This is a genomic window from Gelidibacter gilvus (genome assembly GCF_004115975.1).
GTDB lineage: Bacteria > Bacteroidota > Bacteroidia > Flavobacteriales > Flavobacteriaceae > Gelidibacter > Gelidibacter gilvus.
This window is the reverse complement of the sequence record NZ_SDDZ01000015.1, coordinates 1-57,671: the sequence shown is the minus strand read 5'-3', so window position 1 is coordinate 57,671 and position 57,671 is coordinate 1. Positions and strand designations below refer to the sequence as shown.

The 57,671-nt window shown below is 38.7% G+C and carries 49 protein-coding genes (1 of these 49 running past the window's edge); 25 read left to right on the top strand and 24 right to left on the bottom strand.

All coding sequences use genetic code 11. From position 1 onward, the window contains the following. Nucleotides 1–1,216, bottom strand: the 5' portion of a protein-coding gene (locus ESZ48_RS16920; protein ID WP_129018685.1) for an FAD-binding protein. 404 nt of this gene lie to the left of the window's left edge; 1,216 of the gene's 1,620 nt are visible here — the first part of the coding sequence; the start codon lies at nucleotides 1,214–1,216; its stop codon lies off the left edge, out of view. A 423-nt stretch (nucleotides 1,217–1,639) separates the two neighbouring features. Here ESZ48_RS16920 and ESZ48_RS16915 point away from each other — a divergent pair, with 423 nt between their 5' ends. The 4 genes from ESZ48_RS16915 (at nucleotide 1,640) to ESZ48_RS16900 (ending at nucleotide 6,573) form a co-directional block, all read left to right on the top strand. Beyond that, complete coding sequence (locus ESZ48_RS16915; protein ID WP_129018684.1) at nucleotides 1,640–2,542, top strand: EamA family transporter; 903 nt, start codon at nucleotides 1,640–1,642, stop codon at nucleotides 2,540–2,542. Nucleotides 2,543–2,667: 125 nt separating this feature from the next. Next, nucleotides 2,668–3,699 (top strand): Fe(3+) ABC transporter substrate-binding protein, encoded by a 1,032-nt coding sequence (locus ESZ48_RS16910; RefSeq protein WP_129018683.1) that lies wholly within the window; start codon nucleotides 2,668–2,670, stop codon nucleotides 3,697–3,699. A gap of 59 nt (nucleotides 3,700–3,758) precedes the next feature. Further along, nucleotides 3,759–5,384, top strand: coding sequence for an ABC transporter permease (locus ESZ48_RS16905; protein WP_129018682.1), 1,626 nt, complete (start codon nucleotides 3,759–3,761; stop codon nucleotides 5,382–5,384). 85 nt (nucleotides 5,385–5,469) lie between these two features. Next, complete coding sequence (locus ESZ48_RS16900) at nucleotides 5,470–6,573, top strand: ABC transporter ATP-binding protein (RefSeq protein WP_449404162.1); 1,104 nt, start codon at nucleotides 5,470–5,472, stop codon at nucleotides 6,571–6,573. A 379-nt stretch (nucleotides 6,574–6,952) separates the two neighbouring features. Here the strand turns inward: ESZ48_RS16900 and ESZ48_RS16895 are convergent, their stop codons facing one another. Then, the gene (locus ESZ48_RS16895; RefSeq protein WP_394345732.1) at nucleotides 6,953–7,300 is read right to left on the bottom strand and encodes a DMT family transporter; all 348 of its coding nucleotides are present in this window, start codon (nucleotides 7,298–7,300) and stop codon (nucleotides 6,953–6,955) included. A gap of 406 nt (nucleotides 7,301–7,706) precedes the next feature. Here ESZ48_RS16895 and ESZ48_RS16890 point away from each other — a divergent pair, with 406 nt between their 5' ends. The 16 genes from ESZ48_RS16890 to ESZ48_RS16815 all read left to right on the top strand — a co-directional run bounded on the left by ESZ48_RS16890 (nucleotide 7,707) and on the right by ESZ48_RS16815 (nucleotide 32,328). Then, nucleotides 7,707–8,258, top strand: a complete 552-nt coding sequence (locus tag ESZ48_RS16890; protein WP_129018680.1) for a glutathione peroxidase — start codon at nucleotides 7,707–7,709, stop codon at nucleotides 8,256–8,258. A 96-nt stretch (nucleotides 8,259–8,354) separates the two neighbouring features. Further along, on the top strand, nucleotides 8,355–8,771 hold the full coding sequence (locus ESZ48_RS16885) for an HYC_CC_PP family protein (protein ID WP_129018679.1): 417 nt from the start codon (nucleotides 8,355–8,357) through the stop codon (nucleotides 8,769–8,771). 143 nt (nucleotides 8,772–8,914) lie between these two features. Further along, entirely contained in the window at nucleotides 8,915–12,715 is a 3,801-nt protein-coding gene (locus tag ESZ48_RS16880; RefSeq protein WP_129018678.1) for an efflux RND transporter permease subunit, read from the top strand. 5 nt (nucleotides 12,716–12,720) lie between these two features. After that, nucleotides 12,721–13,959 carry a TolC family protein gene (locus ESZ48_RS16875; RefSeq protein ID WP_129018677.1) on the top strand — a complete coding sequence of 413 codons (1,239 nt, stop codon included), beginning with the start codon at nucleotides 12,721–12,723 and terminating at the stop codon, nucleotides 13,957–13,959. 50 nt (nucleotides 13,960–14,009) lie between these two features. Continuing rightward, complete coding sequence (locus tag ESZ48_RS16870) at nucleotides 14,010–16,412, top strand: multicopper oxidase domain-containing protein (protein ID WP_129018676.1); 2,403 nt, start codon at nucleotides 14,010–14,012, stop codon at nucleotides 16,410–16,412. 53 nt (nucleotides 16,413–16,465) lie between these two features. Then, nucleotides 16,466–17,044: a DUF3347 domain-containing protein gene (locus ESZ48_RS16865; RefSeq protein WP_129018675.1), complete on the top strand. Its 579-nt coding sequence runs from the start codon at nucleotides 16,466–16,468 to the stop codon at nucleotides 17,042–17,044. A 68-nt stretch (nucleotides 17,045–17,112) separates the two neighbouring features. Next, nucleotides 17,113–17,565: a heme-binding domain-containing protein gene (locus ESZ48_RS16860; RefSeq protein WP_129018674.1), complete on the top strand. Its 453-nt coding sequence runs from the start codon at nucleotides 17,113–17,115 to the stop codon at nucleotides 17,563–17,565. Between the two features lie 100 nt (nucleotides 17,566–17,665). Continuing rightward, nucleotides 17,666–20,722: a heavy metal translocating P-type ATPase gene (locus ESZ48_RS16855; RefSeq protein ID WP_223266490.1), complete on the top strand. Its 3,057-nt coding sequence runs from the start codon at nucleotides 17,666–17,668 to the stop codon at nucleotides 20,720–20,722. Nucleotides 20,723–20,738: 16 nt separating this feature from the next. After that, nucleotides 20,739–21,221 (top strand): DUF305 domain-containing protein, encoded by a 483-nt coding sequence (locus tag ESZ48_RS16850; RefSeq protein WP_129018673.1) that lies wholly within the window; start codon nucleotides 20,739–20,741, stop codon nucleotides 21,219–21,221. A gap of 14 nt (nucleotides 21,222–21,235) precedes the next feature. After that, on the top strand, nucleotides 21,236–22,978 hold the full coding sequence (locus ESZ48_RS16845; protein WP_129018672.1) for an efflux RND transporter periplasmic adaptor subunit: 1,743 nt from the start codon (nucleotides 21,236–21,238) through the stop codon (nucleotides 22,976–22,978). An 83-nt stretch (nucleotides 22,979–23,061) separates the two neighbouring features. Beyond that, complete coding sequence (locus ESZ48_RS16840; protein WP_129018671.1) at nucleotides 23,062–24,327, top strand: APC family permease; 1,266 nt, start codon at nucleotides 23,062–23,064, stop codon at nucleotides 24,325–24,327. A gap of 50 nt (nucleotides 24,328–24,377) precedes the next feature. Next, nucleotides 24,378–25,253: a cation diffusion facilitator family transporter gene (locus tag ESZ48_RS16835; RefSeq protein ID WP_129018670.1), complete on the top strand. Its 876-nt coding sequence runs from the start codon at nucleotides 24,378–24,380 to the stop codon at nucleotides 25,251–25,253. Between the two features lie 351 nt (nucleotides 25,254–25,604). Then, nucleotides 25,605–26,606, top strand: a complete 1,002-nt coding sequence (locus ESZ48_RS16830; protein ID WP_129018669.1) for a DUF481 domain-containing protein — start codon at nucleotides 25,605–25,607, stop codon at nucleotides 26,604–26,606. Between the two features lie 202 nt (nucleotides 26,607–26,808). Then, nucleotides 26,809–28,740 carry a M1 family metallopeptidase gene (locus tag ESZ48_RS16825; protein WP_129018668.1) on the top strand — a complete coding sequence of 644 codons (1,932 nt, stop codon included), beginning with the start codon at nucleotides 26,809–26,811 and terminating at the stop codon, nucleotides 28,738–28,740. 163 nt (nucleotides 28,741–28,903) lie between these two features. Next, a complete protein-coding gene (locus ESZ48_RS16820) occupies nucleotides 28,904–30,316 on the top strand; it encodes a Gfo/Idh/MocA family oxidoreductase (RefSeq protein WP_129018667.1) in 1,413 nt (470 codons plus the stop codon). A 569-nt stretch (nucleotides 30,317–30,885) separates the two neighbouring features. After that, on the top strand, nucleotides 30,886–32,328 hold the full coding sequence (locus ESZ48_RS16815) for a glycosyltransferase (protein ID WP_129018666.1): 1,443 nt from the start codon (nucleotides 30,886–30,888) through the stop codon (nucleotides 32,326–32,328). Nucleotides 32,329–32,448: 120 nt separating this feature from the next. On the opposite strand, the gene ESZ48_RS16810 is transcribed toward ESZ48_RS16815, so the two are convergent. The 12 genes from ESZ48_RS16810 to ESZ48_RS16760 form a co-directional block, all read right to left on the bottom strand. Next, nucleotides 32,449–33,558 (bottom strand): formylglycine-generating enzyme family protein, encoded by a 1,110-nt coding sequence (locus ESZ48_RS16810; RefSeq protein WP_129018665.1) that lies wholly within the window; start codon nucleotides 33,556–33,558, stop codon nucleotides 32,449–32,451. A 62-nt stretch (nucleotides 33,559–33,620) separates the two neighbouring features. Continuing rightward, a complete protein-coding gene (locus ESZ48_RS19690) occupies nucleotides 33,621–33,752 on the bottom strand; it encodes a hypothetical protein (protein WP_262707997.1) in 132 nt (43 codons plus the stop codon). Between the two features lie 162 nt (nucleotides 33,753–33,914). Continuing rightward, complete coding sequence (locus ESZ48_RS16805; protein WP_190246291.1) at nucleotides 33,915–34,658, bottom strand: DUF4369 domain-containing protein; 744 nt, start codon at nucleotides 34,656–34,658, stop codon at nucleotides 33,915–33,917. 45 nt (nucleotides 34,659–34,703) lie between these two features. After that, complete coding sequence (locus ESZ48_RS16800; RefSeq protein WP_129018663.1) at nucleotides 34,704–35,087, bottom strand: DUF3037 domain-containing protein; 384 nt, start codon at nucleotides 35,085–35,087, stop codon at nucleotides 34,704–34,706. Beyond that, nucleotides 35,077–35,856 carry a HipA family kinase gene (locus tag ESZ48_RS16795; protein WP_129018662.1) on the bottom strand — a complete coding sequence of 260 codons (780 nt, stop codon included), beginning with the start codon at nucleotides 35,854–35,856 and terminating at the stop codon, nucleotides 35,077–35,079. The genes ESZ48_RS16800 and ESZ48_RS16795 overlap by 11 nt, the downstream gene beginning before the upstream one ends. Nucleotides 35,857–35,959: 103 nt before the next feature. Further along, nucleotides 35,960–36,847, bottom strand: coding sequence for an arsenite methyltransferase (locus ESZ48_RS16790; protein ID WP_129018661.1), 888 nt, complete (start codon nucleotides 36,845–36,847; stop codon nucleotides 35,960–35,962). Nucleotides 36,848–36,886: 39 nt separating this feature from the next. Further along, nucleotides 36,887–37,219 (bottom strand): ArsR/SmtB family transcription factor, encoded by a 333-nt coding sequence (locus ESZ48_RS16785; RefSeq protein WP_129018660.1) that lies wholly within the window; start codon nucleotides 37,217–37,219, stop codon nucleotides 36,887–36,889. Nucleotides 37,220–37,518: 299 nt separating this feature from the next. Then, nucleotides 37,519–38,307 carry a YoaK family protein gene (locus ESZ48_RS16780; RefSeq protein ID WP_129018659.1) on the bottom strand — a complete coding sequence of 263 codons (789 nt, stop codon included), beginning with the start codon at nucleotides 38,305–38,307 and terminating at the stop codon, nucleotides 37,519–37,521. A gap of 55 nt (nucleotides 38,308–38,362) precedes the next feature. After that, nucleotides 38,363–38,929 (bottom strand): GNAT family N-acetyltransferase, encoded by a 567-nt coding sequence (locus tag ESZ48_RS16775; RefSeq protein ID WP_129018658.1) that lies wholly within the window; start codon nucleotides 38,927–38,929, stop codon nucleotides 38,363–38,365. 204 nt (nucleotides 38,930–39,133) lie between these two features. After that, the gene (locus ESZ48_RS16770; protein WP_317127997.1) at nucleotides 39,134–39,706 is read right to left on the bottom strand and encodes a GNAT family N-acetyltransferase; all 573 of its coding nucleotides are present in this window, start codon (nucleotides 39,704–39,706) and stop codon (nucleotides 39,134–39,136) included. A gap of 52 nt (nucleotides 39,707–39,758) precedes the next feature. Next, nucleotides 39,759–40,124: a hypothetical protein gene (locus tag ESZ48_RS16765; protein WP_129018657.1), complete on the bottom strand. Its 366-nt coding sequence runs from the start codon at nucleotides 40,122–40,124 to the stop codon at nucleotides 39,759–39,761. Nucleotides 40,125–40,253: 129 nt separating this feature from the next. Further along, nucleotides 40,254–40,955, bottom strand: a complete 702-nt coding sequence (locus ESZ48_RS16760; protein ID WP_129018656.1) for a hypothetical protein — start codon at nucleotides 40,953–40,955, stop codon at nucleotides 40,254–40,256. 365 nt (nucleotides 40,956–41,320) lie between these two features. On the opposite strand from ESZ48_RS16760, the gene ESZ48_RS16755 reads away from it, so the two are divergent. Continuing rightward, nucleotides 41,321–42,244, top strand: coding sequence for a mechanosensitive ion channel family protein (locus ESZ48_RS16755; protein ID WP_129018655.1), 924 nt, complete (start codon nucleotides 41,321–41,323; stop codon nucleotides 42,242–42,244). Between the two features lie 61 nt (nucleotides 42,245–42,305). On the opposite strand, the gene ESZ48_RS16750 is transcribed toward ESZ48_RS16755, so the two are convergent. From ESZ48_RS16750 to ESZ48_RS16740, 3 genes are all read right to left on the bottom strand, one after another. After that, nucleotides 42,306–43,070 (bottom strand): CDP-alcohol phosphatidyltransferase family protein, encoded by a 765-nt coding sequence (locus ESZ48_RS16750; protein WP_129018654.1) that lies wholly within the window; start codon nucleotides 43,068–43,070, stop codon nucleotides 42,306–42,308. Nucleotides 43,071–43,280: 210 nt separating this feature from the next. Further along, nucleotides 43,281–44,018, bottom strand: coding sequence for a YqjF family protein (locus ESZ48_RS16745; RefSeq protein WP_129018653.1), 738 nt, complete (start codon nucleotides 44,016–44,018; stop codon nucleotides 43,281–43,283). Continuing rightward, nucleotides 44,005–44,451 carry a GNAT family N-acetyltransferase gene (locus ESZ48_RS16740; protein ID WP_129018652.1) on the bottom strand — a complete coding sequence of 149 codons (447 nt, stop codon included), beginning with the start codon at nucleotides 44,449–44,451 and terminating at the stop codon, nucleotides 44,005–44,007. Before ESZ48_RS16740 ends, ESZ48_RS16745 begins: the two co-directional genes overlap by 14 nt. A 318-nt stretch (nucleotides 44,452–44,769) precedes the next feature. Between ESZ48_RS16740 and ESZ48_RS16735 the strand changes: the two genes are divergently transcribed. Continuing rightward, complete coding sequence (locus tag ESZ48_RS16735; protein WP_129018651.1) at nucleotides 44,770–45,189, top strand: hypothetical protein; 420 nt, start codon at nucleotides 44,770–44,772, stop codon at nucleotides 45,187–45,189. Between the two features lie 83 nt (nucleotides 45,190–45,272). Here the strand turns inward: ESZ48_RS16735 and ESZ48_RS16730 are convergent, their stop codons facing one another. From ESZ48_RS16730 to ESZ48_RS16710, 5 genes are all read right to left on the bottom strand, one after another. Beyond that, nucleotides 45,273–46,565, bottom strand: coding sequence for an erythromycin esterase family protein (locus ESZ48_RS16730; protein WP_190246290.1), 1,293 nt, complete (start codon nucleotides 46,563–46,565; stop codon nucleotides 45,273–45,275). A gap of 168 nt (nucleotides 46,566–46,733) precedes the next feature. Next, nucleotides 46,734–47,630 carry a bile acid:sodium symporter family protein gene (locus ESZ48_RS16725; RefSeq protein WP_129018649.1) on the bottom strand — a complete coding sequence of 299 codons (897 nt, stop codon included), beginning with the start codon at nucleotides 47,628–47,630 and terminating at the stop codon, nucleotides 46,734–46,736. Nucleotides 47,631–48,086: 456 nt separating this feature from the next. Beyond that, nucleotides 48,087–49,571 carry a M28 family peptidase gene (locus ESZ48_RS16720; protein ID WP_394345731.1) on the bottom strand — a complete coding sequence of 495 codons (1,485 nt, stop codon included), beginning with the start codon at nucleotides 49,569–49,571 and terminating at the stop codon, nucleotides 48,087–48,089. Between the two features lie 225 nt (nucleotides 49,572–49,796). Beyond that, nucleotides 49,797–50,702, bottom strand: coding sequence for an ExbD/TolR family protein (locus ESZ48_RS16715; RefSeq protein WP_190246289.1), 906 nt, complete (start codon nucleotides 50,700–50,702; stop codon nucleotides 49,797–49,799). A gap of 162 nt (nucleotides 50,703–50,864) precedes the next feature. Next, a complete protein-coding gene (locus ESZ48_RS16710; RefSeq protein ID WP_129018646.1) occupies nucleotides 50,865–51,554 on the bottom strand; it encodes a hypothetical protein in 690 nt (229 codons plus the stop codon). A gap of 254 nt (nucleotides 51,555–51,808) precedes the next feature. On the opposite strand from ESZ48_RS16710, the gene ESZ48_RS16705 reads away from it, so the two are divergent. Both ESZ48_RS16705 and ESZ48_RS16700 read left to right on the top strand, forming a co-directional pair. Beyond that, nucleotides 51,809–52,687 (top strand): tyrosine-type recombinase/integrase, encoded by an 879-nt coding sequence (locus ESZ48_RS16705; protein ID WP_223266491.1) that lies wholly within the window; start codon nucleotides 51,809–51,811, stop codon nucleotides 52,685–52,687. A gap of 2 nt (nucleotides 52,688–52,689) precedes the next feature. Continuing rightward, nucleotides 52,690–53,823 (top strand): IS91 family transposase, encoded by a 1,134-nt coding sequence (locus ESZ48_RS16700; protein ID WP_129018644.1) that lies wholly within the window; start codon nucleotides 52,690–52,692, stop codon nucleotides 53,821–53,823. 286 nt (nucleotides 53,824–54,109) lie between these two features. Here ESZ48_RS16700 and ESZ48_RS16695 read toward each other — a convergent pair whose 3' ends face one another. Both ESZ48_RS16695 and ESZ48_RS16690 read right to left on the bottom strand, forming a co-directional pair. After that, nucleotides 54,110–54,868 carry a carboxypeptidase-like regulatory domain-containing protein gene (locus ESZ48_RS16695; protein WP_129018643.1) on the bottom strand — a complete coding sequence of 253 codons (759 nt, stop codon included), beginning with the start codon at nucleotides 54,866–54,868 and terminating at the stop codon, nucleotides 54,110–54,112. Between the two features lie 264 nt (nucleotides 54,869–55,132). Then, nucleotides 55,133–56,086, bottom strand: a complete 954-nt coding sequence (locus ESZ48_RS16690; protein ID WP_129018708.1) for a Fic family protein — start codon at nucleotides 56,084–56,086, stop codon at nucleotides 55,133–55,135. Nucleotides 56,087–56,405: 319 nt separating this feature from the next. On the opposite strand from ESZ48_RS16690, the gene ESZ48_RS16685 reads away from it, so the two are divergent. Then, complete coding sequence (locus ESZ48_RS16685; RefSeq protein ID WP_129018642.1) at nucleotides 56,406–57,398, top strand: IS110 family RNA-guided transposase; 993 nt, start codon at nucleotides 56,406–56,408, stop codon at nucleotides 57,396–57,398. Nucleotides 57,399–57,671 lie beyond the last annotated feature (273 nt).

Below are 57,671 nucleotides of genomic sequence, written 5' to 3'. Positions count from 1 at the left end.
TCTCTAAGTCCACGATATTATTTTGGTCTTGCTGATTCATTTTCTTTACCAAGTCGTCAAGAGTATCGGCAACAATAAAGCAGTCCGATTCTTCAATCAATCTACTTACCAAGGCCTTGTTTCCGAAGAGGACATCTTTTATCAATCTCAATTTATCCCGATTTCTAAAAGCTGTCATATAATCAGAACCTGAAACGGCCAATTCCTTAATGGCAATTTTCCAATTCATAATACTCCACGAATACTGCTCCTTCGTTTTTAGGATGTGCTCAACAAAATACGAAGTATCTGTATAAGCAACAAGAGGTGGCGTAAACCTTTTCCCTGTAGCATCGACCCAAATGGCCGATCGGGCCGGAACTAAACTTAAGCCATCTTTAAATTTGCCTTCTTCTGGATGTGGTGCGGGAATTCCGGCAGCATAATGCCATTGTTTATTAAGATGTGTTGAAGGAATGCCTTTTTTTTCTAAATCCAAATGTATGGCTCCATCCGCGTATTTATGCGAGCCGTTCAATAAGCTATCTGGTGGTGTACTGAGATTGGGATGCCAATGGCTTTTGACCAATTTTAAATCGCCGCCCATAATCCCACCGGAGGCGATGATGATATTTTCTGAGGTCATGCTGAATTTTTCATTTGTCAACACATTTAAAACTTCAACGCCTACGGCTTTTTTGTTTTCGATGATAATGGATTGAACTTTATGTCGAAACTTTATTTCTAGAAGTTCTTTTTTTGGGTGATGCAATAAATAATTGGTCACTTTATGCGAGAGATCATAGCCCGTTCCCCAAGTAATATGCCATCTCGGCACCGAATTTCCTTTGACATCCATGCCGCGTTCTGGCCAATTGACCACAGGAAGAAAGTCTACTTTTTTAGATACCAGCCAATTGTAAATTATGGAAATGGAATGCTCTGAGTAAAACTTGGCCCACTGTGCACCTAAACTTTCTGTTTCGGTGAATGCGCCATAACGCATCCAGTCCTCGTAAAGTAGTTGGGGGGAATCTTTAATCCCCGCTTTTTGTTGTTGAGGTGTGCCAGAAAATAAAATGCCTCCGAATGATTTTTTTGCCAATCCACCAAAGTTTTCCTCAATATCCCGCTCAATAATAAGCACTTTTTTATGGTTATCTAAAAGCTCAATGGCTGCCGATATTCCTGCCAAACCACCGCCAACGATGATGTTTTCGTATGTCAGAACCTTCATGAATTATAGTGTAAAATCATCAAAAAATTATTTTTATTAATATGATCATCTGACAACGTGTTACTGCACTTTGGAATACGGGTCGGTTTTAAAAAGCCCCAATCGTTTCTTTTTCTAAAAGAAGGTGAATGTATTGTGTTTGTGAAATTCTTCAATGGATAGCGGTAGTCGATAGAATGATAATAATCAGTCACTAAACTAAGCAATTTTTTAGATTATATAGGTCTCCAAATTGCATTAAAATCGTTTGTTTCTGTTTATCATTTCTGAGTTGAGCAATTCAGTTGAATGTTATTTATTTTGAAATGAATCGGTTTTAAGGTTCATAAGATTCCTGAAGAAAAGTTTGGCTGATTGTTTAGATTTGCCAGCGCAAGTTTCGCAAGAGGTGAAATAAACCATTAATCCATTTGTTTTTTTAATATGAATGTTCAGCTAAAAAGTGTTTTATATGTTGCTATTGGCGCAACCAGCTACGGTGTTTTGGCAACCTTCGTAAAATATGCCAATAATCAGGGCATTGGTACGGCTGGTCTTGCTTTTTCCCAATACTTGTTTGGAGCTATTGTGTTGAGTGTGTTGGTTTTTTTGTTTTCCAAAAAATCGGAAACCCCTCAATCTGAAAACAAGTCACTTCATCCCAAAATTCAATTGATGCTGTTTGGAGGTTTCTCTGGGTTAACCAGTAGTTTTTATTATTTATCCATTCAATATGTGCCCGTATCTGTCGGAATTATACTGTTGATGCAGACGATTTGGATGGGGGTGGTATTGGAGTTTTTTACCGCACGTGCGTTGGTCAATAAAGGAAAAATACTTGGTGCGTTTGTGGCTATTGTGGGAACCGTGTTGGCCGCGAAAATCTTTGAGACCGACATGGAGCTTAATTTTAAAGGCATCGGCTTTGGTCTGTTGGCGGCCATGTCATTTACAGGAATGATGTACGGCACGAGTCGGGTCGGGCTGCAGTTGTCTAATCTTGTACGGAGCCAATACCTGGTGTATGGAGGGCTCATTGTCATTGTACTATTTTGGAATGTTCAAATTCTGCAAGAATTTAATTGGACTATTTTGATAACCTGGGGCGTTTTTCTGGGCTGTTTCGGAACTATTCTACCACCAGTTTTATTCAATAAAGGGTTTCCAGTAATAGGAACAGGTCTGGGAAGTATTATTGCCGCTTTGGAAATACCTATTTCTGTCCTTAGTGCGTATTGGGTCTTAAATGAGGAGATTAGCAACTTACAGTGGCTGGGAATTGTTATTATTTTATTTGCAGTAGTCATGATCAATTTTCGAAAAAAAAGTAAGCCATTAAAATCTTGATTTTCAGCTATTTTCAAAGAATAATTTCGTCTTAAAGCCATACCTGGAAATGTTCGTTTTATTTCTTGTTTGTAATAAGTCTAAATAAGATTACCTTTGCAAATCAAATCAAAACACTAAACATAATGAGTAATTTCCTAAAACTCGGATTTATAATTTGCCTGATGACTTTAATCGTGGCATGTGGTGATTCTTCAACAAAAACACAAGAGGTCAATGTCTATACACATAGACATTATAAGGCCGATGACGAACTTTTTAACAAATTTACCGAAGAGACCGGTATTAAGGTCAATATCGTAAATGCCAGTGCCGACGAATTGATTCAACGTCTTGAAACGGAAGGAGAAAATTCTAGTGCGGACATCCTTATTACTGTTGATGCGGGACGACTTTATCGCGCGCAATCAAAAGACTTATTACAGCCTGTTCGATCTGAAATACTCGAAGCCAATATCGCACCTGAGTTTCGGGAAAAACAAGGCTATTGGTACGGGATGACTTACCGCGCAAGAATTATTGCATATGCGAAAGACCGGGTAAATCCGGAAGACATTAAAACCTATGAAGATTTAGCAGATCCAAAGTGGAAAGGTAAAATTGTGATTCGTTCTTCAGAAAATGTTTATAACCAATCATTGTTGGCTTCCATAATCTTGGCCGATGGCGAAGAAAAGGCCAGGGAGTGGGCAGAAGGTGTTGTAGCTAATATGGCTAGAAACCCAAAAGGGAGTGATCGTGACCAAGTCAAGGCAGTAGCTTCTGGTGAAGGTGATATTGCCGTGGTAAATACCTATTATATAGGATTGATGCTCAACGATGAGAATGTTGAAGAGCGTAAAGCAGGCGAGAGTGTGGGCATTATTTTTCCAAATCAAGATGGAAGAGGCACACACGTCAATGTGAGTGGCATAGGCGTGACTAAATACGCACCAAATAAGGATAATGCCATTAAGCTCATGGAGTTTCTTTCAGGGGCAGAGGCACAGCAAGTCTTGGCCAATATTAACTATGAATACCCAATCAATCCGAAAGCTACCAAAGCATCGATTTTAAAAACCTGGGGAGATTTTAAGGCAGATCCTGTGGAGCTTTATAAGCTTGGAGAAAATAACAGCAAGGCAGTTAAGATTTTTGATGAGGCTGGCTGGAAATAAAAATTATATTAAATTTTGACCTTCGTACAGAAGATCAAATCATTGATTAGCACAATTAAATGGCAAAAAAAACCACCTACTGGTGGAATAAGTGGACGGGTGGGGCAATTGTAATACTACTTTTAGTATTAACTCCCGTCTTCACTATTGTGATCAAGCTTTTCGATAAGCCTGGAGAGCATTGGGGACATATTGCGTCCACATTATTGCCTTCTTATTTTACCAATTCTTTTCTTTTGCTGCTCGGCGTAGGTATCTTTACCTTTCTTATTGGTGTCAGTATGGCCTGGTTAGTTTCAGTGTATGATTTTCCAGGTCGTAAGTATTTTGAGTGGCTTTTAATTCTGCCGCTCGCTTTTCCATCGTATATGATGGCGTACAGTTATGTGGGCATTTTGGAATATACTGGACCGGTTCAGGCGTTTTTGCGGAATAATTTTGACATCCATTTTAAAGGCGCCATTGTCGATATCATGAATATGCCCGGAGCAATTTTTATACTTTCCATAAGTTTGTTTCCTTATGTATATGTGATCTGTAGGACGTCTTTTACACGACAATCCGGCGCCATGCAAGAAGCTGCTTTTCTTTTGGGAAGCAATCGGATGCGCATGTTCACCAAGATTGCGTTGCCTATGGCGAGACCGGCAGTTGCTGGAGGCATTGCACTGGTGGGCATGGAAGTTCTGAATGATTACGGCACGGTAAAATACTTTGGAGTAGATACGTTTACGTCTGGGATTTTTAGAGCCTGGTTTTCTTTTGGAGATATCAATACGGCAATTTATCTTTCTGCAATCTTGACGTTGATTGTTTTAGCGTTGATCTGGTTGGAAAATATCCAAAGAGGGAGTCGGAATTGGAATGCAGGCAGTGGAAGTTCTAAACCAGCACTAAGAATCAGACCTAAGCGGAAAAGTACACGACGGTTATATATGGTACTTTGCCTAACCGTTTTGCTGATCAGCTTTATTTTTCCGCTCTTGCAACTTTTTTATTGGGTTTCCCTGACTTGGCGTAATGTTGTGGATTCTGAATTTGGAATTTTAATTTTTAGGAGTTTTTCTCTAGCGATTGGTTCTGCGGTGGCCATTGCGGTGATCTCTATATTTCTGTTGTATGCCATTCGCCTAAGTCCGCTGAAATGGACCAAACATATTGCTAGAACAGCGTCGTTGGGTTATGCTATCCCTGGTGCGGTTATTGCAGTAGGAGTGATGATTCCGATGATGGGCCTCGATCGCAAGATCAATTGGGCGCTTTCCAATAATATTGGGATGATTTTGTCAGGAACATTGTTTATCTTAGTGGTGGCGTATATTGTTCGGTTTATGGCTGTTGGCTATAATGCTATTGACGCAGGATTTCAGAAAACGGGAGCCTCGGTAAATGAGGTGGCACGATCCTTGGGTGCTTCGCCTTTAAGGACCTTATGGAAAATAGACTTACCTTTGATAAGGAACAGTATAGCGGGAGCAGTTTTGTTGGCCTTTGTAGACATTTTAAAGGAACTGCCGCTGACCTTGATCTTGCGACCTTTCAACTTCCATACCTTGGCGACCAAAGCCTTTGATATGGCAACCAATGAGATGATAGCGGAATCGGCAAACGCTTCCCTAGTAGTAGTTTTAACTGGGGTGATACCAATTATAGTGTTGAATAATATGATCAGTAGAAAAAAATGAGGAGTGATATATGAAGATCAATAGCTTTTGAAGTCAAACGGTAAGATAGAGCACGTCTTATCAAACGCAAAAGCAGAAAAAATGAATGAACATGGCGATTATTGAATTAAATAATATTAGTAAACGATATCGGAATGCCGACACCTATGCGGTGGATGGGGTGTCTTTTTCATTGGAAAAAGGTGAGATATTGGCACTTGTTGGCGAAAGCGGTTCAGGGAAAACAACCTTGTTGCGCTTAATCGCAGGATTGGAGCATCCTAATTCGGGATCTATTGAATTGGGTGGTGAAGTGATTGTGAGCGGACGAAAATCCTTGCCGACCAATAAACGGAAAACCGGAATGGTTTTTCAGGATTATGCATTGTTTCCACATCTGACCATTTTTGAAAATGTTGCTTTTGGATTAAAAGGGCTAAATAAAAAAGAGACCGAGCAACGTGTTCATGAAACTATAAAACTGACCGGATTAAAAGAAGACGTTAAAAAATACCCGCATCAACTTTCTGGTGGACAACAGCAGCGCGTGGCACTGGCCAGAGCACTTGCACCACGACCAGAGCTGTTATTGATGGACGAACCTTTCAGTAATTTAGATACCATCCTGCGTGACCAAGTGCGTGAGGAGGTAAGACAGATCATCAAAGCCATGGGGATTACGGCCATTTTGGTGACACACGATACCAAGGATGCTTTTTCTACTGCAGATAAAATTGCCGTTATGCTTAACGGGAAATTATTACAGCTGGATACTCCTGATAATTTATACAATAATCCAAACTCTTCCTATGTTGCTGAGCTTTTTGGAAAATCGAATAACGTTGTGGCTACGGTGGCACCAGGCGGATTTAAAACGCCATTCGGATTTGTATCCGGTCCCAAGGATTGTCCATTATCCGTAAATCGCGATAAGGTGAATCTCTTTTTCAGAGCCGAGGAAACCGATTTTTGTAATGCCGAAGAGCCACATCTCTGTGGGATGGTGGAACAATGTATGTACCTAGGCGATCATATGCAATTAAAAGTGTGTTGTAATCGATGTACAAGTTGTATCAAAGACTGTAAGGGAGAAGCGATGGATGATACGCAGACTATTTTATTGAAATCTTCAGTTCAAACGTGGAAACCAGGTGATATTGTTCGGTTTAAACTCAAAAACTTTAAAGTCAAAGAAACCGATTCTGACTAGGAATACCAATTTAAGATGGATGAGTGAACATGACTACAAAGTGAACTCTTCCATGGTGCTTGTTGTTATTTTTTAAATTACCGTCTTGGGACTAAAAATATTCAAAAATAAAAATATTCAAAAAAGTTAAATCACCTCATTAAGTGATTACGTTTGAACAAATTTAAGTTTGAACCTTCTTTATCTTGCAAGATCATGAAGCTGTCTTATAGCATCTATTTTGTGATATCAAGTGTCACCGAAAATTGAGAATCGGTTAAAATAAATATCTGTTTACGCCATAATTTTAACTTCCTAGAATGGCTTACGCACATTCTGAACTACAAACCACAAGAATTTCATCTTCTGCACAAAAACCTTAAGAGGGGCAATGTTCCTTTTAAGTATCGGTGCTTACCACCTGTAACCCAATTACGGAAATGACTAGGGTGCTAATAAAGAACATACGCCAAAACGTCACAGGTTCCTTGAACAGCAAAATACCTGCTATGACTGTGCCTACGGCTCCAATGGCGCCCCATACGGCATAGGCCGTGCCAACAGGGATGGGATTCTCACCGCCCATGGCCTTGAATAACAGATACATGCTTATGCCTACGCACACGATAAAAGAAAGTAACCATAGCCACATCTCCTTACCAGAAGTGTGTTGTGCCTTTCCTAAGCTTACTGCAAATCCGGTCTCGAATATGCCGCCAATGATCAATATAATCCAGTTGATGTTCATGTTGGTTTTAATTTATTATAAATAATTTGGTGAATGTCATTTCTAAAAATACAATTGTTCAATTTAACACACTAATAATAGTTCTATTTTTTATAGAACGTCTTTCTGCAATAGCCAAATTTTATGTAATTCGAAACAAATGTTATGATCCAAAACATTTTATTTCCACCAGTGGTTTAATCCATCAAAGCTTACCTCAATCGAAAAAGCAGTTTCTTATACATATTTCGTGAGCTTGCCCGCCCGTGCCGGTCGGACGGGTCTCGAGGTTCTTGATTTGGAGGATGATCTTTATTTGTAATTCCACAACCGATTTGGTATTAGGATAAATGGATAAGCTTATTCATCTTTAACATGACATTAATTGAAAGTGGCTTTGATTTTCTTAACTTAGCCATAAAAACAAATGAAAAATATTCTAGTCGTTTTAACCTTCTTTTTCTCTATTAATTTAATCTCACAAACTTCTGTAGCCATGCAAAATAATTCCATTCATCAATTTAAGGTCCAATCGCTTTCTGGTGGTGAGATCGATTTTTCGAATTTCAAAGGAAAGAAAATACTGATTGTAAATACTGCTTCAAAATGCGGATACACACCGCAATACGAGGGCTTGGAGAATTTATATAATGAGCATAAGGACAAGTTGGTCATCGTAGGATTTCCGGCCAATAATTTTGGAGCTCAGGAACCTGGGAGCAATGATGAGATTTCAACATTTTGCGAACAGAATTATGGGGTGACTTTCCCAATGGCCGCTAAAGTATCGGTAAAAGGACAGGATATGGCTCCCATTTTTGAGTGGCTGACTTCTAAAGCTGAAAATGGCGTTATGGATGTGGATGTGAAATGGAATTTTACTAAATTTCTCCTTGACGAAAACGGACAACTTATCACTTCATTTGAAAGCAAAATTAAGCCAAAAGACGGAGAGATTTTGGCAGTGCTGGAAAGATAAAATTTAAATGGTTTATTCTTTAAAAGAGTTATCAACCTATTCATCATTAATATAAATTCCAGAACCTGTGCAAAAATTTTATATCTTTGCCACTATATGAAATCATTTTTCCATAAAATGTTATCGGTTACCTTAGCGACTTTAGTATTATTTACTACAATGTCGTTCACTGTGGATATGCATTATTGTGGAGATCATTTAGTTGATTTTTCTTTGTTCGATAAGGTTAAGACTTGTGGAATGGAGAAACAAGTGCCGACTAAAGAATGTGGTAATGAACTTACAGAAAAATCATGTTGTTCAGAACTACAGATCGTTATGGAAGGTCAAGATGATCTGAAATTAACATTTGACACTTTAAATTTAGAGCAACAAGTTTTTGTTGCCGCCTTCTTCTATTCGTATATCAATCTTTTTGAAGGATTGGATGAAAACATCATTCCTTTTAAAGATTACAATCCCCCCTTTCTCATACGGGATATACAAAAGCTACACGAGACTTATTTAATTTGATTTTAAACAGTTCCGATCCGATACTTATCGGAACGGAAAATTAGCCCTTTGGTGACAACCCAATTGGGCTCATTTTGTTGACTTTAATTTTCTGATTTTATCAGGGTTTTATTCAATGTTTAACTGTTTAACAATCCAAATCAATGCTAAATAAAAGCATAAAATTTCTTATAGAGAATAAGCTGGTAGCGGTTTTATTGCTCACCCTCTTCGTAGGCATGGGCGTGGTCAATGCTCCTTTCAATTGGGATACTGGCTTTCTTCCCACCAATCCTGTTGCTGTAGATGCCATTCCTGATATTGGTGAAAACCAACAAATTGTTTACACACAATGGGAAGGGCGCTCCCCTCAGGATATAGAAGACCAAATAAGCTATCCGCTTACCACGACGTTATTGGGAATTCCAGGGGTGAAGACCATCCGTAGTTCCTCAATGTTCGGCTTCTCGAGCATCTATATTATTTTTGAAGAAGATATCGAGTTCTATTGGAGCCGCAGCCGTATTTTGGAAAAGCTCAACTCCTTGCCTTCCGGTTTACTTCCTGATGGTGTCAACCCATCCTTAGGTCCTGATGCTACAGGATTAGGGCAAATTTATTGGTACACTTTAGAAGGTCGCGATAAAGATGGCAATGTCACCGGAGGTTGGGATCTGCACGAATTACGAAGTATCCAGGACTATTATGTGAAATATGCACTGTCTTCAGCAAGTGGTGTTTCTGAAGTGGCATCGATAGGAGGTTATGTACAGGAATATCAAATTGACGTAAAACCAGAGCTGATGCGCCAATATAATATTGGTCTATCGGAAATTGTCAAAGCGGTAAAAGAAAGCAATAAGGATATTGGCGCACAAACCATGGAAATCAACCAAGTGGAATACTTGGTGCGGGGTCTGGGCTATATAAAATCTGTTGCGGATATTGAAGATGCGGTTGTAACCTCTGAAAATTATACGGCCATTCGGATTAAAGATATCGCAAAAGTAAGTTTGGGGCCTGCTCCGCGACGAGGGATTTTGGACAAAGAAGGTGCTGAGGTTGTAGGCGGCGTGATTACCGCACGTTATGGTGCCAACCCGATGGCCGTGATCACTAATGTCAAGGAAAAGATAGAAGAGCTTAAGGCTGGTCTGCCTTCCAAAGAGCTTTCAGATGGCACGATATCGCAACTCACCGTCGTTCCTTTTTATGATCGATCGGTACTTATTCAGGAAACTTTAGATACACTTGACGAGGCCTTAAGCTTGGAAATTCTTATCACGATCTTAGTCATTATTGTCATGGTTTTCAATCTAAGAGCTTCCATACTGATTTCAGGATTATTGCCCGTGGCGGTCTTGATGGTCTTCATTGCGATGAAGCTCTTTAATGTGGATGCCAATATTGTTGCCCTATCCGGAATTGCTATTGCCATCGGTACGATGGTGGATATTGGGGTCATACTTTCTGAAAACATCATCCGACATCTGGATGAGGAAAAAGAACGCTATACTCTGACTGGGATTAAACAATCGATCAATCATGTGGTCTATGAGGCTAGTGCTGAAGTTTCAGGCGCTATTCTTACCGCGGTATTGACAACCATCATCAGTTTTATTCCAGTGTTTACGATGATCGGTGCGGAAGGTAAATTATTCAGACCCTTGGCGTTTACAAAAACCATGGCCATTACTGCTTCGTTTATTGTAGCGCTATTTCTGATTCCGCCGTTTGCAGCCTACTTGTTCCGTAGAAAAAGCCTTAGAAAAGTTACTGCAAATCTCATCCATATCATATTAATCCTTCTTGGAATTACGGCCATCGTTTATGGGTATTGGTTGGGCCTTATTTTAATAGGATTCGGCATCACCGGCTTGTTAAAAGACGAGAACATAACTTCTAAACTATCCGATAGGTTAACTCTGTCCGATAAACGCGCCAATAGCATAAATATATTAATCTCTGCCTTGGCGGTTGTCTTCCTCTTGGCAGAATTCTGGCGTCCACTTGGCGTGGATAAAAGTATTTTTTGGAACTTGTTGTTTGTAGGTTTTATCTGTTTTGGTCTCTTAGGGTTGTTCTGGTTGTTTCAATATTACTATACTCGGATTCTTGGCTGGGCACTTCGAAATAAAATATTATTTCTTTCTTTGCCTACACTTATCGTTGTTTTTGGAGTCTTGATCTGGCAAAATACGGGTAAGGAATTTATGCCCTCACTTAATGAAGGCGCTTTCCTATTAATGCCAACCTCTATGCCTCACTCTGGGGTTGAAGAGAATAAACGTGTGCTACAGCAATTGGATATGGCCGTGGCGAGTATTCCAGAAATCAGCACTGTGGTTGGAAAAGCTGGGCGCACGGAGTCGGCTTTAGATCCAGCACCATTATCAATGTATGAAAATATCATTCTGTATAAATCGGAATACGCGTTAAATGAAGATGGAAAGCGCCAACGGTTTAAAGTGGATAAAAATGGATTGTTTGTTCTTAAAAATGGTAGCCTTGTTCTGAATCCGAATGGTGATGCTGCGAAGAATGGCGATGCTGAAACTACAGAAACACAAGATTCATTTTTTGTAAAAGAGCAAGATCTTGTTCCCGATAATGACGGCGAATTTTATAGAAATTGGCGACCGGAAATAAAGTCTCCGGACGATATTTGGAATGAAATAGTCCGAGTGACCAAACTTCCTGGGGTCACCTCCGCCCCAAAATTACAGCCTATTGAAACCCGATTGGTCATGTTGCAAACCGGAATGCGCGCCCCGATGGGAATTAAAGTTTTGGGACAAGATCTTGGTAAGATTGAAGCTTTCGGAATAGAATTGGAAGAAATTTTAAAACACGCAGAAGGCGTAAAAGTAGAAGCAGTGTTTGCTGATCGAATAGTTGGAAAACCCTATCTCTTAATAGACATTAAAAGAGATCGATTGGCGAGATACGGTGTTACCATTGAAGAGGTTCAGCAAATTCTACAGGTAGCTGTGGGAGGCATGGCGTTGACACAAACGGTGGAAGGAAGAGAACGTTACGACGTTAGGGTGCGTTATCCGCGCGAGTTACGGGCGGATCCAGAAGACCTGAAAAATATTTACGTGCCAGTAGAAAATGGCAATCCTGTACCCTTGGGCGAACTTGTTGAAGTGCGCTATGAGCAGGGACCCCAGATGATCAATAGTGAGGATACGTTTCTGGTAGGTCATGTGTTATTTGACAAACTCGACGGCTACGCGGAAGTCAATGTGGTAGAAAATGCACAGGCCTTGATCAAAGAGAAGATTGCCAGTGGAGAGCTCACCGTTCCAAAGGGGATCAATTACAAATTTACGGGAACCTATGAAAACCAATTGCGCGCCGAAAAAACCCTTTCTATAATTGTGCCTTTGGCTTTGGTGATCATCTTTTTCATCCTGTATTTCCAATTCCGTTCGGTATTTACGTCCCTAATGGTATTCTCAGGAATTGCAGTTGCGTTTGCTGGCGGATTTTTGATGATCTGGTTTTACGGTCAGGATTGGTTCTTAAATTTCACCTTTTTTGGCGAAAACTTACGGGAAATGTTCCAAATGCATCCCATAAACTTAAGTGTCGCTGTTTGGGTCGGATTTATTGCGCTCTTTGGGATTGCCACCGATGACGGCGTCGTCATGGCTACTTACCTCACCCAAACTTTTGATAAAAACGAACCAGAAAATGTCAAGGAAATCCGTGCCTCCGTTGTAGAAGCCGGAATGAAGCGGATCCGCCCATGTTTGATGACTACAGCCACCACACTTTTGGCTTTGTTGCCCATATTGACATCTACAGGTCGCGGAAGTGATATCATGATCCCAATGGCCATTCCAAGTTTTGGTGGGATGTTGATTGCATTGATCACACTCTTTGTTGTGCCTGTATTATTCAGTTGGAGACGGGAGGCAAAATTGAAAAGACGACTAAGAATTCTTAAAAACCAATAGAAATAATGAATCTTAACTTAAATACAATCATTCGTTGGCCTAGGTCGCAGTTCCGCTTTGTAGGGATATTTCTTGTGACGCTGCTGTTTTTTGGAGGACCTTCACACGGGCAGGAACTGGCAACTTATATTGAAGAAGCCATAACTAACAATCCCAATATTCAAGCTGTTGAAAAGCAACATGCCATTTCGCTGGAAAAAATTTCGGAGACCAACACGCTTCCTGATACTGAGATTTCAGCCGGATATATGGTTGGAACCGAAATGCCCATGATGCAGCAAGGGGAGTTTTCGGTGATGCAAATGTTGCCTTGGTTTGGAACTATCCCTGCCCGTGGCGATTATGCTTCAGCATTAGCTGATGCCGATTTTTTGGAAATTGAAATCGCCAAAAGAAAAATCGCCATGGTTTTGTCGCAATCCTATTACCGGCTTTATCAAATTGCTAAAAAACAAGAAGTGTTGGAATCCAATATTCAATTGCTACAAGTTTATGAGCGGATGGCATTGACCTCGGTGGAGGTGGGACAGGCCTCAGCGGTATCGGTGTTGCGGCTTCAGATGCGGCAAAACGATCTGATGGAACGAAAATTAGTGCTGGAGCAAGATTATGCCGCAGAACTGACAGCGTTCAATAAGATTATGAACCGTAGCGAAATCGCCGAAATTTCAATTGCAGATAGCTTGATAATGCCTGAGACCGACGTTGAAATTGATTTTGCCAACCTTTCACTCCACCCTGAATTGCGGAAATTCGAGGAGCTGAACAAGGTCGTTTCCCAAGCGGATGCGCTCAATAAAAAAGAGAGTGCGCCTGGTTTTGGAGTAGGACTGGAGTATATGCTGTACAACGAAGCACCCAATATGTTGATGCCGATGGTGTCACTTTCTATTCCCATTTTTAATAAGAAATATAAATCCATCGCAAAACAGAACAAGCTCCAACATGAAGCTTTGGACATTCAAAAACAAGCTTCGGAAAACTCCTTGATAGCAGAATTGCAAACCGCAGTTAGAAACAGAAATGCAGCGCGAATCAGTTTTGATACCCAGGAGAAGAACCTTATTCAAGCGCAGAATGCCAACGAGATTTTGTTGAAGAATTATGAAACCGGAACCATCGATTTTAGGGAGGTTTTGGATGTACAGGAATTGCAGTTGAATTTTCAAATAAATCGCATTGAAGCGATTGTTGCTTATTTTAATCAAGTGAGCATTATCGATTATTTTACGGGAACAAATTGATAACTAATGATTAGTGAAATCAGTTACCCAATAATTTAAAACTAATAACAATGAACCATCTAAGATTCTTTACAATATTGCTTTTAATAGGCTGTGGACAAGTAACTGCACAAACAGTGGAAGGTAATCCTGATAATCTTCCGGTTCGTGAATACACTTTGGTAATCAAAGAGGAATTGATCAATAAAACTGGGAAAGAGGTTAAGGGAATGACCGTAAATGGATCCATTCCGGGACCAACCTTGGAGTTTACGGAAGGTGAATATGCGGTGATTTATGTAAAAAACGAAATGAGCGTTGAAACCTCAATTCACTGGCATGGTCTTTTATTGCCCAATTTTTTTGACGGCGTACCTTATTTGACAACGCCTCCAATTAAAGCTGGTACAACTTTTAAATATGAATTTCCCATCAGACAGTCGGGTACGTATTGGTACCACTCCCACACCATGCTTCAGGAGCAAAGTGGCGTTTTTGGTTCTTTGTTGATCCATCCAAAGGAAAAAATATTGGACTATGATCATGATTTAATTGTCATGTTATCTGATTGGACCAATGAGAATCCGCACAGCATAATGCAAAATCTCAAACGCGGGAACGAGTGGTATCAAATGAAGAAGGGAACGGCAACACCTTTGAATAAGGTTATTGCCCGAGGAGCCTTCGGTTCACAGCTCGATTTCTGGAGACAACGGATGGGAGGCGCAGACATTGCCGATGTTTATTATCCTGCATTTTTGGTCAATGGAGAGAAATCAGTAGAATACTCCGATTACAAACCCGGAGAGAAGGTCCGATTACGAGTCATTAATGGCTCCGCTTCTTCACAATTTTGGATGACATTTGGTGGGGAAGCTCCTATGTTGGTGGCTGCAGATGGCATGGACGTTGTTCCTTTGCTACAGAGTAAAACCTTTATAGCTACGGCTGAGACTTATGATTTTATAATCACTATTCCCCATCATGGGAAGATTGAGTTACGGGCAATGGCACAGGATGGTTCTGGCATAACTACGGCATACTTTGGAAAAGGAGAAGTTCTTCCTGCGGAAGTTATAGCAAAACCCGATAAGATTGAGATGATGCAGGAGATGGCAAATATGGATATGAAAATGGGGGCACACGCCTTGAAATTTCGTCCAAAAAAAGATGAGCGTTATGAAATGAAGAAAGAATACGGAATGCAAATGGATGATATGAATATGCCTAAAGATTCTGATATGAATGAAAAAATGGATCACTCAAAAATGAGCCATGGCAGTACTGAATTGAATATTGACTCAACTAAATCTAAGGAAGTGATAGACATGGATTATTCAAAGATGGATCATTCAAAAATGGTAATGAAAAAAGATTCTACTGAAACTATGGATGTAATGAAAATGGATCATTCAAACCTGCCTGCCGGCAAGGCAGGGATGGATGGTATGGGCATGTTTTCTGAATACAATTATGATTATCTCAAATCTCCAGAACCTACTACCTGCGATAAAGATCTTCCTGTAAAGGACATCCTTTTGAACCTCACTGGAAATATGAACCGTTACATCTGGAGTATGAACGGTGTTCCATTAAGCGAGACAGATCATATAAAAATAAATGGAAAAGAAGTCACCCGGATTACTTTTAACAACCTTACCATGATGCATCATCCCATGCACTTGCATGGTCATTTTTTTAGGGTTATCAATAAAAACGGAGAATATTCGCCTTTAAAACATACGGTCAATGTTGCACCGATGCAAGAAGTGACAATAGAGTTTAGCGGAAATGATGGCGATGAACATGGTGATTGGTTTTTCCATTGTCATATATTATATCATATGATGAGCGGAATGGCACGAGTAGTAAGCTATGAGACACCGCGTGATCCAAGAATGGAAAAATATCCAGTAAAGCATTTAATTAAGGAGGCAGACGAGTTTTATACGTGGTCAACACTTGAAGCAGCTTCACATATGGCGTCATTTAATTTTGTTGCATCCAATATTCGAAACCAATTTAATATTTCTGCAGAATACGGCTGGAACCAAAACTTAGAAGCCGAAGTGACCTATGAACGTTATCTACACGATTATCTCAGAGTGTTCGGTGGGGTGAAAGCTGAAAATGAAATGGCAGACAGTATGGAGGATATTTCGACCACAGCAATCGCAGGGATTCGATTTTTAACACCGTATCTGTTCAATCTTGATGTCCGTATCGACAGCAAATTGAGACCACAAATTAGCTTAACCCGTGAAGTATTGATTTTTCCAAGAACAGCCATTTTTGGAAGATATGAATACCAAGCCGATTTTGGATGGGTTGATAAGCTTTCAATGGGAAATAATTATGCGGACGAAGTTACCTGGAATGCAGGAATAGAATATTATTTATCACGAGACTTTTCATTGATGGCAAGCTACGACAACCGTTTTGGTGCAGGTGGTGGACTGTCAGTGAGATTCTAACAAACCTTTATAAATCAGTTAAAATCAAGTATTAATTTAAATCAAAATCAAAAATGAAGAATTTACGAGTAACAACAACAATTATCGCAATGGCTTTTGTAGGCCTTACAGCAATGTCTTGTAAAGACGGTCAGAAGGAAGAATCAAGTGCTACAATGGACTCTGAAGTGAGCCAAGAGCAAGGAAGTACCTCTACGTCTGATGCACAAAATCCTGAATCTCAACAAGTATTGGCTGATTATATGTCTTTAAAAGACGCTTTAGTTGCAACCGATGAAAAAGCTGCGGCAGATGCTGGAAAGAAACTTGAAAGCACATTAAAAAGTATTAAATTAGATAGCTATACTTCTGAAGAGCAAAAAGAGCTAAAAGAAATTATTGAATCAGCAACAGAGCATGCAGAGCATATTGGTAGAAGTGACATGGCCCACCAACGTGAACATTTTCAGATGTTAAATCAGGATGTAACAGATATGGTGGCAATTACCGGGACAGCAAACACGCTTTACCAGCAATTTTGCCCAATGTATGGTGAAGGTGGTGCTTGGTTGAGTATGGAAAAGGAGATAAGAAATCCTTACTTCGGCAGCAAAATGATGAAATGCGGAGAAGTACAAAAAGAAATTAATTAAGTAATAAACATGCAGGGTATTCCCCGCTTTTTAGCGGGGGTCCCTGTAGGTTTAAGGCAAGGGACTTAATGAGAATACTGAAAGTCATATTATTTGTTTTATTGGTAGTCTTTATAGGCATTCAGTTTATGCCTACAAAACGCAACCAGAGCGACCTTGTACCAAAAACTGATTTTTTAGTGGTTAACAATACCCCAGAAACTATTGGTAAATTATTGCAGGTGTCCTGTTATGATTGTCACAGTAACAATACAGCTTATCCGTGGTATAATGGAATTCAACCCATTGCTTGGTTCTTAGAGGATCATATCATGGAAGGGAAAAAAGAATTAAATTTCAGTGAATGGGACGCGTATTCAAATCGTAGAAAAAACAGTAAACTAAAATCTATCATGAGCCAAATTAGAGATGATGAGATGCCTCTTTTCACTTACACATTAATTCATAGGGATGCCATTTTATCAGACGTTGAAAAGCAGAGTATAATTGAATATATGAAGAGCGTTCAGGATAGCTTATAATTAAGTTGAACATGGATGGATGATAATCCGAAAATGTAATGTTCTAATCCATAGGTTTTTTCATATTTATAGGAACTATAAGAATCTAAAATTTAAAATTATGACACACATATACAGCATAGAGGGAATGACCTGCAATGGTTGCAGAAGCCACGTTGAAAAAATACTTTCCAATATAGAAGGCGTCTCCAGTGCCACCGTTAATTTGGAGAAAAAAGAAGCGACCATCGAAATGGAAAACCATATCCCGCTCGAAAAATTTCAAAAGGTTTTAAAGGATGATGGAGGGACTTATAGTATTCATAATTTGGGAGAGGATTTCAAATTGAAAGATATGGATGAGGAGATTCCTGCCTCCGCAGGAATTATGACACACACTTACAGCATAGAGGGAATGACCTGCACTGGTTGCAGAAGCCACGTTGAAAAAATACTTTCCAATATAGAAGGCGTCTCCAGTGCCACCGTTAATTTGGAGAAAAAAGAAGCGACCATCGAAATGGAAAACCATATCCCGCTCGAAAAATTTCAAAAGGTTTTAAAGGATGATGGAGGGACTTATAGTATTCATAATTTGGGAGAGGATTCAAAATTGAAAGATAGGAATGAGGAGATTTCTGCCTTCCTGCCTGCTGGTCAGGCGGGCGCAGGAATTATGACACACACTTACAGCATAGAGGGAATGACCTGCACTGGTTGCAGAAGTCACGTTGAAAAAACACTTTCGAATGTAGAAGGCGTCTCAAGTGCCACCGTGAATTTAGAGAAAAAAGCGGCGACTATTGAAATGGAAAAACATATCCCGCTCGAAACGTTTCAAAAGGCTTTAAAAGATGATGGTGGAACTTATAGTATATATAATGTAGGCGAAGCGCCTGATCCCTCCGAAATGAAGAAAGAAAAACTTCCAAAAGGTGTTGGTACGGGCGTCTTTTATTGCCCAATGCATTGTGAAGGCGACAAAACCTACGATAAACCAGGGGATTGTCCGGTTTGTGGGATGGATTTGGTCGAAGAGCAAAATTTATCAGCTATAGCTTCAGAACAGTGGACTTGTCCGATGCATCCGGAAATTGTACAAGATGAAGCAGGTTCCTGCCCAATCTGCGGAATGGATTTAGTCCCGATGGAACCCGATCTTTCATCCGAGGAAAAAACCTATAAAAAATTATTGAAGAAGTTTTGGATTGCCATGGCGTTTACGTTGCCAATCTTCATCATTGCGATGAGCGAAATGCTCACTACGAATCCATTGTACGATATTATGGCCCAGCAAAGTTGGAATTGGGTTCAATTTGCACTTTCCGTTCCCGTAGTGTTTTATGCCACTTGGATGTTCTTTGAACGTGCTTATAGAAGCATCAAAACATGGAACCTCAATATGTTCACACTTATAGGTATTGGTGCTGGAGTTGCTTGGTTATTCAGTCTGGTAGCGCTGTTTTTTCCGAATGTTTTTCCTGATCAGTTCAGATCGGATTCTGGTGCGGTTCACGTCTATTTTGAAGCCGCAACCGTTATTCTAACACTGGTACTTTTAGGCCAACTTTTAGAAGCACGTGCCCATAGCAAGACCAATTCCGCGGTAAAAGAGTTACTGAAATTGGCACCCAACAAAGCCGTCAAAATGGTAGATGGTGAAGAGGTAATTGTCAGCATCGATAAAATTGCGTTGAATGATATTCTCAAAGTAAAACCCGGAGAAAAAATTCCTGTGGATGGGGTCATTACTGAAGGTGAAACCAGTATCGATGAATCGATGATTACTGGAGAACCAATACCTGTGTCTAAAACTAAAGACGACAAAGTCAGCAGTGGCACGATTAACGGCAATCAAATGTTTTTGATGAAGGCGGAAAAAGTGGGCAGTGATACCTTACTGTCCCAAATCATTAAGATGGTGAATGATGCGAGTAGAAGTCGTGCGCCAATCCAAAATTTAGCCGATAAAGTTTCTGGCTATTTTGTGCCGGTAGTAGTGATCATATCCGTAATTACTTTTGCAGTTTGGGCCATTTGGGGTCCGGAACCAGCGTATGTTTATGCGTTGGTCAATGGTATTGCGGTGTTGATTATCGCTTGTCCATGTGCTTTAGGATTGGCTACACCAATGTCCGTGATGGTGGGTGTTGGAAAAGGTGCTCAAAATGGTGTATTGATCAGGAATGCTGAAGCTCTTGAAAAAATGGATAAAGTGGATGTTTTAATTATTGATAAAACTGGAACCATTACCGAAGGCAAACCAACGGTTGAAAAAGTAGGTTCATTTAATCCTGAATTCCCTGACAAGAAGGTATTGGAATACATTGTTTCACTAAATAGCAACAGTGAGCATCCGTTGGCAGACGCCACAGTAAAATATGGTAAAGAACAAAAAGCCGAAATTCTCAAATCAGAGGCCTTTAGCGCAGTTACTGGGAAGGGCGTTGAAGCGACTGTTAACAGTCAAAAAGTAGCTTTAGGTAATCCTAAAATGATGGAATATGCCAATGCGAAGATCAATTCAGAAATGGAGAATGAGGCAAAATCCTTTCAGCAACAAGGTAAAACCGTTTCCTATTTAGCCGTTGACAAAAAGGTTGTAGGCTATGTGGTGATAGGTGATAAAATTAAACCGACAAGTGCAAAAGCCATTAAAGAACTTCAAGAAAGAGGTATTGAAGTCATCATGCTGACTGGAGATAATCATAACACCGCACAAGCTGTGGCTACAGAGCTTCACTTAACAGATTTTAAAGCAAGCATGTTGCCAGAAGACAAACTCAAGGAAGTAGAAAAACTGCAAAAACTTGGAAAGGTAGTTGCCATGGCAGGTGACGGCATCAATGATGCGCCAGCATTGGCAAAAAGCGACGTGGGTATTGCTATGGGTACAGGTACAGATGTAGCGATTGAAAGCGCAATGATCACCTTGGTGAAAGGCGATTTGCACGGCATCGTTAAAGCTCGAAAGCTAAGTCATGCCGTGATGAAAAATATCAAGCAAAACCTCTTTTTTGCCCTTGTTTATAACACTTTAGGGGTGCCGATTGCAGCAGGTGTTTTGTTTCCGGTATTCGGGATTTTATTATCGCCAATGATTGCTGCTTTGGCGATGAGTTTTAGCTCGGTATCTGTTATAGGGAATGCCTTGAGATTAAGAGCGGCTAAGATTTAACTAAAAACAAATCATTATGGAAAAAAATAAAGAACACTCCAAAAACAATACCTATACAACCTTCATTTTGATGCTTGCTGCATCGTTTGTGGCAATGTATATCACCATGTATTTAAACACCTATGCCATAGACCATGTGTATTTTAGCCTGACTCGGTTTTATATGACCTGTTTGGGAATTTCAGCCATGGCGGTCATTATGTGGGTTTTTATGCGCAAAATGTATCAAAATAGGAAAAAGAACATTGCTATTCTATTGGGTAGCTTCATTCTATTTGTTGGAGCACTTGGCTTGGTAAGAGCCCAAAGCCCTATTGTTGGTGATTTACTGTGGTTGAAAGCTATGATTCCGCATCATTCCATCGCTATTTTGACGAGTTCACGAGCAGATATCAAGGATCCTGAAGTAAGAAAATTAGCCGATGATATTATTGAAGCACAAGAAAAAGAAATAGCCGAAATGAAGGCCATTATTAAACGTTTGGAAAGTACTAAATAAAAAAGATAAATTAAATGAAAAAGAATATCATTTACACGGCTGTTGCATTGATTGTGGGTTTGTTGGTAGGATTTTTACTGTTTGGTAGAGATTCTGGAAACAAGTCAACAAATTCAGACACCCATGAGCATTCAGAAGCAGCTGCACAAATGTGGACCTGCTCCATGCACCCACAAATTATGCAACCCGAACCAGGAGATTGCCCACTTTGTGGGATGGATTTAATTCCTGCAGATGCAGGTGGGGAAGGTCTCGCATTGAACGAAATAAAAATGACCAATAATGCTATGGCTTTGGCAAATGTCCAGACGATGGTGGTTGGCAATACATCGGAAACAGAAGAAAATGCCTTGGTGCTTTCTGGAAAAATTATGCCCAATGAAGAGGCCAATGCAGTGCAAGCCAGTTATTTTGAAGGGCGAATTGAAAAATTGAACGTCAATTTTACTGGTGAAAATGTACGTAAAGGACAATTGCTGGCTACAATTTACGCGCCAGCGCTTGTGGCGGCACAACAGGAACTATTGACCGCAGCATCAATGAAAGCATCCCAACCTGCATTGTACAACGCTGTGCGCAACAAACTGAAACTGTGGAAACTGTCCGAAGAGCAGATCAGTCAAATTGAGACCTCGGGAAAAGTTAGAGAGAATTTCCCGATATATGCGACGGTTTCCGGTACGGTTTCAGAAAAACTGACTGAAGAAGGCGATTATGTCACACAAGGACAGCCCATCGTAAGAGTTAGTAACTTAGCTACAGTATGGGCAATGTTTGACGCTTATGAAAATCAGATTTCACAGTTAAAGGAAGGTCAAAAAATATCGGTGACCTCCAATGCCTATCCAAACAAGGAATTTGAAGCCACGATATCTTTTATTGACCCAAGTTTGAACACCCAATCCCGAACGGTTTCGGTTAGAGCAACCTTGAATAATAAAGAGGGGATTTTAAAACCCGGAATGTTCGTGACATCGAAGGTTCAGGTCGCTAAAAGCACAGACCAACAATCGCTAATTAGTATTCCTGCTACTGCGGTGCTTTGGACAGGAAATAGATCTTTAGTTTATGTAAAAACCAATCCAGACGAGCCTGTTTTTAAAATGCGCGAAGTTGATTTAGGACCAAAGAACGGCGACATGTACATCATTCTTGACGGTTTATCCAACGGCGAAGAAGTCGTGGTTAATGGCACGTTTACCGTGGACGCTGCCGCACAGCTTCAAGGTAAAAGAAGCATGATGAACACCGATGGACAGTCGGAGATGGATCCTACAGACCATCTTGCAGGCATTGAAAGGTTGGAAGTGCCATCTAAGTTTCAAGACCAGCTAAAAGCAGTGTTTGATGATTATATGGTCATCGAGAAAGCTTTGGTCAAGGACAATTCAGAAACACCAAAAAAGGCAGCTGGAGATTTACTTAAAAGTCTTCAAAAAGTGGATATGAAGTTAGTTAAAGAGGAGCCAGGACATAGCCATTGGATGTTGTTGGATAAAGAACTGCAGCAATCTGCGCTCGCAATTTCCAAAACATCCGATATCAATGAACAAAGAGATCACTTTATCCATCTTTCTGCACATTTAATAAATGCGGTGAAAACTTTTGGCATCAATCAAAAAGTATATGTGGATTATTGTCCAATGGTGAAAGACGATCTTGGCGCGTTTTGGCTGAGTACTGAGAAGGAAATCCTGAATCCGTATTTTGGCGCAAGTATGTTGCGATGTGGTGAGATCACGGATGAAATCAACTAATATATAATAGTGTTGGAAGTTTATTGTTTATCATTAAACCTTGTCGTGTATTTTTGATGGTGCCTTCATACTAAACAAAAAGAATGAAAAATCCAAATGACAAAGGACTTGTTAGATCGCTGACGTTAATCGATGCAGTAGGCATTGGTTTGGGCGCTATAATCGGGGCAGGGATTTTTGTGGTCACGGGAATTGCCGCTGGAGTTTCTGGTCCTGCCTTTATAATTGGCCTCTTAATCGCTGGAGTTATTGCCACATGTAATGCTTTGAGTTCTGCGCAATTGGCAGCCATATATCCAGAATCGGGCGGCACTTACGAATATGGCTATATTTTGGTAAATCCGACCGTTGGTTTTTCTGCGGGCTGGATGTTTCTCATCAGCAAACTTGCAGCCGCGGGCGTGGTGGCAATAGGGTTTGGCAGCTATTTTTATCAGCTAGTGCCGATCGCCTCGCCAATGAGCTTCTCTGTTTTGGCCATCATAGGCTTAACTCTTGCCAATTATTTCGGCATAAAAAAGGCAGGAATCTTAAATCTTGTGATTGTTTCAGTCACGTTGGTTTCACTTTTATATTTGGTTTTTAGCGGGCTTCCTCAAGTGAAGGCGGAGAATTTTAAACCTTTCGCGCCATTCGGTATAACAGGAATTGCAGAAGCTGCCGCACTTTTGTTTTTTGCTTTTACAGGTTATGCACGAATTGCCACCCTTGCAGAAGAAGTATCAGAACCCAAGAAAACGATTCCGAAGGCGATTATTATCACCATTATAACCGCAATAGTCCTTTACGTCGCTATTTCCATTGTAGCCATAGGAGTGATAGGTACAGAGCATATGGCAAGCAGTACTTCCCCGTTGCAAGTTGTAGCAGATGCACTATCTGCCCCTGCTATTAGTACTGTAATTACCATTGGTGCTTCCACGGCGATGTTGGGGGTGTTGTTGAGTCAAATCTTAGGAATAAGTAGGATGATGTTGGCCATGGGCAGAAGACATGATTTGCCTCCAGTTTTCCAAAGGGTTCACAGCCGCTACAGAATTCCGCATATCGGGATCTTGCTAACAGGTATCGTAATTTTGTTGCTGACTCTTCTGGGATCCTTTGAATTTATAGTAAGGGCAGCCACTTTTACGATTTTGCTTTATTACAGTATTACCAACATTGCGGCAATTAAACAGCCTAAAAAAGATCGTATGTATGGGAAGTTAATTCCGATAGTTGGTTTGATAGGCTGCTTGGCAATGTCCATTTCATTACCTTTAAATGTTATAATTTCAGGTATTGGATTGTTGGTGGTAGGTTTTATTATAAGATTTGTTATCCATAAAATATATAGCAATCCAAAATAGTCGTTTTTCTTATCCGTCTATAGTGCATGATGTGTAACCTTAATAAATAAATGAACAACGAAAAAACCGCCATACGAACTGTTTACTTCAGTATTATTGGGAACACGTGTTTGGCCATCATAAAAGGCTTGGCCGGGTTTTTCGGGAACTCTTATGCGCTCATTGCAGATGCGATAGAATCTACAACAGATATTTTTGCTTCTTTTTTAGTGTTATTAGGTTTTAAATATGCCAAGCGGCCAGCAGATGAAAACCATCCTTATGGTCATGGAAAAATAGAACCGTTGATTACGTTCGCAGTGGTTGCTTTTCTGGTTATTTCAGCGACTATAATTGCTACTACAAGTATTCAAAATATCCAAACGCCTCAAGAAACGCCAAAAGGATGGACTTTAATTGTATTGGCATTGATCATTATTTGGAAAGAAATCTCCTTTCAAATTGTCATCAGGAAAAGTAAGCAAACCAATAGTTCTTCTCTTAAAGCTGAAGCTTGGCACCATCGGAGTGATGCCATAACTTCTATCATGGCGTTTATTGGAATTACAATCGCCATCATATTTGGAGAAGGTTATGAGAATGCCGATGACTGGGCGGCCTTATTTGCATCGGTTTTTATTTTATACAATAGCTATTTGATTTTCAGACCCGCATTGGGTGAAATTATGGACGAGCAACTTTACGATGATCTTATCTTGGAAATCAGAGCGCGTTCTATTGAAGTGCCTGGAGTTTTGGGAACTGAGAAATGTATGGTGCGAAAATCAGGTATGAAATTTCACGTGGATTTACATGCCATTGTGGATGGGGAAATCCCCGTTAAAGTAGGACATGAAATATCGCATCAACTCAAAGATTATTTACATGAAAAGCTGCCGAATTTAGGGGAAATACTCATTCATATTGAACCAAATCATTATGGTTGAAAGTCATTAATCATGTTCTAAGGTTCATAATTGAAAAAGGATCAAACTGTCAGCAGAAATCATTTTATTGATCTTCTAAAAATTTTGAAACGAATTTCAAAGATTCTTTCTTGAAAATTGTGAGAAAATATTTCGCTATCTATTTCACGAATGCAAAAGACTTTTAGTTTGTTTTAAAAATCTACGCCAGAATGACTGTCGGGCTGGAATTGCACTTTAGGTCTTAATAGTTTAGTTGTAAAAACCATAGTAGCACTATCGTCCATCGTCTATATGTTTTCAAAAACAGAGATGATTGTCTTATTTTCTTCAGATAGGATTATATTTGCCATTTGAAACATATCACCTAAAATGAACTTTAAATTTCTACTTCTCTTCGCTGGCTTTCTTATCTCACTAGGTGTGGTATCTCAAAACGATACTTTAGTGCTGACTAATGGCGATCGGATTGTGGGAGAGATCAAAAAAATGGATCGCGGCGTTTTGATTGTAAAAACACCCTACAGTAGCAGCGATTTCAAAGTGAAATGGAAAAATGTCAAATCGATAACAAGCGCCGAAAGTTTTCTGGTCACCTCAACGGAGGGCAATCGGTATAAAGTTGAAGGTCTAAACACTGAAAATGATACCCTTGCTTTAAATGGTGATGCCATTGGCATCAATAATGTTGTTTTCATCAAACCAGTTAAAGATGATTTCGTTTCGCGTTTAAATGCGACCATGGCATTTGGATTTAATTTATCAAAAGCCAGCAACCTAAGCCAACTTACTTTGGATGCCACTTTAGGCTACACTTCCGACTTCTACAGTATTGGCACCACATTTAACGCAGTGAGAAGTAATCAGGATAACGTTGAGGAAATCCAACGCACCTACGGTGAACTGTCCTTTAACTATTTTTTAAATCGTGACAAGTTTTTGATTTTCCAATCGGAGTATCTGTCCAATAGCGAGCAGAAGTTAAAGATGCGTTTGACCAATAAATTGGGTTTTGGTAAGTACTTTATCCATAGTAATCAAATGTTCCTTGCGGGCGCTTTGGGTGTTGCCTATAATATTGAAGACTATACGGATACCCTAGATGATAACAGAAATAGTGGAGAGGCTTTCGCGGCGTTGGAAGTTAATCTATTTGATTTTAACGATTTGAGCTTGATTTCGGGTGTGACGGTATATCCGAGTTTAACAGAGAAAAAACGGATAAGAACCGATTTTAAAATAGATCTAAAATATGATTTGCCACTGGATTTATTTGTGAAGTTGGGCTTTAATTATAATTATGATAACAAGCCCGTAGAAGGTGCGTCTTACGATGATTATGTTTTTCGAACCACTATCGGTTGGGAACTATAACAAATAGGAAGAGGACTAATTTGTGTTGCTTGATTAATCAGTTGATTGTGTTTTCAAGATTGCAAAACTTTGATAGGTTTCTCAATGTGTGTGATATTGGTGTAAATCATAGTAATATCTTCTCTTAAAAAATCTAACGGTATGAATACATCCTCTCAAATTAGTATCTTCGCAATCTTATTTTAATTAAAAATCTTCAATTATGACGTACTTTAAAAGCAGCATCTTAGGGCTGTTTGCTTTCCTTCTTCCGCTTTCAATCCTTGCGCAAGAAGCAAATTATGGCAATCAACATTTATTCGACGATTTTACTTACCGTCAAGGGAATGTCTACAGAACGGCTTCAGGAAAACCCGGTCCAGAATATTGGCAAAATGCCGCCAATTATAATTTGGAAGTGGCCTTGGACGAAAAAAACCACATGGTTTCTGGAAATGTCACCATCCATTACACCAATAACAGTCCCGAAACTTTAGATTTTATTTGGATTTATTTGGAGCAGAATCGTTTTACCGAAAATTCTCGCGGAACATTGACCACCTCAGTTCTTGGAAGTCGTTACAGTGGTGATGTTGAAGGCGGATTTGAGTTGTCTAATATTTCGGCAAAAACAGAAACCGGTACCTCTTCAAAGCATATTATTACCGATACCAGAATGCAGCTTTTTTTGGATAAGCCGTTAGCTGCCAAAGGTGGAAATGCGACCATCACCATGAATTTTAAATTCAAGGTTCCTGTTGAAGGCATGGACCGTATGGGCCGACTGGAAACTGAAGTTGGGACCGTTTACGCCATTGCGCAATGGTATCCTCGTGTGGCCGTATTTGATGATGTGGTAGGTTGGAATACAGAACCTTATTTGGGTGCTGGTGAATTTTATTGTGAATATGGAACTTTCGACGTAAAAATAACAGCGGCAGCAGATCAAACCGTGGTCTGTTCTGGAATTTTACAAAATCCGAAAGAAGTGCTTACCAAAACCCAACAAGAGCGTTTTGCAGAAGCCGCAAAAAGCGATAAAACCGTTTACATTATCAAACCAGATGAAGTAGGAAAGCCAACATCACAAGCTAAAGCGAATGGCACATTGACCTGGCATTTTAAAATGGAAAACACACGCGACGTGGCGTGGGCTTCGTCAAAATCATTTATTTGGGATGCCGCTCGTATGAATCTTGGTGAAGGCAAAACCGGAATGGCACAATCTGTATATCCTAAGGAAAGTGATGGCACTCATGCTTGGACCCGTTCAACCGAATACACTAAAGCATCTGTAGAGTTTTACTCAAACACCTATTATCCTTATCCTTATCATAATGCCATAAATGTTGCTGCAAGTGTGGGCGGCATGGAATATCCAGGCGTGAGTTTCTGCCATTATCAAAGCATTGGTGAAGATTTATGGGGCGTTACGGACCACGAATTTGGCCACAATTGGTTTCCGATGATTGTTGGTAGCAACGAACGTCGTTACCCATGGATGGACGAAGGTTTTAATACCTTTATCAACCATTACAGTACAATAGCTTTCAACAATAATGAATACCCGTCTTCTACAGATCAACCTCGGAGCTTGGTGAGATACCTCACTTTTGAAAACCGCGAAGGTATTGATACGTCTCCTGAAGTGGCCAATGCACGGAATTTGGGCTACACAGCTTATTTCAAACCAGCAGCAGGTCTTTTTATGCTTCGTGAATACATATTGGGTCCTGAGCGTTTTGATACGGCCTTTAAAAGCTATATCCGCAACTGGGCATACAAACACCCACAACCAAACGATTTTTTCAACCATATGGAAAATGTCGCTGGAGAGGATCTGTCCTATTTTTGGAAAGGTTGGTTTTTCGGCAATGGCAATATCGATATGGGCATTGCTTCTGTAGAACCTTATCAAGGTAATTATCTTATTACTGTTGAAAACAATGGGCAAATTCCAATGCCGGTAGAACTTCAGGTAATCTATACGGATGATACCACAGAAAATGTCAGACTTCCTGTCGAAATTTGGCAGCGAGGTAATAGCTGGACTCATCTTTTGAAAACAACAAAAGAAGTACAGCGTGTTGTCATGGATCCGAACAAGATGTTGGCAGATGTCAACATGCTAAATGATACATGGAATAAATTATAATCTCATCAGGAAAGCCTCTAAATCGAAATAGTTTAGAGGCTTTTTCTTTTTTAAGCCTGCCAACTTTGGAAGACTTAATAAAAGGGAATATCTTTCAGAATTCAATCCATTTCCAATGGGATAGGGCGTGTAAAGTCATAATGGAAAACTAATATCACATACAATGAGCAATAAAAATAACAGAAGGAATTTTTTAAAATTAAGTGGACTTGCAGGACTTGGGATTGCCACTGGAGGTTTGGTCAGTTGTGGTACGACGTCAGGAATTGTTTCACCACCTAATTTTGGCACCTCCCGATTTAATATGTCTGGATATGCCGCACCTAAAATAGAGACGGTTAAAATTGGTTTTATTGGCTTGGGCATGCGAGGACCATCTGCAGTACAACGCATAAGTTATATTGAGGGTGTCGAAATAAAGGCATTATGTGATTTGAGACCTAAGCAAGCCGAAAGTGCCAAGAAATTACTGGATGGCACAGCACACAACCCAAAAGTTTATAGCGGAAGTGAAGATGCGTGGAAGGACATGATTGATACGGAAGATTTAGATCTAATTTATATCGCAACGCCATGGGATTTACATGTGCCAATGGCTGTTTATGGAATGAACGCGGGAAGGCATGTGGCGGTTGAGGTGCCTGCGGCCAAAACGACTGATGAATGTTGGGAATTGGTGGAAACTTCTGAAAAGACCAAAATGCATTGCATGATGCTCGAAAATTGTTGTTATGACTTTTTTGAATTGCTCACACTCAATATGGCAAGACAAGGCTATTTTGGCGATATCATCCACGGTGAAGGTGCGTATATTCACGATCTGGTCGATTTGAATTTTAATAAAAACGCTTTTCAGGACATGTGGCGCCTCAAGGAAAATATAGGACGCGATGGAAATCTCTATGCGACTCATGGGTTAGGACCAATTTGTCAGATTATGAATGTCAATAGAGGCGATCAGATGGATTACTTGACTTCACTTTCAAGTGCCGATTTTTCAATGAATCCGATGGCTAAAAGTTTGGCAGCCAAAGATGATTTCTTTAAGCCTTATGTGAATGCCGATTTTAGAGGAAATATGAACACCACCATGATCAAAACTAAAAATGGCCGCAGCATTATGATTCAGCATGATGTCAGTTCTCCTAGACCCTATTCTCGAATCCACTTGGTAAGTGGCACCGAAGCTATTGCCCGAAAATGGCCAGAAGCCAAAATAGGTAAAGGTCATTCTTGGTTGAATGATGAAGAATTTAAAGCTGTGGAAGAAAAGTACACTCCGGAAATTGTTCAAAAAGTGGGCGATTTGGCAAAACAGGTTGGCGGTCATGGCGGTATGGATTTTATGATGGATTGGCGATTGATCGATTGTTTGCGTAACGGACTTCCTTTAGATCAGGATGTTTATGATGCCGCTTTATGGAGTGCCATTTCACCATTGAGTGAGCAGTCCGTAGCCAACAGATCGACATCCATTGATGTGCCTGATTTCACTCGTGGGAATTGGAAATCCAATAAACCTGTAGATGTGAGTTTAGCGGGTGGCGGTACGACCAATGTACTTTATGGTAAATAAAATTAAGTAATTTATGCCATTGTTGGTGGTTAGGCCATTGTCGGTGTTTTCCACCAAGAATTTTTTATGCAATTGTTGGTGTTTTTCACCAACAATCTTTAATTAGTTCCTAAAATCCACTGTTTTATTGGTGTTGTATTTTAGTGCCTATATATAAATGACCTTCCTGATTCAGTTGAAATCGGGGAGGTTTTTTGATTTAAAGGTGATGAATATGCCATTGTTGGGATTTTATGCCATCGTTGGTGTTTTCCACCAACAATCTCTAACTAGGTTTTAATATCCAGTATTTAATTGAAATTGGGAAGGTGTGGTGATATAAAGTAACTAAACAGCCTTCTCTAATCTCTTCTTTCATCACCTTCTTTGCACTACTAATATTAATTCACATCATACAACTGTGTAAAACTTGTGTAAAATCCCCTAATACGTGTAAATGTTACACACTTTTGATTCCCTTAAATACCATATATGCCCTAAATACAGGGGATTTTGAGATGGCACAGGTGTTGCTTATACTATGATGAAAGCGAATCATTAAAACAAATAACAATTCGGGATTATCATCTATGGACACAAAAATTAAAAATTTAAATCAAAAGCAAATTTCAAAAGGAGATAAGGTATCTAACGGAACTTTGAAAAAAGGTTCCTTTTTTAATGGTTTATCTTCAACAAAATCGATTAATCCTTGGGGCGTAGTCGTTCTGGTCAGTACTTTTATACTGATGATTGGTTCTGTATTTTTGGTATTTGATTTACAAAATGATTTTGCACAATTTAGAGCAGAGCGTATGAGTTCTACTTTTGGACTCATCTTTTTAACCGTAGCCACTGGATTATTTGTTTTTAAGGCGGGTTTTTTCATCTATAATCTTTTTCTGTACTATAAATATAAAGCAATTAAGTCTGTAACTAATGAAGAGTTGCCTACGTGTACAGTAATTGTTCCTGCATATAATGAAGGGAAGCAAGTTTGGGATACCTTGATGAGTTTAGCAGACAGTGAATACCCAGAAGGCAAATTGGAAATATTGGCGATTGATGATGGTAGTAAGGACGATACTTGGTATTGGATGCAACAAGCAAAAAAGAAGTTGGGGGATCGTTTATCGATTTATCAGCAACCAAAAAATAAAGGAAAACGTCATGCACTATACCGTGGATTTAACTTAGGTAAAGGCGAAGTATTTGTGACTGTAGATAGTGATTCTGTAGTTAAATCCGATACGCTTAGAAACCTTGTTAGTCCGTTTGTGGTCAATGAGAACTGTGGTGCTGTAGCTGGTAATATTCGAGTGCTTAATAACGAAAGAGCCTTATTGCCTAAAATGCTTAACGTGAGTTTTGTTTTGAGTTTTGAATTTGTACGTTCTGCAGAAAGTACTTTGAATTCAGTGCTTTGTACTCCAGGAGCTTTGGCAGCATACCGTAGATCGGCAGTTTTTGCTTGTCTTGAAGATTGGATCAACCAAACTTTTATGGGACAACCTTCAGATATTGGAGAAGATCGTGCCATGACCAATATGATTTTAAAACAAGGTAAGCATGTGCTTTTCCAAAGAAATGCATACTGTTATACCAATGTGCCTGAACAATACAAAGGTCTGTACAAAATGTTTATCAGATGGGGGAGAAGTAATGTACGTGAGAATATTCAGATGTCTAAATACGTATTCACGAATTTTAGAGAAGGTTCAAAATTGGGGACGCGATTGTTATTTATCAGTCAATCTTCAAAAATAATTATGAGCTATCCGTTTTTAGTGTTTATGTTGTTTTTCATTTTGATGCACCCAATATTATTTATAACGTCAACTTTTGCAAGTATCTTGATTCTTTCAAGTTTCCCAGTATTGTTTTATGCAAAACGTTATAGTTTTACAGAGTCATTTTGGGCGTATTCTTACAGTGTGCTTTACACCTTCGGCTTGTTTTGGATTACTCCTTACGCTATTGCAACAGCAAGTAGAAGAGGATGGTTGACCCGTGAATTGTCAGAAAAGAAATAAAGGAACTTCTTCGGAAGAATCAAAAATATATTAAGGGATTGCGGCTTACGAATGTAAGTCGCGATCCTTTTTCATTTTAGGACATATGAGATTTAGGATGTGCGATTGGTGATTTACGATTTACTCCTTCAACATCGCCACCGTCGCGACCGTTCTAAATCCAGAATGGTCAGAGCCAGAATCCCAACTGGTACCCATCCGCGCAGAGATCCTGAAACTTGCACAATACGAGGCATGGCATAAAAAAGAGCCGCCTTTAATCACGTGCTCTTTTGCATAAGGATTACCAGGAGTATACGTGTGGTCTGCACCTTTTGGATTGATCAAGGGTTTTGAAGTGTCCAATTGTCTATAAGCATCGACATTAAACCAATCGTTAGTTAATTCCCAAACGTTTCCGAGCATATCATAAAGTCCAATACTATTGGGAGGATAAGATTTAACTGGTGCGATTAACGCAAACCCATCCGTACTTTCATTTTTCACAGGAAACGTTCCTTGCCATGTGTTTGCCGATGCATTCAATTGTGAAGGGTCATTGCCCCAAGTGTATATTTCCTTTGTCTCTGTACCTTGTGCTGCAGATTCCCATTCGGCCTCAGTTGGTAGGCGTCGGTTGGCCCATTTGCAATACGCAATAGCGTCTTCATAGGCCATATGGACTACAGGATAATCATCTTTGCCCGCAATAGTACTATTTGGGCCTTCAGGATGTTTCCAATTGGCGCCAGTTTCCCAGACCCACCATTGCGCATAGTTGTTCATATTGGCCACAGCATTTAAGTTCTTGTTAAAGATCAAACTTCCAGGTTGCAGAGCGCTGTCGGCTGGCTTAGGTGTCCCTTCTGGGACATCTTTTTTCATGACTTCCCAATCAATTGGGCGTTCTGCTACTGTGATATAATTGGTGGCATCCACAAATGCTTTGTATTGTTTATTCGTCACTTCTGTGACATCAATAAAAAAACCATCTACCGTAACTTCATGTGCAGGCTTTTCTCTAGGCATGGCAAACTGATCGGCTTGCTTGGCACCTTGTACAAAGGTTTTTCCTTCTACCCAAACCATGCCGTAGGGTGTCGGAACATCTTTGGGCTGTTCTTTTAATAAGATATGTTTTGGAGTTTCAACATTAGCTGCTTTTTTTTCGGCTGAAGGATTCTTGCAGCTCATCAAAGTAAAGAGAGAAATGACGAAAAGTAGAACGAGTTTATAAGTGTGATTTGACATGGAAAAAGAATTTAAAATTTGAAAAGTATAATTTACTCAAATAAATGTGTTTGACTATGGACTTACTGCATAAGCTCATCAATTGCCTTTTCAATCTTGTTTTGTCCTTCAAAATACCCATCGGTGTATAAGACTACAATGCCGTTTTTGTCAATTAAAAAATTCATTGGTGATCCTGTAACTTCATATTTCATGAGGTTTTCGCCTTTCAATCCTTTTAAATCTGAAATATCCAACCAATTGGCATGCTCTTTCTCAACCAGTTTTTCCCAATCTTTTTTTCTTCGTCAATAAAATAACTGATGATGATAAAATCTTCAGGATTGTATTTTTCAATTAAAGTTGGAAACTCTTTTTCATTTTGTTGACTGGAATAAGGACATTCTGGGCTCCAGAAAATTTAAGAGAATGATTTTACCATAATAATTAGATAATTTATGTTCAACGCCTTTAAAGTCATTTCCTGTAATATCTCTAAACTGATCGCCAATTTTAAGGCTGATGGTTTTTGAATAAGCCAATAGTTCTTGCCCTTTTGGTGAATTTGAATTCATGGCGTCTAATTTTTTGTAAAACAAAAATAAGCTGTCTTTTGAAATTTGTTTTTTCTTGTACAACAATTCATTTAATGCCATTTGATTATTTGCATTTGAATACAGAAATTCAAGTTGCTTGGAAGCTATTGTGGTGCTATCGTTATTTTGAGATAGAGAATGATATTCATCCAGTAATCTCGTTTGATCTGAACCTTTTACTTGGGCATTAAAAAAATCTGAATATTCTCCGACAATTGAAATGGCTTTGTTTTCTACAAATAAGTATTTATAGTGTTCTATTGGTTTATTTTCACCATCATAAAAAAATAAGTAAGAAAGTGAGGGTAAATCCACTTTTCCAGAAAGCTTAAAACGTTCATTTATGACATAAGTAGAATCTATATTTTTGTCAATCTCTCTATTGTAAAGAACTACTTTAGTACTGTCAGGAAAATTTTTTGCAATGACGTTTAGTTCAAAACGATCGTTATTGGTCTTTTTATTTTCTTTTTCACAAGAAGCAAATAATAAAATGAGAGCTAATAATGTAATTGTGTTTTTCATAGCACACGTTTTTAAAATTCTGAAGACCGTTGATATAAATGCCATTTATAAAACAAACGCCTTAAACAAGCCTTCCAATTCCTCTTGTGGATCTGTACACAATCCTGAATGTGTTTTGGAACTTTGAATGATGGTGCTTCTTGAAGCCGCCAACCATCTGAATCTATCTGATACTTCAAAGTCGCCAATGCAGCCTCCTTTCGGGTTTCCTTTGCAAACCTCTTCCCAAGCTTTTAAGTGATCGTTCAACATGGTGAGATCCAAATCCTCCGAAAATGCTTCCAATTTCTTTTTGTCGATTTTATATTTGATCCCCAAAAAGTGTTTTCGTTTAGAAAAAAGAAGCACGCCAACGTTAAAGAATTCTCCCCGCTCTACTTTGGGAACAATCCTGATAATGGCATATTCGTAAGTCACTTTATCTTGCATCTTGAGCTTCTTTTGCTAATACATCAATCATTGAAAGTTTGGTAGTAAGATAAAGGATATAAGCAGCTCGCATCTCATCTGGAGAGAGCGTATCACCTTCATTAATCAACCAATCTTCGGGAATGTTTGCTATAATGTCCACGATTTTTTCAGGAAGAAGAGACAATTCTATACTCTTTGCTGCTGCAGGTAATTGTGTGGCCTGAGCCAATAATACGTGATCTTTGATCAGTGGAAAGGAACGGGTGAGATGGTTCTCCCAGGTGGACCAATTGTGATGGAAATAAAAACTGGCACCGTTGTCAATGATCCAAAGTTCTTTGTTCCAAATTAGCAGATTTGGGTTTTTTGGCGTCCGGTCAATATTACTGATGATACTGTCCAATAATACTAATTTTGAAGCAAGAAGACCATCTATTTGATTCACCAAAGGGTCAAAAGTAATGGCTCCAGATAAAAAGTGCAGACCAAGATTGAGGCCAACGCTAAACTTTAATAAATCCTGGATTTCTTCATCAGGTTCAGTTTTGCTGAAAGAATCGTCGAGGTTCATAAAAACTACTTCTGGGACTTTTAAGCCAATGGCTCGGGCAAATTCACCACCAATAAATTCAGCAATAAGTGCTTTTTTGCCCTGTCCGGCACCTCTGAATTTAAGCACATACATAAATCCATCGTTAGCTTTTACAATTGCAGGAAGTGAGCCGCCTTCGCGTAATGGAGTAACATATTGTACCACATCAACGGTGCGAATATCGAGTGTATTCATAGAAACGAAGGTAGTAAAAAAGAAAATTGCTCAGGCATCAAAAAAATACATTATTAAGATCAGACATGATTTTTAGTCACCCGAGCAATTTGATTGTTTTTAATTAGCAACAGCCCGTATCCGGCGAGCAAGATAGACCTTCTGAAATCTCAGAGAGGATCAATTTCGGCTTTTCCGTAGTTTTGCCTTCTTTTTCAGCGTAAACAGTAATACTGAAAATCCCTGTGGCGTCCTTATTAAAGTTGTTTATTTCATCCGGTGAAAGATATTTCGAAAGGATATCATCAGGAATCGTAATCGGTTTTTCTTTTTGGATGGTGACGTTTTGAAAACCTCTGTCTGTGATCAATTGCAGGTAGTCCGATTTTTGAATGGCGCCTGCAACACAGCCCGCATACATTTCAGCATCTTCTTTTAATGCATCAGGGAGATTGCCTACCAAGACAATATCTGAGATACTAAAGTGACCTCCTGGTTTTAAGACCCTGTGGATTTCTCCAATCACTTTTTGCTTATCTGGCACAAGGTTGAGCACACAATTACTGACAATCACATCGGCAACAGTATCGCCTACGGGCATGGCGTCAATATCGCCTTCTCTAAATTCCACGTTATTGTAACCTAATTTTTCGGCATTGGCACGTGCTTTTTCTATCATGATTGGGGTGAAGTCGATACCTATGACCTTACCTTCTGCGCCAGTTTCATGTCGGGCAACAAAACAATCGTTTCCAGCTCCCGATCCTAAATCGATCACCGTATCACCTTTCTTGATTTTTGCAAACTGTGTTGGAAGGCCACATCCTAAACCTAAATCGGCAGCTTCGTTGTAGCCCTCAGTTTCAGAATAGTCGTCCATCATAATATTGTAAATCTTGTTGGAAGGCGTAGTAGCGCCACAACATGAGGCGGCATTTTCCGCTTTTCCTTGCTCGGCAATTCGCGTGTAACGTTCTTTGACGAGGTCTTTTAATTCTTGTTCCTTTTTCATGGTGATGAATTTTTTATAATGATTATATAATCAGTGATTTTAGCAGCATTCTTCCTTTATAGAAATGTCTTGATCTAAAAATTCGGACATAATGCGTTTCATTTTAATCCAATTTTTTGGGTCTATGCAGTAGCAAACCCGAGTGCCTTCAATACTTCCCTGAATTAAACCCAGATTTTTCAACTCTTTCAGATGTTGTGAAATGGTGGGTTGTGCAAGACCAATCTCATTGACCAAATCGCCGCAAACACAGGTTTCAATTTTGAAGAGGTGTTGTAAGATCGCGACCCTGGCAGGATGACCAAAGGCTTTGGCGAAACGTGCAATTTCGTTTTGCTGGTCGGTAAATATTTCTGTTTTGGATAGTCCCATAATTTGTTAGAATACTTCATTGCAATATTACGATGAATGCGATTCTTATCAAACATATTTTTTATTTATTTTTCTTAAGTTGTGCAGAAATATCTGCTGATAACACATCAGTATCAATTATTACGTGCAAAGTCTAAAAGCAGTTGCTTTTTAAAACCTTGCGTTTCTTGCGATTTTTCTTTGTGTTTTTGTGGTTAAGTTTTGGTTTTAGACTTCTACTCTTAATAGAGAATTAGGTACTGATCAGTTACTGCTACTAAAGAAATAAAAATACTTATTGAATTTAATAAGATCAAAAATTAGGGTTTCTTACGGTAGAAATTGAGTCTTGCGCGCTTACGGATGATGTTGGAGTATTTTCGCATCCGCCTTTGTCGTCGTTTTACTTTAATGAATTTCAATCTCATATCGTCATAATAGAGACTTAATAATAAGATGGCTACTCCTAGAAGAAGTGTGTTTAATTTCAGTTCAAGTGTTGAGTAAAAAAATCCTGCGGATAATCCACCAAGGAAGAAGAAGGCAATGATGTACAATCGGAGTTTTATGGTCGATTTTATTTCTTTTCTGTTGGGGTGGGTTTTTGGAAAAAATAAATGTGAAAGCTCAATGCCTAAATCCGTGAACAATCCTGTAAGATGCGTTGTTCTCACAACGGCATTTGAAAGTTTGGTGACGAACGAGTTCTGTAAGCCCATAGCAAATAACAACAAGCACACCATAAGTTCAGGATTGAATTGTGAGGTATTGCTCATGATGGCCACTCCAGATAAAATCACACATTCAATGAGTGTTGGTATCACGAAAACATTTAATTTTTTGTTTTCTTTAAAAGTTTCTATGAGAATGTTTGATGAAAATGAGCCAAAGAGGAATGAGAAAATATAAAGAAAATAAATGGTTCCCTTCCAAACTTTGAAATCTGCAACATCCCTTATAAATAGTGCAAAATGACCTGTGACGTTTGTGGTCAATTCGTTGAATGCCAAAATGCCTGAAACGTTTACAATTCCGGCAACAAAAGATAGGACGATAGCAATCCGAAGATTGTGCTGTACTGTTCTCTTTTTTCCTTGATGTTTAAACATTCAGATTGCTATGATTTGGTTGCGTTATAACTTACGATTTTATATCGAAACAAGATTATTTCAATACTGAATTTTTCATATCGAATACCAATCCAATATAAGTATTGTTATTAAATTCGAATTCATCTATTTTTTTCCAGCCCAATTTCTTGGTGTGTGCCTTTTCAGAAATGACATTGATTTTATTTATGAAGGTAATTGAAATGGGATATTTCTTTAAAAATTCAATTCTCATTTCTTCAAAAAGTTGGTTCAATAGTCCTTTTCCTCTATATTTTTCATCAATACACACCGGGCCATATTGAAAACTATTTTCGGTTGTAATGGGCGTTCCATGAAACGATAATTTCGGAAAGCGAGAGACCATATAATTGAAAATTTCCCATTGCTCAAAATACGTCCAACTTCCCGCAAAGGCATAGGCGACAATCTCATCGTTTTCATTCTCGGCGATAAAAATGCCGTTTTGTAGAATGATGTCTTCAATTTGGGGAATTGTAAAGGGCGTGGTCACAAATCCCTTTTGCCGTTCAAGATCATTTAAATTTTTATATAAATATTTTTCCTGAAGTAAGAGAATGCCGGGAATGTCATTCTTATGTCCGATTCGTGTTTTTATCATTGGGAGGAAACTTTATAAATACCAACATTTTGGATGCGGTTATCCAAACCATTAGAGTGACAAATTTAGCAAATAAATGTGGATGGTTAATCGCAGGGATTAACTATTTGGACGAGGCCATTATCTTAACAAATATCTGTATTAGGTTGACATTACGATATAATTGAAAAGTAAACAACAGCTCTGGCATTTACCATTTGACAGTTATGGTTCTGGCTTTATTTGAAGGTGTTGCATGCGCTTTCCTACCAATATTTTTTGCCCAGCTGGCTTAAAGCCCAGTTTTAAATATAATTTTTTGGCTTTTGGGTTTTCTTCATCTACCAATAGCCCAATAGTCTGTCCGTTTTGGGTAACATAATAATTGATTAAGAATTGCAAAAGTGTGGCGCCAATGCCTTTGCCTTGTTGGTTAGGATTAACGCCTAACGAATCTATATAATATTCCCCGGTTTGCGTTTCATCTTCTGGATTGAAATCCGTTTTGAATTTTGCTTTTATATATTGACTAATGGGAATTCTCAACGCCTTTAAGTGTGATCCGTCGTAGATGTTGACGGCCGCAATAATCTGATGTTCATCTTCCGCTACAAAGCAGTTTTGATATGAATATTGATTCTGTTCTTGTTGTATAAAATGGATCAAAAAAGCTTTCGCTTTGTTTGCATCTTTTTGACCGATAAACTCACACACAATATCTTCCATGGCCAACAATAGGTATGTGGCGATGGCTTCTGAATCTTCTCTATTCGCTTTTCTTATCTTTATTTGGGTCATATTTTTTTGCTGAGGTTTTAATGGGGTAGGAGATCGATTTTTACGATATTTTCTATCTCATATAATAGATATAAACGGCAAATTTTATAATTTGAACCATATCGCCTTCGTTGATTTTAGTGTAGGTTTCTAAATAATCCGAGGTCATTTTTTCGATGTTAAAATCGGATACATCGGTATATTTGGAATCTGACTTATGATAATATTTCGATTGTGATTGAAGTGAAATTTCTCTGCGCAGATCATCTTTTAAAATTCTGATATAGTCAACACGCTCTTGGTCATAAGCGGTTAAATTGTGATACTTTAATCGGCGTTTTATCTTCTTTTCAACGTCTTTAGAATCTCTAGAGTCACGTTCGTAAGCTAAATCGCTAAAACAGATATAATCATAGGTCTGAACTGATTTTTGTGCCATCACAACTTTTTTTAGTGATCGGATTTTAAGATTTTATCCGCTATTGAAAATAAGACATCCGTTTTCGAGGGTATCAAAAACGGATGTCTTTCTGGGTAAACATTTTCAGATAACTGGATCTATCGATACTTATGACGGATCCACACTAATTTCCTCAGAAGTTCCTTTGTTTTTAAGCGCTCTCTTTTCACAGGTTTTACAAAGTTCTGAAATACCTTTCTGTTCCCATGATTCCTTTACGGTGCCGTTGGATATGCCTTCTCGGCCTTTAATGTGTTGACAGTCTTCAAAAATATGATATTTATTTCCGGCAGTCGTCCAATAGACATTATCGTTATCAAAATTTAAATCTTTTAATGTGGTGGTTTGTTCGTTGATTTCCTTAGTGTATTGTTCTACCGAAGGCGGATTGAAATCAACTCCAGAAATACCCGCAATGAGCATCGCAACTACGGCGATACCACCCGCAATTCCTTTAGTTTTTCCGTCGACATCTTTGTTCATGAAAATGAGAATCACCAATGGCAAGAATGCCAATACGCCCATAATGGCGCCCAACTGATTTTGAACAAAGAATCGGGTCTTGTCCTTTTCAGATGCAGGATCTAACCGATTTGCCTTTTTCCATAGCATGGATCCCGTAATGGATAAGGCTAAAATTACTACAATAACAACAATTAGCCAGACAAGGGTTTCGTTGTGGATTAATTTAAAAATGGCAAAGATCTGTCCCGCAATGGCAATGATCCAGGCCAACATTGCAAAAAGTCGCAATTGTTTTGCTTTTCCTTTGCTTTCAGGACTTGCTTCAAATACTTTTTGATCTGACATAGTTATGGTTTTAATAGTTAGGTTTTTTTGGATGCCCTGTACATGTTTAGATGCTATAAATAGCGTCTGGTCAGCACGTTTCACTAGGTATCTCAATAGGCAAATATAGGATAAGTTTAACTCTTTTGAAATACCGTCCTTTCATTTATTGGAAAAGTACTTTGAGTTTTTAAATCCTGACTGTCGTTATTATGAGTTACTGTTTTTGATGAGATGGTTTAATGGTGGATTTTTTTAAACCTTTATAAAATCTTATCTTCAAAAAAGACACTGTTTTTGGAAGAACCGCCGGAGAATTTTCGGATGGAAAGGCAGTGTTAATTTAAATAGAAGTATTAATTTCACCTGTCAAAGAAAAAATTTATATGAAAATTCAGAAAGACAAACCTTGGATTGTAATTTATTCGGTCATGGCACTAATGTTCATTGTCTTGCACTATTTGTTAGAACTGAAGATTTTTGAGCCATGGGCAGAGTACATTCCGGTTTTCAAAAAGTTGAGCATCAGCCTGTTTTTGATATCATTGATTCTTCTGATAAGTAAAATTATTTCAAGAATTGTTGATAGCCAAAACTACCTCGAAGGCAATCGCTATAATTTATTGCGAATCATAAGATTTCTTACCATTGTATTGAATCTTATTGTCGTTGTGGCTTTTTTATTTCAGAATATCTATGCGGCAGCGGTTAGTTTTGGTTTAATTTCTCTGGTTTTAGGTTTCGCGTTACAGGCGCCTATTGCTTCATTTATAGCTTGGGTCTATTTGATTTTTCGTCGCTCTTATTTGGTGGGTGATCGTATTCAGATCAACGGACTCCGTGGTGATGTGGTGGAGATCAGTTATCTGGATACTTCAATTTTGGAATGTAGCGGCGATTATTTAGGAAATGATCGCTCAAGTGGACGCGTCATCCGGTTTCCTAACAGTCTGATTTTAAGAGAAGAAATAATTAATTATTCAGGGCCGCAAGTTCCATTTATATGGAATGAAACTGCGATTCAGGTGGCCTATACCAGCGACTTACAATTTGTGGAAGATTGCCTGTTAGAAGCTACCAGAGCAGATTTTAAAGAACGCTATCCACAGCCTCAGACCTACAACAATGAGCAATGGGATCCAGCCGTCTATTTTAGGATCAACACATTTGCGTGGATGGAGGCCGTGATTTCTTATCCTGTAGAACCACAAGATACTACGGGGCGTCGTAACCGAATTTTGAGAGCGGCATTACCAATGTTAAATGCTGCACCGGATAAGGTTAGGTTTCCTGAAGGTGCGTTACGCTAAAACCAGTTTGTTTTTAAATGCATTTTCTTCGTCTTAAAATGACCAAGAATTGTCTGTTCAATTAAAACAATGCCTTTCTTATAGCTATAAAAACAAAGACCATAAGGGTATAGGCTAAAAAGAACGGCAAAATAATATCTTTTAGACCCAATACGAGCATGGTAGCAATGATGAGTAATTGGAACCCCAACCCAAAGGTTGAGACGGCGGTCATAAACCAATTGGGGAATGTTTTTGCTTTCTTGGCATTTCCATCTAAAAGATAAATGCACTTATCAAAAGCACCATAAAGAAGTTTATACAACCCGAAAAGTATATTTACATGGTTTTGTTTTTCACCTTCCATGGCTTTAGGTGTTTTGTTTTCAAACACACGACTCGTGGTATCGCCATCAAATTTATTTCTTAAAATCACATGGTAATAGTTGTAAAGCGTGCCTTGTAATTGCAAACCTAAAAATGCCAAAACACAAACCCAAAGCTGTGAGTTGCTAATTAACCAAATAGAAATGAAAATTAAGGCATTTAATAAAATGTCTGCTACAGAATCTAAATAGCGACCTGTATAAGATGGCGTTTCCTTTACACGGGCCAATTCGCCGTCGACAGCGTCCAAAATGGACTTAAGAATTAAAAAGAATGCTGCTAACCAGTAATGGCCTACAAGAACACAATAGACAGCCAAAAGTCCGGAAATTATAAAAGCAAGCGTCACGTGAATTGGTGTAAAAATAGTATTCTTTAAGGCGTTTGCAATAATTCTTGCAATAGGTCTTCCGTAGTCTGAAAGATCAAGAAAGTTATGTTCTTTGGGTAATTTAGACATGCAATAACATCGAGAGCTTTATTGTGGAATAACACTAGGTAATAGTGCAAAGATAAGGTTAAAATAGCCCATGTTGACGCGTTTTAGAATGGAATTAAAGTGACAGCTCTACAGCTTTCTGTTCATGGTAAATAATTTCCGTTCCTATTCTGAATATTCGATCTGCTATTTAAAATCAAAACAGTAATATTGTTCAGTTGCCTGACCATTCTAAGTTTTGTAGTCCGTCTTTGGTGTTGCAAGCTTTCCCCAAGCAATTACTTTTACACCTTTGGAGTATTGGATGCTATGAGGTTTGCCTTTGATGAGTTGGTTAAATCGCGGGTAATTAATTTCTAACTTTTTCAATTCTATCGTGTTAATTGGCCATTCCAAATGGTGAATTTCAAATTCATTGATCGACTTTTCTGTATCTTGAAACAGAGCATATCGTTCTGTCAGCCAGATTTCCAATGCCGTTTTCTTGGTGATGGCATTCCCAATCGAAAACTGAATATCCAAGGTGTCATTAAAATGGGTGTTAGTGGATATGTATCGGTTTTCAGTGCGGTTGATTTTTGAAAATCGATATGGAAGTTGCGATATACTTTTAGCAACTTTACAGGATAATTTTTTACCGCCTTCCATGCTAAGAAAATAGACCCCAGTTTTATGGTTTGATTTTACATACGTACGGATATTAATTTCATCAAAATCTGAGATTGGTGGAAAGGAAGGTAGGTTTTTAGGCCTTATCTTTTCCATTGTAAATGCCACTACTGAAATCCAAGGTTTTCCTTCAAAAAGATCAATTTCTAATTCATGTGGCACAAAATCTTTCAAGTCGTTCAAATCCACTTGCCAGTTAAGGAAGATGGCATTGTTCCACTCTTGATAAAATTTCCAGGGTTGTGCTGGCATTTTCCAAGGTCTGTGTTCGGTTGTATCTATGAGTTCACGAATGGTCATTTCTTATTTTCATTTGATAGAGGTGAAAATCCTTGGCCCAAAAATCCTGTTCCACTTTTTCAAGTTCAAACCCAAATTTGGCATAAAACTTATAGGCGTGTTGACTTGTTCTGACCATTACGATGTCAATATCTTGATTTTTGCTCAAAAGGTTCAGTCTGTATTGGATTAATGTTCTTCCGATTCCTTTTCCATGCGATTTAAGGTCAATAATATCCCAGGAAATCCGAGCCAATTTTTCTTCTGGAAGATAGTTAATACCTCCAGCTCCGATAATCTCGGAGTTTTCCTCAAAAATAAAATAGTCCTCCAATTCATGAGTAAGATAGTTTTCAAGATATTGCTCTTCTGAAGGATCAAAATACTTCGGCGTATTTCGTCTGAGTAAATCGATGACCTTAATTTTATCTTTTTGTGAATAGCGTCTAATCATGCGATAGATTAAGAGGATTTTTAAAATGGCTGTATTTATTATAAATCGATGTTTTATGAAAATGACCTAATTTAATGAGTTTTGGATCATTTAAAATCATATTTTATTATTTTTTAAAACCATAAAAATGTATTTTCGTTTGTCTTAAATTATTTTGAATGTCAGAAGCCAAGTTTAAACCCCTCATAAATGCTAGTGCAGAAGCATATGAAATTCCACAATTTCAATGTAAAACTAATACTTACGGAATGGCTCTAACAGAACAATCTGGCACTAAATACACTTTTTCTCAAATCAATTCTTAGACCTGACTCCTGTATGAAACAACTATTTAACCTCACTTCCATTGGTCTGATTGCTGGCTTTGTGCTGATATTGATATTGAAAATTGTGATGGTCCTTACCGGTAATACGGCCTATGTGCTATTATTTAATTTTGATTATATTCCTGTAGTTAACGACTTGAAACCGGTTTGGTTATTTGGACAGGTTTTTCATTATTTAACCTGTATTATCAGCGTCATTGCACTTTTTTATATTTTAAAAACTTGGACAATGCAGAAGGCGATATGGCCTTATATTCTGGTTTATACCTTAGGTGGTGGCGCACTATTTTTTCTAACGGCATTGTCTGAACAACCTCCAGCAGCAAATGATATTATGGCCTGGATTTACTGGACTGTCGCCCATGCGATATTTGGTTATACTGTTGGAGCAATGGTGAAAAAATGGATGTAATGAAAACACGAAGTTGAATAATTGTTTGTTCAACATTCACTGTTACTGCATTCTCAACAGAGTTAAGAAGGCTCAAAATAGTTCTACTTTTTCAAAACACGCAAAGCGCTGGTTTTTTTAAAAAAGAACAAAGCATCGTAGCGCAATGGGATTATGGTGGGCACAAACTGTCGGCTATCTCCCCGCGGATTATAGACCACGCCCACAGCTCTATTGCCAAGTGCCTTTAGGTTTTTTTCCTTGCGATCCTCTTCATCAAAAATCAGATAAAAACGATCCTGATCAACTTGATTCAATATGTATTCAATACTATTGGGAATGGCCGGTGGAATGGTCATTTCCTTCATGGGAGCACCCCATCTGGAGCCTGCCATTACTTTCCCTTCATAAGTGGTAAAGCCAATCAAGAAAACATTGGCATCACCCAATCCTTCTCGGGTGAGCTGACCAATATTTTTCTGGCCGGCGTTTCGCATGCTTGTGTACTCCGCATCGCCAATATGGGTATTGTGTGCCCAGACAATTCCCTTGGAGTTCTCACCGTAAAGATTCAATAAATCATTGACGGTGCCATGCATGTGATGGACCCGCGAATTCCATGAACTAGGTCCTGTTGAAGCGACACTTTCTCTATAAAATTCTTCAGCATTCTGCACGACGATGGTGTTTTGTAAAAGATAAAAATAAGTATCATCGGAAAGTCCCGATAACTTACTCCGATTGGATCTGATATACTCTACCACATTTCTTGTAGCCGTTGTACAGGCATCTTTGCCAGCGTTAACGGCATGAGCATAGCTCCAGCTATCTCCCTTATGCGGATCGAAACATTTATATTGGTCTTTTACATAAGCGTAGGCAGTCTGATCTGTTGTTTTGAGTAAATCCAAAACCACTTTTTTGGAATTCCATTCGTCATAGACATCCATCCCGTAAAATCCTACTTTCTTATGTTGAGGTAATTTGTCATTATGATTGCGGAGCCATTCCGCCAAGGCCACAACCTCTTCGTTGGCCCACATCCAGGTTGGCCATCTATGGAGCTTTAGCAAAACCTCTTTGGCAGAATTTGCCGCACCATCCAGATTTTTGACATAGAGATTGAGATGGTATAAACTCGCAAAATCACCTTCTACGGCAATAAAATTAAAGTCTTGCTCAGATATCAGCCGTCTGCTGATCTTATCCCGCCATAAGTAGTATTCGTGGGTGCCATGACTAGCTTCTCCCAACAATACCAATTCCTTATCGGCAGCTGCGGAAATGAGTCTGTCCAAGCTCGTATCTCCTTCAAGAGGAATTGCTTTTTGTTTCATATTTTGTGCTGAAGAAAGCATAGTGCCAAATAATAATATAAATCCTAAAAAATAGTTCATGAGTAATTGATTCATAAGAGAATCAAGATAACCATTATTCGTGTGTTTATCAAGTAATTGATAACTCATTCGCAGGTCATTGGCGATTAAAAGCGTAAAATCTCATCTAGAAAATCTATACGTCGTTATACTTCGAGATGTGTCAGTAAGGTAGAAACAACTATTAAATTATTTGCGACTTTGTTGGGCGGTATATTCTTCTTCAGTTCTATTTCCGAAGAACCACATGAGGATGCCACCAGTTATAAACATCCATATGGCGTATGCTGCTGTTGGAATGCTCATTTCAAAATTGTTTAATATTGAGGTGGCAATAACAATGGCCAGGGTTCCGTTTTGTATGCCGCTCTCTACGGTGATGGAAATGGCACTCTTTAAATTCAATTTAAATAATCGAGCCGTTAGATACCCCAATCCCATAGTTAAGATATTTAATAGTAAAGTAGGCAGTCCTACTTCTTTCATTGCTTTACCCAGAATATTATAATTTGCAGCTAACACAGCAATAAAGACGATGATGAAAATTACTGTAGACGCAGTTCGCATTGGTTTTTCCATTCGTCTGGCAAAGTCTGGTTTCAATCTGCGAATGAACATGCCTATTGAAATTGGAAGAATAGTGATTCCCATTATTTGAATGATCGTATTTAATATGGGGAGTTTGATTGTGGCACCGGTTTCAGTGCCGAAATAGTCTAATGCATATGACAAAATGAAAGGAATTGTAAAAACACATATAATACTTGAGATAGCAGTTAAGGTCACTGATAATGCAATGTTGCCTCTACAAACCTGTGATATTAAATTGCTGGTTGCACCTCCGGGACAAGTTGCCAGAATCATTAATCCTACGGCCATAACAGGATGTAAATTAAAAGCTATGGCTAAGGAAAAACCAATAATTGGCAAAAAAACAAGTTGATTGGTAAGACCAATTAAAATGGCTTTAGGTTTTTTTAAGATTCTACTGAAATCGGAAAGGATTAAAGTCATTCCCATGCCAAGCATAATAATGGCAAGAGATATGGGTAAAAATATGTTGCTTATGATTTCAGCTATTGTCATAGGTAGATTAATTAGTCATTCATCTTGGCCATTCGCGTTATGGGTAACGTTTGTCTTTAAGGATAATTTTGCGCACAAGAGGCTAACATACTAAAAATAGAATGAATTAGTGAAAATTCTGACTTCCCGCGCTCTTGGCCATGGCCGATTTTTTAATGAGGATATGTCAAGACTTAAATCGTGTGTTAAAATTTGGTTATTAATTTTCTTTTAATTTTTTAGTGCTACGAAACAAACCTTGATCTCAAAAAGCCAATGTTTTTTGCTGATATAGACGACTGGTATTTACTGCATGATTTTTACATACAAAACCAGTAAGCCTGAAAAATAGAATGATCCTACCTCATATCTGCCGCACATTTCAGCATGGCAGAAAAGTAGACAGATCAGATGTGGGTTTTATTAAAAAACGACTTGCTGTTTCATCTAATGTAGTGATGCAATGGTTTTTAGGAATTAATTTTTAATTGCTTTTACTTGATAAAGGTCTTTGGAAGCCTCTTCATATTTATCACCTTCATTCCATACAGGTGTTTGTTTGTCATTTGCTATATTACGACCTGCCAGCACGTAAGCTTGAAAGAATTTTAGCAAATAGTCATAATCTAAAGTATCAGCCTCGTCTCCTGGTTGGTGGTAATATTTGGTAACGTCACCATCAAAAGAAGTAAAGCCTAGAGAGAATGTAGGCGCAGGAATTCCTTTTTTTGCAAAATTAACGTTATCACTTCTATCAAATAAGCCTTGTTCTTTGGCGGGATCTTCAATTGCTTTTAATCCGAAGGCTTGAGCGGCCTTAATGATATTAGCTTCGGCAGACGTTCTGGTCAGTCCTATAACAGATATCACGGAAGTATCGTTATAACCTGCATTGTCACTATTAAAGCAATACACCATTTGGTTTAAAGGCAATACTGGGTTTTCAACATAATAACTACTTCCTAAAAGACCTTTTTCTTCTCCAGTAAAGAGAATAAATAATGCAGAGCGTTTTGTCGGATATTTGGCTAAGTTTTTGGCCATGCTCAACACTGTAGTTGTGCCAACGGCATTGTCTCTAGCGCCGTTATAAATGGAGTCTCCAATTGCGTCTGGTTCACCAATACCAACATGATCATAATGTGCAGAATAAATAATGTATTCATTTTTAAGCTTTGCATCGGTGCCTTCAACGATACCAATAACATTTTGTGAGATCACCGTTTCCTCTTGTTTTTCGCCAATAGCAATGGCTGAACTGATTTTTTTGGCGGCACTAAATTGGTCAGCCATTTTTCCTTCTTTATCTAAAACCCAAACATAGGCGATATCATTATTGCCACTTTTATCAGTATCCTCTAAATCAACGCTCAGGGTTGGTCCATTAAAATTATGTCCAATAGAACTCCACATACCGTCGTCAACTTTTAACAACTCAATAATAGCAGTGACGCCGTGGTCTTTGGCTAATTTCTCTTTGGTGCGACGCAATGTAAATGCGGCTCTACCTTCGGTAGTTTCAGGACTTCCAGCCTTTACAATAACAACTTTGCCTTTTACATCCTTTCCTTTATAATCATCAGTTAAACCATAATTTAAAAATATGGCGTCTTCGTATGATGCCATTGAAATAGCATTTATAATGACGTAATCAGTAATGGCTTGGTCATTTATTACTATGGATACATCCTTTGGAGGGGATTTGCGTTTAAGTTTTACCTCTTGATAATAGGTTCCTGTTTTTGGGTTAGGTTGTACACCATAACTACGAAAGCTATTGGCCAAATATGAAGCTGCAATTTTGAGTTCAGGAGAACCCGTTTCTCGTCCTTTTAAAAGATCGTCAGCCAAAAAATAAATATGACCTTCAATTTCAGATTTGCTAATGGTTTCTGATACTTTTTCAATTTCGGTTTGTGCAGTTAAGGTGAAAATGCATCCAAGCGCTAGTAATAATGCCAATTTTTTCATTTTAATAGTTTAATGTTAGTTATTGTTTTATACTGTTTTACCCTTACGACCAATGTTTTATCCAATTGATACTCAGATTTCATTGAGCGGGTAGACAACTAATTTAGTAAAAACAAACCGAATAGAAAATCAGACCTGTCAAGCATCTGGACGTGGAAGGTTTTATAAGTAGGCTAGGATTGAGCAGTTGTTTTTATACAGTTTTATTCAACATGTTTATTCTATAAGGTTCTGCGGATAGATTTTCTTAACTTCCGCTAGCTGCTCTTGAGTAAGATGATCTAATTCTGTTTTATAGTTTTCTTTTGAAAATTGTTCCCTTAACGATCGTATTTCTCCAACAATTATGTTCTGGATTTCAATGTAAGTTTTATACATTGTTTGTCGGTCATTTTTCAAAGAGATGACTGATTCAGATTTATTTTCAGACACATAATCTCGAATTGTTTTTCTAAGTTCCTTATGAGTGACTTTTTGGTTATTTGCGAAAACCTGACTTTCTCCGTCAAGATATATATTTAGTGCTTTGGTGACGTCATAGTCTATAATGTCTTCTTTTGACTCTGGTAATTGTCTTTTTATTCCATCGGCATTGATCATACTGATGACGTCAAATAAGGAAAACATATTCATTTTATAATAATCCAATTCAAAGTCATTTTCATTGAGAACAGATAAAATTCCGATGGCAACTTGTGATGGGGTTAATTCTCCGGTATTTTTAAGGGAATCTAAAACTGCATTTAATTTGGTTTCCTTTGTCAGGTCGATATTTGCGTTCTTCCTTAATTCAGTTTGACAAGTTTTGTAAGATTCATTTTGGGGCAATCCAATCTCACGAATATTATCGAAAAAGGATTCGGATGGATTATAGTCAAAGTCATCATCAACTACAATCTTTTCAAGAATAGATCTATAGCTTTTTCCAGATTGGTCTTTCAATATTTTTTGACCAATCAGTAATTGCTCGAAATCTGTAATCGCTTTTTTGAACTCTGTTCCATGGTCATCGTAGTTTTCATAAATACAGTTCATTAACCTTATTTCAATTCGCTCATTTTGTCCTTTACAAGACATTATGCACAATCCAAAAGTTATTATGGTGTATATGAGTTTTTTCATAAGATGCCTAAAGTTTAATGACATGAGTTGTGGCGATTGCCTGCCAGGAAGTGTGTGAAACAGGCTTTGGAAAATCCGTCCTGCAACGCTTTTGGCGTTGAGGATTTTCCAAGTAGGCGAGAACAAGCCATTGCTTATACACGGCTTAGCACACGTATTTTATTACTGATTATTTGCAAATTCTTGTACTAATTGACAATCGAACAATAAATGATTCATTAAATCTTTTAAAAATTTGTCCACACTTTGCTCAAAAGGCATTTCGTAAATTTCCATTGTTTTTTCGGCAAACTCGGCAGATGTGGTTGAGACAATCGTATTAAAACTTTCCATAGTTAATTTATCAGTTCCAAATTCAGCAAGTTTTTCACATGATTTATTTGAAACAGACTCAATCAAGTCACGTTTTTTCTTCTGTTTTTTCCTTTCTTTTTTGGATAAAGATTTTAACAAGTCGATATTAATTTCTGCAATTAAGCTTTGGCTTAAATAATTTTTTTGTTCAGTTGTTAATTCGTTTTGTCGCAGATAAAGTCCACCAGCATCACAATTTCGTAAAGCGATAACTTTGGTCAAATTATTTTCCACTCCAATTCGACCAATTATTTTTGCGATGTCGTTTTGATTTATTAGGTCGTCAATATTATTGACAATAATAATTCCTTCGCTGAATTCAAAGCTTTCTTCTCCGTATTTCTTTTGCGAATAAATTAATTTATAATCAACTTGTGGTTTGGATTCGAGTTCTGTTTGTATTTTTTTAAATCCAGTTTCGCAATCCAAATCCACCAAATTTTGAGCAGATATTATTGTGGATAGAAGGCAACTTAAAATGAATATAGATTTTCTCAATGTGTTTCGTTTATATGTGTGCTAACGTTTATGTGTAAGAATAGTCGCGGTGGCAAACACCTAAAATAATAAAAATTGACCGAGCCTGTGGAAATTCCGAAGGAATTCCCAAGTAGGCGAGAACTAGCAATTATTTGTACGCGGTGTTGAACTAAACCTAAAGGTAGCTTCTCATGACTGTTAGATCACGATTCACTACCTTTAGGATAGGATTAATCTAATACTCAATATTATGAAAAAAAAATGACACCCTTATCCAAAGGGCCTGTATTTCAGTTCCGGAATTCGCAACCCTCTACCAAAAATTAAAGCGTTCCGTTGAGCTCGCCGGCAAGAGCCAGAGTACCCTTACCAACTATGCCCGCTGTCTTGCTCACCTTGCACTCCATTTTAACTGTAGTCCACTTGACCTAGATGAGGAACAGATCTTGGATTATCTACACTTTTTAAAGTCACAGCACAAGACTCCATCCGACAGTTTTTTCAAGCACACCGTTTATGGACTTCGCTATGCCTATCGTGTCTTTGGGATGAAAGAAATGCGAGTGGTTCTTCCTTCCATTGAACGCCCCAAGACACTCCCCGTGGTATTGAACCAAAGGGAGATAAAACAACTGTTGAAGACCCCTAAATTGCTCAAGCACCGCTTGGTCCTGGCCATGCTCTATGGCTGTGGTCTCCGCAATTTTGAACTGCGCAACCTACAGCGGAAGGACTTGGATTTTGACAGGATGATGCTGCACGTGCGCCAGGGGAAAGGGCGCAAGGATCGGTATGTTCCCCTTTCCAAAATGCAGGTCCGTGGCCTACAGAGATACTTCCTGGCAGAAAACCCGTATACGTGGTGTTTTACGGGCAATGACAAATCGGGCATACCGTGCCGGATCTCTTCCCAGGGCGTGCAGTGGATCGTGCGCGAGGCCCGCAAGCACAGTGGCATCCAAAAGGAGATTACCGCCCATATCCTGCGGCACAGCTATGCCACCCATTTACTGGAAATGGGTCTGGACATTATGAGCGTGAAGGACCTTTTGGGACACGCGGATATCCAGACCACCCTAATCTACCTGCATGTGGCACAATCGGGTAGGCAAAAGCCGTTCAGTCCGCTGGACAGGCTTTATGGCCAATAGGGATGTCCATCCCTGTCCATGAAGTAGCCCATATCTTGGAGCGAAACAGGGAACACCTTGCCGATCATTGTGCCAACAGTTGGCAAGTTCGCACCCTGCATGCCCTACGCAAGTGCCGCACCGCGGCCCTTGGCGGTCACATTGATCGTTGCAATAATCCTGCCTGTCATAAGCTCCATCTTAGCTACAACAGTTGCCGCAACCGTCATTGCCCCAAGTGCCAGGGCCATAAAAAGGAGGAATGGATCCGGGCAAGGGAGGCCGATCTGTTGGAGGTTCCGTATTTCCATGTGGTCTTTACCATGCCCACGGAGCTGAACCGGTTATGTCTGTACGAACCAAAGTTGGTGTACGGTCTTTTGTTCAAAACAGCTTGGGGCATTATCCGGGATTTTGGTGGCAATCCCAAGTTTTTGGGTGGCCAGATGGGAATGATCGCTATCCTGCACACTTGGGGGCAGAACCTTTCGCTGCACCCACACCTGCACTGTATAGTTCCTGGGGGTGGCATTGCCAGATCGGGCAAATGGAAACCTACCAGGAGTAAGGGAAAGTATCTGTTCCCAGTAAAGGCAATGAGTCAGGTCTTCAGGGCCCGATTTGTGGCCGGATTGCGCAAAGAACTGGGGAAGCAGCAACCTCCCTCTTTTTACCAAAGCCTGTTCCAACATCATTGGGTGGTCTATTGCAAGCGTCCATTTTATGGACCCTCGCAGGTAGTGGAATACTTGGGCCGCTATACCCATAAGATCGCCATCAGCAACCATCGGATAAAAAGCCACGGAGATGGAAACGTACGGTTCATGGTAAAGGACTATCGGCACGGGGGCAAGAAATCTGTGCTCGGGCTGCCCGATGCTGAGTTTATCAGACGGTTCGCACTACATATCCTGCCCAAGGGATTTACACGGATCAGGCATTATGGTATTTTGAGCAGTTATTACAAAAGAACTATGATCCCACAGCTCCAGAAAGACCTGGGAATGCCAAAACTTGCGGAGACAGGGCCATTGATGCACCGAAAGTGTCCAATATGCAAAAAAGGAAACCTTGTTACCGTTGCGACTTTTACCGCTCGGGGACCACCAGAGCACTGGCTGGAGCAGATCAATAATCAGATGAAAACACCAACATAAAGAAGCGCAAGTCACGCGCAATAGGATATCTATGGACAAAAATGAAGAAAACTGAGTGAAAAACGTTGAAAAACAGGGAAGAGGAACTGAAAGTCTATCTTGTACTTCTAATCTGCAATAGTAAAGCAGTCAAATACTCCCAAGCAGGAAAAACCAACCCTTAAAAACCCATCTTAAATCCAATCAATCCCCATAGTAGGCAAACCGACCAACATCGGTTCAGTCAACACGGCATTCATGTTGGGTCGTACCGACCACACGAATGCTTAGTTATTGGCAACAGTATTTATTCGGTTACTATTTTGAAATATTTCATATTATGTGTAATTGATTCTCCAATTTCTACTTTCTCTCCATTGTATGTTGCTCGTCCATTTTCGCAAAGGTTTTTACTGACTTTTAAAATTAAATTATATCCACCTTTTTTTTTATTTTTTTCAATAATTTTCCCGGTTATTAGACAGCCAAAATCAGTTCCATTTGTATATGCTGACCAAGTTTGAGTCGGAACTTTTATAATATCTCCGATTTTCAGTTCTTTAAATTTTGTCTTAATCTTTTTCTTGGTCAATTTATGTTGTCGGCGAATTTCGTCAAGTTCTGGGAAGTTAGGTTCAAACTTTCGGCTAACACAGGGCTTTTCTGTTATGAAAAGTCCTTTTCGGAATGCTTGAGAGTGTAATTCGGTGAGTTTTTTAAATTCTTTTTCGCGAAGTCTGTCAACTTTTTTAGGTGACATAAAATCGTAGGTAGAAGCCAAAAAAAGTATTATTTCTATATTTTCACATTTCTTTGGAACTGTAATTTTTGCCCATTCATAACCAACTCCAGCAAAAATTAATGTATCCGTTTCTTTTTGTAATTCAATTTGGAAATATCCTTTCAAGTCAGACTGTCCGATTTGGATTGTGTCTTTGTCGAATATTGTAATTCCTATGGCACTTTCCGAAAATTGGTCGATAGTTTTTCCGCTAAAATTCCGTTGTCCAAATGCGGAAAAAATGTAAAAAAAGAATGATATGAAAAATGTTATTTTAAATCTCAATGTTTTCGGTTTTCATATTGTTGCCAACGGTTTTGTGTAAGAATAGCTGCGTGGGATAAACACCTAAAATAACAAAAATTGAACGAGCCTGTGGAAATTCCGTCCTGCAACGCTTTTGGCGTTTAGGAATTTCCAAGTAGGCGAGAACCAAGCAATTATTTTTACACGGCTTAAGTTTGATTTTTAATAAATCAGTTAACTTTAAGCATTAATCAGAAAGAACAAAAGAGCGGAGTAAGGTTACTATACACGGCTTGTGCCCAGTTATTTTAGACGATAAATTGTTTTATTCTTTTCTCCAATTTTGTCAAATAAATTTAATTCCACGCCTTTCTTTAAATCTCGACTTGCCGTAGCTGAAGATATATCTTTAAAAATTACCATATAGTCTTTTCTGTTAAATTCAATTTTATTCATTGATACGAAATATTCTAATCTGTCTTCCTCATTTAATGTTCTGTTATTGAAATTCAAAAGTTCACTAATAGAAGTGTTAATAACGTTAAGCATATATTCTATGAACTTTGTAGACTGTCCAGATTTATCACTTTCAGATAATGCTTTATAATATTTCTCTTGATCATTGCTAATTAGCGTTTCAAAAGGTAAAAACTCAAAAAGAGGATATTTCTCCATCAATATTAAGGTTTGCCATAACCTTCCCATTCTGCCATTTCCATCAATAAATGGATGGATAAACTCCATTTCGTAATGAAAAACACAACTTTTTATTAGCTCTATTTCATCCCCTTTTTTTAGGTATTCAAATAGATCTTTCATTAAAAACGGAACATTATTAAAAGGTGGAGCCATATGTTCTACTTTTGAACCTTTTACAATTCCAACCCCTTGTTTCCTATACTTTCCTGGGTTTTCAATTAATCCATTCATTAACTTTAAATGAGCTTTCAGAAATGATTGTTCGTTGTCTGGATCGTATTTACCTAAGTTCTCATAAATCTCAATGGCGTTAAGCACTTCAACAACATCCTTTTTGGGACCGATTACTCTTTTGTTCTCCAAAAGTGCCGTAATTTGTTCTTCGGTTAAATGATTTCCCTCGATTTTCAAAGAGGAATGAATAGTTTTTATGCGATTTTGTTTTCTTAATTTTGGAGAAGGTCTATTTAAAAAGTTGGCATTAACCTCCCCGATTTTTTCTGAAATGGAAGTGATTAACCTTAATATTTCGGGTGTTATTTCGTATGGTGGCTTCATTCTTGATACTATCATTTGATACTATCAAAGATACAAATCAAATAGCTGGTTTTTTGGAATTATTACGAATTTTTTAATTGGGCACAACGTTACCTTTAATTTATCTCTTAATTAAGTAGTTATTACTTTTACTAAGAGACAAGAGGAGAACTAAAACGTTTATTAGAATTTATAGATCCTCTACACGTATCAGTCCTCTTGTCTTTCTTAGGTTGCTATAGGACCATTTGGAATACCAGGAATCACTTCCTATTAAAGGTGATAGTCACTGCAACATTTATTAATCATTCCTTTATGAGAAGGAATAAAATTTAAAAATATGAATAATTATGTAGATGTTATCGGTATCGATGTATCTAAATTAACAATCGATGCACAAATTCACGTTAGGGCAGTACACCGAGTGTTTTCGAATACTCCCAAAGGTTATAGAGCACTTTTGTCTTGGGTAGAAACATATCTAGAAGAACAAGTCTATTTTTTCTGTTTTGAAAATACAGGGCATTACTCCACAAACCTTAGTGTTTATCTGTCAGAAAACGATATAGATTATGTTGAAGAAAGTCCCTTGGCGATTAAAAGATCAGCAGGAATCGTCAGGGGAAAAACAGATAAACTTGATTCAGCTATGATTGCGAGATATGCCTGGCTGTATAAAGAAGAACTTGTTTTAAGCAGTCCAAAAGAACAGGACATCCAAGAGCTGGGACGCCTGTTGTCCTTTAGGGATCAGCTGGTAAGGGATCGTACAGGTAAAATGAGCAGTCTCAAAGAAATACTGAACCTGCTCAGTAGTCCATCGACTGATGACTGCTGCAGGATCATCAAAAAGACGATTCATTATCTCACAAAACAAATTGTGGCACTAGAGGATCACATTAAAAAACTTATGGAGAAAGAGGAGTCGTTACAGAGGAATTATGAGCTCTTAAACACTTTAAAGGGAGTTGGACTAATACTGTCCTGCCAAATCCTATATCACACGGGCAACTTTAAACGTTTTGACAATTGGCGACAGTTTTCAAGTTATTGTGGCGTTGCACCTTTTGAACACAGTTCTGGGACCAGTATCCATCGAAAAAACAGAATTCATCATATAGGCGACAGGAAAATGAAAACACTGTTAACACTTGCCAGTGTTAGTGCCATACAATACGACAGAGAACTAAACCAATATTATAAGAAAAAAGTTGCAGAGGGAAAACCGAAAATGGTGGCCTTAAATAACGTAAGGAATAAGATTATATCAAGAGCTTTTGCAGTGGTAAGAAGAGGAACACCGTATGTAGAGCTCCAAAGATTTGTAGCTTAAAAACAATTAATGATTTATTAGGAATTCATCTTGGAGTTTATGTGTATGGACCGTTGCGTGTGAAAGCACGAACCATTAAAGATACAAAACTACGCTGGAAAATTCCCAAGAATTTTCCAGAAGAGCACAGACCCAGCAATGGTTTATACACGGTGTGTGTGCCCAGTATGGGCATCTTTACCTTACTGCAAAGTAAGATATTAATTTAGAGGGTGCAAGTCCCTCATGCGCTGGAGTAACGTCTGGAAGCATTAGTAAGTCGCAAGGGTGGTA

Bases quoted from the DNA above. Each gene is read 5' to 3' on its own strand.
- ESZ48_RS16915 (WP_129018684.1), top strand. From the start codon at position 1,640: ATGAATGTTCAGCTAAAAAGTGTTTTATATGTTGCTATTGGCGCAACC.
- ESZ48_RS16910 (WP_129018683.1), top strand. From the start codon at position 2,668: ATGAGTAATTTCCTAAAACTCGGATTTATAATTTGCCTGATGACTTTA.
- ESZ48_RS16905 (WP_129018682.1), top strand. From the start codon at position 3,759: ATGGCAAAAAAAACCACCTACTGGTGGAATAAGTGGACGGGTGGGGCA.
- ESZ48_RS16900 (WP_449404162.1), top strand. From the start codon at position 5,470: ATGAACATGGCGATTATTGAATTAAATAATATTAGTAAACGATATCGG.
- ESZ48_RS16895 (WP_394345732.1), bottom strand. From the start codon at position 7,300: ATGAACATCAACTGGATTATATTGATCATTGGCGGCATATTCGAGACC.
- ESZ48_RS16890 (WP_129018680.1), top strand. From the start codon at position 7,707: ATGAAAAATATTCTAGTCGTTTTAACCTTCTTTTTCTCTATTAATTTA.
- ESZ48_RS16885 (WP_129018679.1), top strand. From the start codon at position 8,355: ATGAAATCATTTTTCCATAAAATGTTATCGGTTACCTTAGCGACTTTA.
- ESZ48_RS16880 (WP_129018678.1), top strand. From the start codon at position 8,915: ATGCTAAATAAAAGCATAAAATTTCTTATAGAGAATAAGCTGGTAGCG.
- ESZ48_RS16875 (WP_129018677.1), top strand. From the start codon at position 12,721: ATGAATCTTAACTTAAATACAATCATTCGTTGGCCTAGGTCGCAGTTC.
- ESZ48_RS16870 (WP_129018676.1), top strand. From the start codon at position 14,010: ATGAACCATCTAAGATTCTTTACAATATTGCTTTTAATAGGCTGTGGA.
- ESZ48_RS16865 (WP_129018675.1), top strand. From the start codon at position 16,466: ATGAAGAATTTACGAGTAACAACAACAATTATCGCAATGGCTTTTGTA.
- ESZ48_RS16860 (WP_129018674.1), top strand. From the start codon at position 17,113: ATGAGAATACTGAAAGTCATATTATTTGTTTTATTGGTAGTCTTTATA.
- ESZ48_RS16855 (WP_223266490.1), top strand. From the start codon at position 17,666: ATGACACACATATACAGCATAGAGGGAATGACCTGCAATGGTTGCAGA.
- ESZ48_RS16850 (WP_129018673.1), top strand. From the start codon at position 20,739: ATGGAAAAAAATAAAGAACACTCCAAAAACAATACCTATACAACCTTC.
- ESZ48_RS16845 (WP_129018672.1), top strand. From the start codon at position 21,236: ATGAAAAAGAATATCATTTACACGGCTGTTGCATTGATTGTGGGTTTG.
- ESZ48_RS16840 (WP_129018671.1), top strand. From the start codon at position 23,062: ATGAAAAATCCAAATGACAAAGGACTTGTTAGATCGCTGACGTTAATC.
- ESZ48_RS16835 (WP_129018670.1), top strand. From the start codon at position 24,378: ATGAACAACGAAAAAACCGCCATACGAACTGTTTACTTCAGTATTATT.
- ESZ48_RS16830 (WP_129018669.1), top strand. From the start codon at position 25,605: ATGAACTTTAAATTTCTACTTCTCTTCGCTGGCTTTCTTATCTCACTA.
- ESZ48_RS16825 (WP_129018668.1), top strand. From the start codon at position 26,809: ATGACGTACTTTAAAAGCAGCATCTTAGGGCTGTTTGCTTTCCTTCTT.
- ESZ48_RS16820 (WP_129018667.1), top strand. From the start codon at position 28,904: ATGAGCAATAAAAATAACAGAAGGAATTTTTTAAAATTAAGTGGACTT.
- ESZ48_RS16815 (WP_129018666.1), top strand. From the start codon at position 30,886: ATGGACACAAAAATTAAAAATTTAAATCAAAAGCAAATTTCAAAAGGA.
- ESZ48_RS16810 (WP_129018665.1), bottom strand. From the start codon at position 33,558: ATGTCAAATCACACTTATAAACTCGTTCTACTTTTCGTCATTTCTCTC.
- ESZ48_RS19690 (WP_262707997.1), bottom strand. From the start codon at position 33,752: ATGAAATATGAAGTTACAGGATCACCAATGAATTTTTTAATTGACAAA.
- ESZ48_RS16805 (WP_190246291.1), bottom strand. From the start codon at position 34,658: ATGAAAAACACAATTACATTATTAGCTCTCATTTTATTATTTGCTTCT.
- ESZ48_RS16800 (WP_129018663.1), bottom strand. From the start codon at position 35,087: ATGCAAGATAAAGTGACTTACGAATATGCCATTATCAGGATTGTTCCC.
- ESZ48_RS16795 (WP_129018662.1), bottom strand. From the start codon at position 35,856: ATGAATACACTCGATATTCGCACCGTTGATGTGGTACAATATGTTACT.
- ESZ48_RS16790 (WP_129018661.1), bottom strand. From the start codon at position 36,847: ATGAAAAAGGAACAAGAATTAAAAGACCTCGTCAAAGAACGTTACACG.
- ESZ48_RS16785 (WP_129018660.1), bottom strand. From the start codon at position 37,219: ATGGGACTATCCAAAACAGAAATATTTACCGACCAGCAAAACGAAATT.
- ESZ48_RS16780 (WP_129018659.1), bottom strand. From the start codon at position 38,307: ATGTTTAAACATCAAGGAAAAAAGAGAACAGTACAGCACAATCTTCGG.
- ESZ48_RS16775 (WP_129018658.1), bottom strand. From the start codon at position 38,929: ATGATAAAAACACGAATCGGACATAAGAATGACATTCCCGGCATTCTC.
- ESZ48_RS16770 (WP_317127997.1), bottom strand. From the start codon at position 39,706: ATGACCCAAATAAAGATAAGAAAAGCGAATAGAGAAGATTCAGAAGCC.
- ESZ48_RS16765 (WP_129018657.1), bottom strand. From the start codon at position 40,124: ATGGCACAAAAATCAGTTCAGACCTATGATTATATCTGTTTTAGCGAT.
- ESZ48_RS16760 (WP_129018656.1), bottom strand. From the start codon at position 40,955: ATGTCAGATCAAAAAGTATTTGAAGCAAGTCCTGAAAGCAAAGGAAAA.
- ESZ48_RS16755 (WP_129018655.1), top strand. From the start codon at position 41,321: ATGAAAATTCAGAAAGACAAACCTTGGATTGTAATTTATTCGGTCATG.
- ESZ48_RS16750 (WP_129018654.1), bottom strand. From the start codon at position 43,070: ATGTCTAAATTACCCAAAGAACATAACTTTCTTGATCTTTCAGACTAC.
- ESZ48_RS16745 (WP_129018653.1), bottom strand. From the start codon at position 44,018: ATGACCATTCGTGAACTCATAGATACAACCGAACACAGACCTTGGAAA.
- ESZ48_RS16740 (WP_129018652.1), bottom strand. From the start codon at position 44,451: ATGATTAGACGCTATTCACAAAAAGATAAAATTAAGGTCATCGATTTA.
- ESZ48_RS16735 (WP_129018651.1), top strand. From the start codon at position 44,770: ATGAAACAACTATTTAACCTCACTTCCATTGGTCTGATTGCTGGCTTT.
- ESZ48_RS16730 (WP_190246290.1), bottom strand. From the start codon at position 46,565: ATGAACTATTTTTTAGGATTTATATTATTATTTGGCACTATGCTTTCT.
- ESZ48_RS16725 (WP_129018649.1), bottom strand. From the start codon at position 47,630: ATGACAATAGCTGAAATCATAAGCAACATATTTTTACCCATATCTCTT.
- ESZ48_RS16715 (WP_190246289.1), bottom strand. From the start codon at position 50,702: ATGAAAAAACTCATATACACCATAATAACTTTTGGATTGTGCATAATG.
- ESZ48_RS16700 (WP_129018644.1), top strand. From the start codon at position 52,690: ATGTCCATCCCTGTCCATGAAGTAGCCCATATCTTGGAGCGAAACAGG.
- ESZ48_RS16690 (WP_129018708.1), bottom strand. From the start codon at position 56,086: ATGAAGCCACCATACGAAATAACACCCGAAATATTAAGGTTAATCACT.
- ESZ48_RS16685 (WP_129018642.1), top strand. From the start codon at position 56,406: ATGAATAATTATGTAGATGTTATCGGTATCGATGTATCTAAATTAACA.